Source organism: Paenibacillus sp. FSL R10-2778, assembly GCF_038593035.1.
GTDB lineage: Bacteria > Bacillota > Bacilli > Paenibacillales > Paenibacillaceae > Paenibacillus_AQ > Paenibacillus_AQ odorifer.
In genome coordinates, this window is record NZ_CP151956.1 from 57,672 (window position 1) to 115,342 (window position 57,671).

Genomic DNA, 57,671 nt, shown 5'->3' on the forward strand with positions numbered 1-57,671 from the left:
ATAAGAAGACACTGAAAGATGCTGACGTTACAGAGAAAGATATTCGTACTTATATGGAGCGTGTGCTGACAGTTTATCAGGATATGCTGCTTAAAGTGACTGATGATCAAGTTGTCAAAGAATTCGAAGCGACTAAAGGCGACTTTACGGTTGCCACACTGCGTCATGTGCTAATTGGTCTGACAGATGCAGACAACAAAGAGCGTACCAGCGAAGAAGCGCTTAAAATAGCGAAAGAAGTTAAGGCGAAGCTGGATGGCGGTGCTGATTTCGCAGCCATCGCTAAGGAATATTCTGACGATACTGGCTCTAAAGAGGCAGGCGGGGAATATAAAGATAAAGCTGTAGGCACTTATGTGGAGGAGTTTAAGAAGGCTGCACAGACCTTGCCTCTAAATACCATCAGTGATCCTGTAGAAACTTCTTACGGTTACCACATCATCAAGGTGGAGTCCCGTACAGACAAGACTTTCGACCAGTTAACGGATGAGCAAAAAGAAGGCATTAAGAGCTCAATTGTATCCAAGAACCTAGAAACGTTCATGGAAAAGGATCTGGAAGCCATTATTGAGAACATCAATCTGCCAAAAAGCTCTGCTGCCGCAGATGAAACCGGAACAAATAGTGGAACAGAAGCCACTACAGCTCCAAGCGCATCCCCAAGTGCTTCTCCAAGTGCTACAGATGCGGCTGAATAAACATCGGTAAATATGGACAAGCTTACCTTAGAAAAGCCATCTTCACTTAAAGTGAAGATGGCTTTTTATTTCGCAGAAACGGTTGTAGAACTACCTTTATCTTGATGCAGATATTAATACATGTCAGCTTATGTATAAGGATCTGGGAAGAGATGAATACTATGGTCAGATATTACGATAAATCACTGGGATTATCCTTTCCCATAATGGACAGTAGTAAGACCATACTTCTTAAGAAAGCGGGGCACATGTGAAATGAAAGCTACTGGAATTGTTCGCCGTATTGATGACCTCGGACGCGTGGTTATTCCCAAAGAAATTAGACGTACTCTTCGTATTAGAGAAGGAGACCCACTGGAAATATTCGTCGATCGGGACGGTGAAGTCATCCTCAAGAAATATTCTCCGATTGGTGAGTTGGGTGACTTTGCAAAAGAGTACGCGGAGTCATTGTTCGAAGGTACTGGACACATTACGATGATTGCTGATCGTGACACCTTCATTGCCCTTGCAGGCGGCTCCAAAAAAGATTATTTGGAGAAACAGGTAGGAGTGCTGCTGGAGAAAGTCATGGACAGCCGTAAGACTGTGTTAGAAACCAATGAAGGCAGTTATGAAATTGCTAAAGATCATCCGGATTTGGTGTCCTCATATGTAGCCTCACCGATCATTTCCGGTGGAGATCCTATTGGTTGTGTAGTGATGGTGAGCAAGGATGATTCGGCGAAGATGGCGCAAATGGAAATAAAAATGGCCGAAACGGCTGCCGCTTTCCTGGGCAAACAAATGGAGCAGTAATCTTAATTTAGACCCCGCTTTCCTTTTGGTAAGATATACAAAGGGCAAACGGGGTTTTGTCGTTTACACAAAACCGTTTCTACTTGTGGGCATACATACGTTATAATATAGAAATTCATCCCATCAAAGTTGTAGAAGCAGGTATTATATGAAATCTAATACACAAACATCACGATTGCTGCAAGGCGCATTTATCCTTAGTGCCGCGGCCATTATCTCAAAGCTTATTGGCACACTTCAAAAAATTCCGCTGCAAAATCTAGGCGGAGATGCTGTATTTGGTATATACAACACAGTGTATCCCTTGTATACAATGCTGTTAACGGTAGCTATGCTAGGTCTGCCTGCGGCGATCTCCAAATTTGTCGCCGAAGCTTCGGCTGGGAGACGCGATGAAGAAGGCCGCCGGATTCTACTATTATCCGCGCTAATTACAGGCATCAGCGGCTTGATTATCGGCGCCATCACCTATGCAGGTGCACCCATCATTGCCGAATGGGTAGGTAACTCACATGTAATGCCTGCCTTGCGGACAAGCGCCTGGGGTTTGGCAGTTGTCCCTGTCATGTCAGCCATACGCGGGTATTTTCAGGGGCTGCATAATATGGTTCCTACTGCCGTGTCACAGATTGTAGAGCAGTCTGTACGGGTTACAGTGATGATTGTTCTTCTTTTATATCTCACTTCGCAGGGAGCAGGAGCTGAGAGCATCGCTGCTGGCGCGCTGCTTGGTTCTGCCGGAGGGGGAGCTGCAGGGCTTGTAATTATGCTGCTGTACTTGAGACGTCACCACCGGAGGGTAAAACAGGAAGCTGCTGCTGTCGAAAGTCAGCGTGTAAGAGCGCTGGATGCAGGACATGGGCTAGGTTCCAAGCAAGGGTTTATGGGCATTAAAGCAGGTACACTGCTGGCTTATGGAATTCCCGTAATGCTAGGTGCACTGGCTATGCCTCTTATCGGTCTTGTAGATGTATTCACTGTGCCTCGACTGCTGTCGTCTGACGGAAGTGAAGTAGCTGCGATGGCCCAGTTTGGTGTGTACAATCGGGGTTTGCCACTTGTGCAGATTATAACGATGATTGCCACCTCACTGTCTGTTGTGTTCATTCCAGCTTTGGCGGAAGCGAAGTACAAGGGAGATATGAAGCTGATTGAGACCCGCTGCAGCTTGTCGCTGCGTTGGTTCTGGCTGTTAGGTCTAGCGGCCTCAGCGGGCCTTGCAGTGCTTGCTGAGCCGATTAATATGGCTCTTTACGGCGATACCGCTGGCAGCAGCACAATGACTTGGCTGGCTTTTACCGCTGTTGGCGGTACAGTCAGCATCATCTCTGCTGCGCTCCTGCAGGGCCTCGGCTACGTGCGCGCCCCGGCCCTGCACCTTTTGGCCGCCGCGCTGCTCAAGGCGGCCCTGAACCTGCTGCTGGTTCCGCAGCAGGGCATTACCGGCGCGGCCATCGCTGGCGTGGCTGCGCATTCGTTCGCAGCAGCGCTTAACGTGCTGCTGCTGTACCGCCAGGGCCATCTGCGGCTTCGCCTCGCAGATGCCCTGGCACGGCCCGCGCTGCTCACAGCGGGCCTGGCTCTTGCCGCCGCAGCTGCCAGCTGGGGCACTGGCGCCGCGGCTACGGCCGCTGGCATCGGCGGCGGACGCACCGCCAGCTTGGCGCAGAGCCTGCTCGGGGTGCTCGCAGGCTGCGTTGTCTTTGCCGTAGGCGCGGTGGTGCTGCGGCTGCTCAGCGAAAGCGAGCTTCGCCAGCTTCCGGGCATCGGCCCGTCTCTGGCGGACAAGTTCAAAAAGCTGCGATTATTTCCATAATTAACCCGCTTAAAAGGAGGAACAGATATGAGTGCAACATTAACAGTTGTCGGTCTCGGGTCAGGTAATCCCGATCGGCTGACACTAGGAATTATAAAAAAACTGAAGGCAGCATCCGTTGTCTACGTTCGTACCCAAGAGCATCCAGTCATGGCTGCTCTCACCGAGCTTGAAATCGCCACGCAATCCTTTGATGGACTGTATGAAACATTAGCTTCGTTTCCTGAGGTTTATGCTGCAATTACTTCAAAATTGATTGAAGAGGCTCGCTCCGCCGCAGACGGTACAGATATTGTCTATGCGGTTCCGGGGCACCCCATGGTTGCAGAGTCAGCTGTTTCACAGCTGCGTCAGCGTTGCCCGGAAGAAGGAATAGAACTGCAAATATTAGGCGGGGAGAGTTTTCTGGACGAGGCGTTTGTGCGACTGGGGTTCGACCCTATTGAAGGCTTCCAGTTATTAGATGCTTCAGGCATTCGCAGCGCTCAGCTTCAACCTGAATTGCATACTCTGATTGGCCAGGTTTATGACAGCTTTACAGCTTCGGAGACAAAGTTATGTCTGATGGAGCTGTATCCGCCCGAATATGAAGTGGTGGTGGGTCATGCCCTTGGCGTGGAGAACGAAGAAAACATTGTGACTGTTCCTCTATACGAATTGGACCGGCTTGAGGGTTATGGCAATTTGTCTCTGGTCTATGTACCTGCGAATCGTGAGGAGAAGCTAAGAAATCGTACTTTCGCTCGCTTGCATGAGATTGTCGATATTTTGCGCAGTCCGGACGGTTGTCCGTGGGATCGGGAGCAGACTCATGAATCTTTGCGTAAAAATCTAATCGAAGAAACCTACGAAGTGCTTGAGACGATTGATGAGGATGACCCAGACCATATGAAAGAGGAGCTGGGCGACCTTTTGCTGCAGATCATGCTGCACTCCCAAATGGAAGAGGAGCTGGGCACGTTTAACGTATTTGACGTCATAGAAGGACTGAATGATAAGCTTATCTTCCGCCATCCCCATGTATTTGGTGACAAGAATGCGAATGACGCTGAAGAAGCTCTGATCAATTGGGAGGGCATGAAGGCAGAGGAGAAGCGGCGTAAAGGCGTGAAGCCAGAGGAATTATCCGCCCTCAGTGGGGTTCCGCGTGATTTGCCCGCTCTTATGAAGGCGTACAAGCTTCAGAAAAAAGCATCCAAGGTGGGCTTTGATTGGGACAACGCTACGGATTGCTTAGCTAAGGTTCGTGAAGAAGTAGAAGAGCTGCAAGAAGCCATCGATACTGATGCAGCCGCCGAGGATCAAATCCTGGAGCTGGGCGATCTATTATTTGCTGTTACCAATGTTGCCCGATTTATTGGCGCAGATCCGGAAGAAGCTTTAACCCGGACCAACCGCAAATTTGTGCGTCGGTTTCAGTATATCGAGCAAAGTCTGCGAGCCAAGGGTATGAGTGTAGAAGATAGCAGCTTGGAAGAGATGGAAGAGTTGTGGCAGGAGGCAAAGACTGAGGAACGAAAAGTATAGTAATTTTCTCAGACTATGTACGGTATACGGACCTTAAGATGAGGCAATGCTGTGAAAGTAGCATTCATCTCTGATTTAGATTATGGCGAGTAGTTTAATAGTGCTATAGAATAGATTCTGCGACGATTTCTGAGAAATAACTGTTTCTTTTTTTAAAAAACGACGATTCGTGGCAGGATTTTAAGATGACATCAAGAATATCATAAAGACGAAATGACGGCTTGCCCCATAATATGGCGGTGAATCTCGTTTCATTTATTTTTTCGTATCCTAGGAGGAACTTTAAATTATGAACAAGACAGATTTGGTAAACAACATTTCCGAGAAAAACGGATTGGCAAAAAAAGATGTAGAAGCAGTATTGAACGGATTCTTGGGTGAGATCACAGAAGCTTTGGCAAAAGGCGATAAAGTTCAACTGATCGGTTTCGGTACATTCGAAACTCGTAAACGTGCAGGACGTACTGGTCGCAACCCGCAAACGGGCACAACGATTGAAATTCCAGAATCAACTGTACCGGCATTTAAAGCTGGTAACAAGCTTAAAGAAGCCGTTAACTAATGCGTCTTGACAAATTCCTGAAAGTGTCCCGATTAATCAAGCGCCGTACAGTGGCCAAGGATGTGTCCGAACAAGGCCGGGTGCTGATTAACGGGCGGGAATCTAAGCCAAGTAGTGCAGTTAAGATCGGTGACGAGATTACTGTGCAATTTGGACAAAAGCTTGTAACGGTCAAAGTCGAAAAGCTAGTCGAAACGACACGCAAGGACGAAGCCGCTGGTATGTATACTCTACTTCGGGAAGAGCCTGTTGCCAAAAGCACCGGCTTGGACTGGTAGGAGTAACATAGTTAATAGTAAATAAGAAGGAATAACTTTACATATTGTAGAGTTGTGCCTTCTTTTTTCTTTTTTTATCTCTCTTATTTTAGTGGATTGGAATGTTCTATAACTTCTTCTACTGCCATAGATTAGAGGTAAGAAGGAGGGGTACATGCTATGATCGAGCCAGGAAAGGTAAATAAACAGCATGATCTGCACATGCGCAGTCGTAAACAGCTAGAGTTGACGGGCGTGCAAAATGTGGAGAGCTTTGATAGCGAGGAATTTTTGCTTCGTACAGAACTCGGCCATCTCACCATTCGCGGGAATCATTTACATATCAAAAATTTAAGTCTGGAGAATGGACTGTTGTCCTTGGAGGGCAATGTACATTCCCTGATTTATCTAGATCCCGGATCGCAGGGCAAAAATAAAGGTCTACTCGGTAAGCTATTTAAATGAATCCTGCAGTTCAGTGGCTGACGCTGTTCTACATGATATTGGCCGGGGTGACAATGGGACTGGCCTATGACAGCTACCGGGTGCTGTCGCTCAAGTTCAATTTTCCCAAATGGCTGAATGCCATGCTTGACCTGCTGTATTGGCTTTGTGCTGCTTTGTTTGTTTTTAGAATGCTCTATGCCGGAAATCAGGGGCAATTGCGATTTTATGTCTTTTTAGGTTTATTTCTAGGAATATGGATCTATTTTTTGATCTTCAGTGTTACGGTGCGGCGTTTTGTGTTAATGTTAATTCAATCGGTTCAGTATATGTGCAGATTGCTATGGAGACTTGTGGAGATTCTAATAGGTAAACCTCTTCGCTGGCTTTGGCGCCTTATTATAGGGTTGCTATTGCTGCTAGGTCGTATTCTATTATTCATCCTTAAGCTTCTGCTGCGTCTAACGAAGCCAATTTGGGTATTACCAGTAAGGTGGATTTCTCCATGGTTATCTCGGCTTAAGCATAGCGCCTGGATCGTGAAGATTACTGGATGGATTACCAAATGGCGGAAACGCTGACCTTTGAATTAGGGGGTACGCTGCATGAACAGATTCACTGCGGAAGAGAAAAGTAATCCCAGCAAAAATTCGGCCGCAGGCGCGAAGAGAAGAAGAGTTATGTGGATTCTCTTTGTGGCAGTATTTTTTGGCTGGGCGGGTTATACTTACTTCAATCAAAGTGCGGCAATTACGGACAAGGGCGAGCAACTCGCCAAGAAACAAAAGACTAGTGAGAGTGTCACAGCATCTTTGAATCAACTGAAATATGAAGTGTCCAGACTTAATGATGATGAGTATATTGGCCAATTAGCGCGTAAATGGTACAATATCTATCCTCAAGGGGAAACTCCTATTCGAACAGAGCAATCAGAGCAATAATACTGGCTAAAAGAGGCTTTTACTCTGTTGCCTTGCTTTGCTCTTTACTGTATAATCAAATCACCGCAGACAGGATGACCTTAATATTCGTCTGTATATTTTTAAGGGAGGATCATTTTATTCTATGGCAATTGAAGTGGGCACCAAGTTAGAAGGCAAAGTGACAGGCATCACGCATTTCGGAGCATTTGTGGATCTGTCAGGAGGTGTCACAGGTCTCGTTCACATCTCGGAAATCGCCGATAATTACGTCAAGGATGTTAACGATCATCTGAAGATTAGTGATGTAGTAACCGTCAAGGTGATCAACGTCGATAAGGACGGCAAGATCGGACTTTCCATCAAGCAGGCTGTTGACAAGCCAGCATCGGAAGTACGTCCGCCTAGAGCTCCAAGACCAGAACGTCCTAGCGGCGGAGACCGTTTCGGCGGCGGTGGCGGCAGTGGTGGAGGCGGCGGTGGATTCAATCGTGAACGGGGTGGGCGTCCATTTAAGCCTGCAGCCGGTAAACCTTCATTCGAGGATAAAATGTCGCGATTCCTGAAAGACAGCGAAGAACGGATATCTTCGATTAAGAAGAACACAGAAGGAAAGCGCGGAGGCCGTGGAGCCAAACGCGTATAATCCAATACCTGTACATCATAAATAACCGCAAGGGCATTTCGCCCTTGCGGTTTTTTTGTCGTGTCATATAAACTTGCCGACAGCATCCATGTCATTCTCACATAACTCTAGGGCAATCGCTGGCGAATGACCGCCAGGCTTGCGCCTAAAACTGCACTGGAAACAAGCTTAAGGAGAAGCAACCTACTGCGCCGCAAGGGATCGATCTATTTTTTTAGGAATAATGAACAAAGGCTTTTTTGTCGGAAATTTCTTATGACTGTCCCTCCATTTCTGACAAACTTTCTCAAATGACCCGCTATATAATGAGAACCATAAATTCTTAAACGGGTGGTGTAGGGAAATGAGTAAAAGCAATGTGGTGAATTTGCCAGAGTGGACAAGAGTGGGAAGCGAAGATAAGAAGCAGAGACAAGCCTTAGGCACGCGTATTATAGCTTGGGGTCAGAAGCAGCGATATATTCAGCTTATTACAGCGAAGAAGTGGATGCTTCTGTTAAGCTTTATGGGGTTTCTGCTAGGTAGAGCTATGATTCTGGACGAGCTGTCCCCTTTTGCTGTCGCATATTTTGCCGTCATTGTGTTTATGCGTCGAGACTCTATGTTACCTGTAGCGGGTGCTATTATAGCTGGAAGTCTCTTCACTCCGTTTCCGGGCGCCTTGGTTACTACGGCTGAACTGATTATCTTTTTTCTTGTTTATAGAGGGCTTGAAAGTTTCGAACGAATAGATTTGTCCTATGCACCCCTTATGGTCTTCGTATCTTCGTTTATGGTTGGCCTGTTCAAGATTGTTCTCGGACCGTCTCTTTCCTGGTACCCTTTTATGATGACTACTTTAGATGCTTTACTCGGGTTTGTACTTACGCTTGTGTTCATTCAGGCACTTCCTCTACTAACTTACAAACAAAAGAGCAGATCGCTGAGGAACGAGGAGATTTTATGCCTTATTATTCTGTTAGCCTCCGTAATGACAGGCCTTGTGGGCTGGACACTTAATGGTTGGTCATTAGAACATATATTGTCTCGTTATTTAATTTTGCTCTTTGCTATGGCAGGAGGCGCTCCGCTCGGTGCAGCTGTTGGGGTAGTGACGGGGTTGATCCTCAGTTTGGCTGATATCAGTGCTATCTATCAGATGAGCCTGCTTGCTTTTTCCGGAATGCTAGCGGGAATGATGCAGGGTGGGCGAAAGGGTGCGGTATCTATCGGCATGCTGCTGGGATCAACGATCCTTTCCGTCTATTTTACGGGTCCGGGTGATATGATGGCCTCAACATGGGAGACCTGCGCAGCAGTAGTGCTGTTTCTATTAACGCCTAAGGCGATGATATCAGCGATTGCAAAATATGTACCGGGCACGTCAGATCATAGCCGATCTCAACATGAATATGCCCGCAGGGTCAGGGATCTGACTGCAGAACGGGTCACTCAATTCTCACAGGTATTCCAACAGCTCTCCAGTAGCTTTGGTCAGATTCCACGTGCCGGAGAAGTGGGCAAATCGGATCGTGAAATGGAAGATTTTATGAATACGGTCACAGAAGGCGCCTGCGCTGGCTGCATTCGCCGTACCCACTGCTGGGATGCAAAATTCTATCAGACATATAGATACATGACAGATATGATGACAACTGTTGAGGAATGCCCTGATATTACGGCTGCTCAGCTGCCACCGGAATGGAGCCGTATTTGTGGCAAAACCGGAGAAGTGCTTGAGGTCATGAAGGGACAATATGATCTCTACCAACATGATATGCGGTGGAAAAGACAAATATACGATAGTCGCCAATTTGTTGCCGAGCAGTTGTCAGGCGTGTCACAGGTTATGGAAGACTTGGCCAAGGAAATTAAGCGCGAGGGACAGGCCATGTATCGGCAGGAAGCGCAAATCCGCGAGGCTCTTGAGAAATTGGGACTGTCTATTCATGGCATTGAAATTTTAAGTCTGGACCCAGGACGCGTAGAAATAGAAGTAGTGCACGCTTATAATCGCGGTTTTGATGAATGCCGTAAAATGATTGCCCCACTCCTCTCCGACATTCTGGATGAGAATATTGCTGTCATGAGTGAGACGGCGGTTCATCCCCGGGAAGGACTCTCAATGGTTACCTTTGGTTCAGCCAAAGCCTTTGAGGTAAACACGGGTGTGGCAGTTGTTTCAAAAGGTGGGGATATGCTGTCTGGCGATAGCTTCAGCACCGTAGAGCTTGGAAATGGCACTTTTGCAGTATCCATTAGTGATGGTATGGGGAATGGTGAACGGGCAAGGATGGAGAGCAGTGCCGCACTCGGCATGTTAGAAAAGCTGCTGCAATCCGGAATGGATGAGAAGCTGGCTGTAAAGTCGGTCAACTCAATTCTTTTATTACGCTCCCCTGATGAATTCTATGCTACTGTCGACATGGCTTTAATCGATCAATATTCTGCGCAGACAACGTTTATGAAGATTGCTTCAGCACCAAGCTTCATCCGGAGGGGGAGTGAGGTCATTCCAATAACCTCTAGCAATCTGCCTATAGGAATCATTAAAGATATTGATGTGGATCTAATCAGTATGCAGCTTCGCCCCGGCGATATTTTAATTATGATGACCGATGGTATTTATGATGCGCCTGGATATGCCGTTAATAAGGAGATATGGATGAAACGGATGATCCAAGAGCTTGAGGGTGATGATCCTCAAGATTTAGCGGATAGCCTGTTGGAGAAAGTAATCCGTTATCAGGGCAATGAGATCCTTGATGACATGACTATTGTCGTCAGCCGTCTTGATCATTTCCATCCGGAATGGTCCAGCCTGCATATGCCGGGCATCGGTCGTATGGAGCGCCCGCGTACGGTAAGTTAGTTATTTTAGGTTTAGTAGGTTTTAATGTTGGGCACGCGCGAAGCGTCGTGTTGCTTGTATAGTTTAAGGCACGCGCAAGATATAGTGCTGCTTGGGGGCACGCGCGAAGCGTCGTGTTTCTTGTGAGTTTGTAGCACGCGTAAGGCGTCGTGCTAATGGAGGCAGTCGAGGCGAGTCCGTGATGTGTAACTCGCCGGCCTCTACTATTCTCGTTTCAATGGTCGGCTGACTTGGGACGGAATCTGTAGATCTAAACTGTTTACTAGTGAAGGTATGGAACGGAGAGAAAGTTTGGAGCTGTAGAAGCGGAGCGTTCGCCTTTGTCCTCGGATTCCAACCGCGAGAGGCGGTTCTAATCAAGGAATCTGAGGACAACAGCGATCGAAAGCCCAAACATTTCTCGCAGTTCCCCTATTCACTACCCCCTATTTGATCGAAATTCCCACACTTAATATCGACCGTTTGAAATCTCTCATTTCTGGATATGCTAGAAACAGAGGTTCAAACAAAGGGGGAGTTGAGGGTTATGAAGCAAATTATGCTCATTACTGACGGTTGTTCGAATGTAGGAGAAAGTCCGGTGTTGGCAGCGGCGCATGCCCTGCAGGAGGGAATCACCGTAAATGTGGTCGGTGTAGTTGATTATGGAACGATCGGTGAAATCGGCAGCCGGGAGATTGCTGACATTGCCAAGGCCGGGGGAGGCCTTAGCCGAATAGTCGGAACACCACAACTGGCGCAGACGATTCAGATGATGACACGCAAGACCGTGGTTCAGACGATCCAGCAGGCGGTTAATAAAGAGGTAAAAAAGATACTAGGCGACGGCTCACTGGATCAGCTGCCTCCTGTTCAACGTTCACAGGTTGTTACAGTTGTAGATGAACTGACAGAAACAACGCCTCTGCGCATTGCACTTCTTATCGATGCCAGTGCCAGTATGAAGCCTAAACTGGGTGCTGTGGAAGATGCAATCCGCGATTTGGCACTCAGTTTAGAAGCACGGGAAGGCAAGAGTGAGATCGCTGTGTTTCATTTTCCCGGAAATAACAGCAGTGAAGATGCCAAGCTTGACCTGGATTGGACGCATGACATGTCAGGTATTCGTACGCTATTCTCTAAATTACACATGAGAGGCGCAACACCGACTGGCCCAGCTATTTTCAAGGTGCTTGAACATTATCGTTATGATACACTGGATGAACATCGTGGACGCCGACTAAGCGATGACCACGACGAAAGAGAAGGGATGATTGGTGGGTATGTCGTCTAATCCGTCCTATCCTACTGGTACCTTAATTAACGGCAAATGGCGGGGTAACCGTTATGTCGTTGAGCGGATGCTGGGAAGGGGCGCGAACGGAACCGTATATCTTGTGCAAAGAGAAGGCAGACGGGAAAGGTACGCGCTAAAAATCGGATACGATACACTTGAACTTCAATCGGAGATCAATGTACTGACCTCGCTGCAATCGCGACGAAAGCGGAATGAACATCGGGCTCGTCGTGAGAATCCATTGTCTTCTTATTTTTTGGAAGCGGATGATTTTGCGAATGGGGATAATATCCCCTTCTATGTGATGAGGTATGTTGAAGGCAAACCGCTGCATCATTTTTTATCGAAAAACGGTCCCGATTGGTTAGGCCTGGTAGGTCTTGGTCTGCTTGAAAAGCTGCGCACACTGCATGAATGTGGATTTGTGTTCGGTGATTTGAAGCCCGAGAACGTCATGGTATCAAAGTACGGCGAAGTCGAGCTGATCGACTTTGGGGGCACAAGCCCTATTGGTCGTAGCGTGAAGCAGTTTACCGAATGGCATGATCGTGGTTTCTGGAATGCGGGCAGTCGAATCAGCGATGAGGGTTACGATCTTTTCGCATTTGCTGTGCTGTGTCTTCGTTTGCTCAATGAAGAAGGGCTCAAAAAGGCAGCCTTACAGCTGCCGCAGACGAGAAGTGTGGACGAATTATTTAAGCTGGCTAGAAATTTACCCAACAAGAAACTATCCTCCTGGATTTGTATGGCGTTAAAAGGGGGGTTCTCAGGCTCTGCGGATGCTACTGAGGTCTGGCGAAACCATATTTATAACTCGCGCAGAAAGCGCCCGGATAGTATGGACACCCCGCGGTGGTTAAAAAATGCATTCGCATTGTCTTTGTTTTTGCTCGCCTTTACGATTTATTGGGTATTCCGTTTTTGAACTCATACATATAGTTGGAGAGAGAGGGGGGCGCATATGGAGCAAATGAATGGACTGGTGGAGTCTGTATTGGAGTCAGCAGCCGAGCATGAGCTGTGGGCGCCCCATGACACCATTGTAGTCGCAGTTTCCGGCGGCCCGGATTCTGTGGCTCTTTTGCATGTTTTACATGAAATATCTTTAAAATTTATACCGCTTACCTTAATATGTGCTCATGTGAATCATGGATTTAGGCCGGAGTCGAAGGAAGAGGCAGAGCTCGTACGTGGTATGGCTGAAGAATTGGGATTGCCCTTTGAGTTTGCGGAATTCGATATTCCCTCCTTGGCTAAAGAGAGTGGACTTGGTCCTGAGGGTACTGCACGTGAGAAGCGGTATGAATTTCTGATTGATACGGCACACCGATATGGGGCGCGTTCTGTTGCTCTGGCTCATCATGCTGATGATCAGGCAGAAACTGTAATTATGCGTCTATTACGCGGAAGTGGCTTATCTGGACTGTCGGGTATCAAGTGGAAAAGAACAGAAAAAAAGGTGGAACTCATTCGCCCATTCCTACGTATTAACAAAACAGCACTTTTAGGGTTATGCCAAAATGAAGGTTTTACTTATGCTGAGGATGCCACCAATCTGCTGACGAAATACAAGCGGAATGCCATTCGTTTGGAAGTTCTTCCTTTTCTGGAAAAGTATAATGGCAGAGTGAGGCAATCCCTCGTACAGCTTGCGGAAATTGCGGGAGCTGAAGATGAGTATATGGAGACGTCTGCGGCAAAATGCTTTGAAGAGCTAGTTTCGGAAGGGGATGGGAAATACACCTTTAACAGAGCTTCATTTGCTGCCATACCCTCCGCTTTACAACGGCGTTTGATTAAACTAATATTAAATTATCTGTCGGCGGATTTATCTGCCCTTGATTTCCCCAAGATTGAAGCTGTACGTCGGGGAACGCTGCAGAGCTATCCCACCACCTGGAGCTTGGATTTGGGTGGAGGCCTGACTTGTATGCGGCAATATGATAGTATCTTGTTCTCGTCCAAGCCCACGACGCCACAGGCAAGCTATACATATCGTCTGTTTTTACCGGACTCTGAGCTTAAATTGGAGGAAATAGGTAAGGTGATGTCGATGGCGGTACTGGAGAGAGAAAACTTTTTTGTACAGGGGGAGGATTATGGGAAGATGTCGGCTTGGTTTGACCGTGATGAACTGGTCTTTCCACTGACGATACGATCCCGATTGCCTGGAGATACCATAAGGATCATGGGATTAAACGGAAGCAAAAAGGTAAAAGATATTTATATTGATGATAAAATACCTGCTTCCGAACGGTCATTGATTCCCCTCGTTTGTGATGGTTTGGGCAATATCGTCTGGATTCCGGGCGTAAGACGCTCGATGCATGCCGCAGTAGGGCGGCACACGACCTCCGTACTTCTATTGTCTCTGGCAGAGCTGGATGACCACGAAGTCACGTAATGGTCGAAGTAAGTCTTTCATAGTATAACTTAGGAGGTTTCGCAAGTTGCAAAACGATATTCAAGAAGTATTAATCACCGAAGAGGAACTTCAGCAGAAAATTAAGGAGCTCGGTCGAACACTGAGCGAAGAATACGCAGGTCGTACCCCTTTAGTAATTTGTGTACTAAAAGGTGCGTTTATATTTATGGCAGATTTGGTTAAAGCCATTACAGTACCTGTTGAGATGGATTTCATGGCAGTGTCCAGCTATGGAGCATCCACCAAGTCCTCTGGAGTAGTCAAAATTATTAAGGATTTGGATGTATCGGTAGAAGGCCGCGATATCTTGATCGTTGAAGATATTATTGACAGTGGTCTTACACTCAGCTATTTAATTGAGTTGCTCCGCAACCGGAATGCTGCTACTATCTCTGTGGTTACCTTGTTTGATAAACCATCAGGCCGCACTGTTAATCTTGAAGCCAGCTACACAGGCTTCGTGTTACCTGACGAATTTGTAGTAGGTTACGGATTGGATTATGCCGAGCGGTATCGGAACCTCCCATATGTTGGAGTACTGAAACCTGAGATTTATTCCAATTGAACTAAGGACTGCCTCGATCATACGGATCGGATACCCACAACTTCCTTTATTTGAGGTGTCCCAAGAGGCTATGGTACAATAACTTGAGTGTTGTGAGAGGAGGTAGGGGATGAATCGGTTCATCCGGAATTCTGGTTTTTATTTGATTTTATTTTTAGTCGTGGTGGGTATTGTCCAGTTTGTGAGCAATGGAAATGAAGCCGCCGATTTCCCTAGATACGACGAGTTACGGCAGGAGATCAAGAACAACAATGTGAAGGATTTGACGGTTCAGTTTGAGGGTAATGCCTTTCTGGTCACAGGCGAGTATAGAGAGCTGCCTGCCGATACTAAATCGAAAAGCTTCTCCACATATATTCCTCCTACAGATGCCGCTATCAATGAACTGATTCAAGCCAGTGATGTTAATGGGATTGAATTAACTCAGAAGAAAATGGAAGGTACCAGCATTTGGCTGACATTCCTTTCTTCAATTATCCCACTGGTAATTATGTTCATCTTGTTCTTCTTCCTGTTTAACCAGGCGCAAGGTGGCGGCGGTAAAGTCATGAATTTCGGCAAGAGCAAGGCTCGGTTATATAATGAAGAGAAGAAGAAAATCAGCTTTGAGGATGTAGCAGGGGCGGACGAAGAGAAGCAAGAGCTTGTCGAAGTCGTTGAGTTCCTAAAAGATCCACGCAAATTTGCAGCTGTTGGCGCACGTATTCCTAAGGGCGTATTGCTTGTAGGTCCTCCGGGAACAGGTAAAACATTGCTTGCCCGTGCGGTAGCAGGGGAAGCTGGCGTTCCTTTCTTTAGTATTTCCGGTTCTGACTTTGTGGAAATGTTCGTGGGTGTCGGTGCTTCTCGGGTACGTGATTTGTTCGAGAATGCTAAGAAGAATGCTCCATGTATTATCTTCATTGATGAAATTGATGCTGTGGGTCGTCAGCGTGGCGCCGGTCTTGGTGGCGGACATGACGAGCGTGAACAGACGCTTAACCAATTGCTGGTTGAGATGGATGGATTCGGTGGTAACGAAGGCATTATTATTGTAGCGGCGACTAACCGCGCTGATATACTTGATCCGGCATTGCTTCGTCCAGGACGTTTTGACCGTCAAATTACGGTTGACCGTCCTGATGTGAAAGGCCGTGAAGCTGTACTTAAGGTTCACGCTCGTAACAAACCGCTTACGAAAGATGTAAGACTGGATGTTGTTGCTAAACGCACAACCGGATTCACAGGTGCTGATCTGGAGAATCTGCTGAATGAGGCAGCTTTGCTAGCTGCACGTCGTAACCGTAAAGATATTTCCATGATTGAAGTGGATGAAGCTATTGACCGTGTTATCGTAGGTACTGAGAAACGCAGCCGTGTGATCAGTGACCGCGAGAAACGTATTGTAGCTTATCATGAAGCAGGCCATACTATTGCAGGTTACTTCCTTGAGCACGCCGATATGGTGCATAAAGTTACTATTATCCCACGCGGACGTGCAGGCGGATATGTTATTATGCTTCCGAAGGAAGATCGGATGATCGTTACCAAGCAGGAGCTTTTGGATAAGGTTACTGGATTACTTGGTGGACGTGTTGCTGAAGAATTGTTTATTGGTGAGATCGGTACGGGTGCATACAGTGACTTCCAACAGGCTACGCGCATCGTGCGTGCCATGATTATGGAGTACGGTATGAGCGATAAGCTTGGACCTATGCAGTTCGGATCTTCTCAAGGTCAAGTATTCTTGGGTCGTGATATTGGGCATGAACAGAATTACAGTGACTCCATTGCTTATGAGATTGATCAGGAAATGCAGAACTTTATTACTTCGAGTTACGAACGTTGTAAAGATCTGTTGATCAAACACTCCAAAGAAATGCACTTGATTGCCAATACATTACTTGAGAAAGAAACACTTGAGCTTGATCAGATCACACAACTGATTGAACAAGGATTCCTTTCCGAGGATGGTAAACCAGAGGGTGGCGAAGGTGTTGCCCATGAAGTTGGCGAGCCTGTCATCGACAATATCGGTGATGTGCGAGTTCGCATTCAAGGCAAGCCTGAGGATGAACAGTCCACACTTCCTGACCTGTCGAAGGATATCCCGAATAACCCTGATTCTGAGGGTAATGACGGTTCCGGTGATGACAACAAAGGTGGGGGCACTAGCCTTACCTAATTGGGTCCACCATTCATATGATGTAAATTTATCCGGAGAACGTAACTGTTCTCCGGATTTTTTATTTTAATTTTTAAGGGATTCTATGCCTTAAAGCCTGTCCAGTTACATTGACAGAGGCTGGAACGTTGTGTACATTAGTGATTAATATTACTTACTATTTATATCAGCATGTTCATTTTTTCACCATGATGGCGCATGCCATTTGATAACATCATGTCGGCGAAAAGCCGCGAGGATTTAAGGGGGAGAACAATCGGTGGAAGCTCTGGCGCTTGAGCGCAAGCAGGAACAGAATCGAGAACTTCGTATACGTCTTGAACAGCTTAAAAAGGAACGAAACGCAATCATTTTAGCTCATTATTATCAACGTGATGAAATTCAGGAGGTTGCCGATTTCCGGGGCGACTCTTTTTTACTCGCTCAGAAGGCTGCAGAGACAGATGCAGAAGTTATTGTATTCTGCGGTGTTCATTTCATGGGGGAAAGTGCAAAAATTCTAGCCCCGAACAAAACCGTCCTTATTCCTGATGAACGTGCAGGCTGTCCAATGGCAGATATGGTCAATGTAGACGGTTTGCGTAAGCTAAAAGCTCAACATCCAAATGCTAAAGTAGTCACTTATATCAACTCGTCCGCCGAGATTAAAGCAGAAACCGATATTTGTTGTACCTCTGCTAATGCTGTGAAAGTAATCGAATCCCTTGACGCCGAAGAGATTATTTGGGTCCCAGATAAGAATCTTGGTCAATATGTACAAGATCAGACGGGCAAGAAGCTGATTATTTGGGAAGGCTATTGCAACACTCACGACATGTTGACCGTCAAAGATGTAGTAGAAATGAGAGCAAAATATCCAGATGCGGAATTTGTAGTTCATCCAGAGTGTCGTCCTGAAGTAGTCGCCATGGGTGACTATGTAGGCAGCACTACATCAATTCTGGAGTATTGCCGGAAATCGGATCGTAAGCAATTTATCGTTGGAACGGAAGATGGTACCGGATATCAGCTTCGTAAGGATAGTCCAGATAAAGAATTCCATTTTGCTACCAAATTTCTTGTTTGTCCTAATATGAAAGTTAATAATCTAAAAAAACTGGTGAAATGCCTGGAGACGATGAAGCCACAAATCTATGTACCGCCTGCTGTCGCCGACAAAGCCAGAACATCCCTAGAGCGCATGCTACAAGTCCGGTAGCATGCGCTACTCTTTCGTTGAAACAGGTGAAAAGCGGTCATGATTCCACAATATTTGGTTGATTTTGATCTTCGGGATATTCCTACGGTAAAGACAGATTGTATTGTTATTGGTTCAGGGATTGCCGGGTTATTCACAGCTATTAAAGCCAGTGAAGATCGGCGTGTCATAATGATCACAAAGAAATCAGTAATGGAAAGTAATACTCGCTATGCACAGGGGGGGATCGCAGCTGTTATAGCTGAGGATGATTCCCCTGCTTACCACCGGCAGGATACCTTAATGGCCGGAGCAGGTCTTTGCTCCTCAACAGCTGTCGATGCACTTGTTAATGAAGGGCCGGAAGGCGTTCATGAGTTAATTCGCTTAGGAACTCTGTTTGATAAGGAAGATGGGGTACTGGCTTTGACTCAGGAAGGTGCACACAGCCACCGCCGTATTTTGCATGCTAATGGGGATGCTACAGGTTATGAGATTGTTCGTGCATTGGCGGAACAGGTAGCCGAACATGAGAATATTGAGGTCTGGGATGATCATTATGTTATCGATCTCATCACTGAAGGTGGAGAATGTGTAGGCGCATTATTGCAACGGCCCGGTGGTGGAAGGTTGTTCCTGCAAGGGGATGCGACCATTTTGTGCTCTGGTGGAGCAGGACAATTATATCGATACACTACCAACCCAGAAGTAGCTACAGGAGATGGTGTAGCGATCGCCTATCGCGCTGGGGCTCATATACGAGATATGGAATTTATTCAATTTCATCCTACAGCACTTAGTTACCCGGGAGCTCCTAGATTTTTAATCTCCGAAGCTGTGCGTGGGGAAGGAGCAGTCTTGCGCAATATTAATGGAGAACGGTTCATGGAACGTTATCATGACCTGCTTGAGCTAGCTCCGCGGGATATTGTAGCACGAGCTATTGTAAGTGAAATGGAACATACTAAATCAACGTTCGTTTATTTGGATATTACACATGAATCTCCAGAGATGGTGAAGCATCGGTTTCCCACAATATATGAGACATGTATGGGCTATGGACTGGATATTACAAGTGATTGGATTCCAGTGGCTCCCGCTGCGCATTATATGATGGGGGGGATTAAGACCGATCTGAATGGAGAGAGCACCATCCCACGTCTGTTTGCTTGCGGAGAGGTTTCCTCCACAGGCCTGCATGGCGCTAACCGTTTAGCTAGTAATTCATTATCTGAGGCCATTGTATTCGGACAGCGTATTATTGATCGGATTCATGAGCTTTCCCCGCTGGACCGTGATGTTTTATCGGTTAAGAGTAACGAGGGACGTGTAGATTCGCCAACTCAAGCTATTGTGGAACGTCGTTTGAAGCTACAGAAGGTAATGGTTCGATATGCCGGACTACGTCGTAACGAAGAGATGTTACTTAAAGGACTAGATGAATTAAAACGACAGCTGCCAATCTTTGGATCAGCATTGTCCAAACGTGAGGAATATGAATTTGCTAATATGCTGACCTGCTGTTTGCTTGTGACAGAGTCTGCTCTGGCACGGGAAGAGAGCCGTGGGGCGCATTACCGTGAGGATTATCCGCAGCGGGATGATGATCAGTGGCGTAAGCACCTGCTTCAAATTCGCGAACTGGGAATAGTGGAGGAATTAAGCGATGATGTTTAATGGTTACAATGAAGAGCTAGTACAATCCATCAAGGCCTGGTTGCGGGAAGATGTTGGTTCCGGAGATGTAACCACGCAGATGACGATTCCAGTGGGCCATGAGTCCAAAGGGATTATTCATGCCAAGGAAGACGGTATAATTTGTGGCATTCCAATTGCAGAGCTGGTCTTTGAAATTGTGGATCCGGCACTTAGTTTTACAGCCCTTGTCGAAGAAGGCCAAGCTGTAACTAAAGGGACAGTAATTATTGAGGTTGAGGGCAGCACACATGCGATTCTAACAGGTGAGCGGCTTGCGCTTAACTTGATGCAGCGTCTTTCGGGTGTGGCATCACGTACAGCTTCTTTCGTGCAGGTGTTGGAGGGATTACCAACTCGTCTAGTGGACACACGTAAGACAACACCAGGTCACCGGATGCTGGAGAAATATGCTGTTCGTATTGGTGGAGGCTTTAATCACCGTTTTGGGTTATATGATGCAGTTATGATCAAGGATAATCATATCAAAGGCGCAGGTGGTATTCGGCAGGCTGTAGGTCGTGCCCGGAAGAACATCCCGCATACGATGAGCATCGAAGTGGAGACCGAGAATTTAGAGCAAGTCGAAGAGGCGCTGGCAGCAGGTGCTGATATTATAATGCTCGATAACATGTCTAACAATATGATGAAGCAAGCCGTGGCTAGGATTAAATCGAAAGCTCCGCATGTTAAGACAGAGGCTTCTGGCAATGTATCGTTAGAAACCTTACGCGGGATTGCTGAAACGGGTGTGGATGTGATTTCTGTCGGGCGCCTTACGTACTCCTTCTCCAGTCTGGATATCAGTCTAGACCTTAATGCCAAGAAGGAAGGGCCTTTGTCATGATGCTTGCTGTCGATATCGGTAATACCAATATTGTTCTCGGTGTATATAGAAAACGCGAATTGCTGCATCATTTTCGGCTAAGTACTGCGCGTCAATCGACCGTGGATGAATATGGAGTAATGATACACAATCTTTTTCACATGTCAGGTATATCTGTCAAAGACGTTGAAGGTGTAATTATATCTTCGGTTGTTCCGCCACTAGTTAAGACTATTGAGGATATGTGTATTAAATATATAGGGAAAGACCCATTGATTGTTGGACCAGGGATTAAGACGGGGCTTAACTTACGTTATGAGAATCCGCGTGAAATTGGCGCAGACCGGATTGTTAATGCAGTTGCTGCGATTGAACAATACAAATGTCCACTTGTCGTTGTTGATTTTGGTACGGCTACGACTTTTGATTGCATTGATGCAGGTGCTAATTATCTTGGTGGCGCGATTGTCCCCGGTCTAGGCATTTCAACGGAGGCATTATACCAGCGGGCATCTAAGCTGCCGCGAATTGAATTGGAGAAGCCTAAAAAGGTCATCGGGCGTAATACGGTGCACGCGATGCAGGCCGGGATTATTTTTGGCTATGCGGGTCAGGTTGAGGGCATTGTTAAACGAATTAAAGTCGAGATGAACGCTCCCGAACTGAAGGTTATTTCGACCGGAGGCCTTGCCTCGCTAATTGCGGGTGAAACGGACTGTATCGATGAAGTAAATCCTATGTTAACGCTAGAAGGATTAAGAATTATTTACGATCGTAACCAATAAAGATAAAGAAGCCTAAAAGGCGAAGAGATAGGAGGGCTATGCACCCAATGGAAAAAAAGAAGGATCGACTAATCCGCGGCACGGCTCTTAATGGTAAAGTGAGAGCGTTTGCTGTCCGCACAACTGAATTGGTTGAAGAACTAAGACGCAGACACGATACGTATCCAACGGCTACAGCCGCAATGGGACGTACAGTTACCGCTGCAGCCATGATGGGCGCTATGCTCAAGGGTAGTGAGAAGCTGAGTATTATGGTTAAAGGGAATGGACCGATCGGACAAATCGTTGCAGAATCCAATGCATTGGGAGAAGTGCGTGGTTATGTGCATAATCCTCACATTCATTTACCGAGCAATAGCATGGGGAAGCTGGATGTAGCTGGAGCGGTGGGAACTGAAGGGTTCATTGATGTTATAAAAGATTTAGGTATGAAAGAGCCGTACAGAGGTAGTATTCCTATTATCTCCGGGGAGCTTGGCGATGATTTCACCTATTATTTTGCGGTTTCTGAGCAAACTCCAGCTGCGGTCGGCCTAGGTGTACTGGTAGATACCGATGAGTCAGTAATTGTGGCTGGAGGATTTATTGTTCAGCTTCTTCCTGGTCTGACTGATGCGGAGATCACAGAGATTGAAAAAGCTGTAGGGGCGATGCCTTCTGTAACAGCGCTTCTCGATCAGGGGCTGGAGCCAGAAGAAATGCTGCGCTACCTGTTGCCGGATGCAGTGGTTATGGATGAACTGGATATTAACTTTGCTTGTCAGTGTTCGCGTGAGCGGGTAGAGCAGACATTGGTTAGCTTAGGACGGGATGAACTGGAGAGATTAATTGCAGAAGATGAACAGGCTGAAGTCGTATGCCATTTTTGCAATGAGGCTTATGTTTTCAATAAGGACGATTTACAGGTCATTTTAGAACAAGCGAATTCGTAGGGTATTGGGATGATGACGAGACAGGAACGTGCACTTCGCAATACGGTTATTATTCTAGCTGTTGCAACTTTAATGCTCGGGGGTCTATTATTCTGGAGTTTGCGCGCCATGGCCCTTCTTAAAGGAGATACAACAGACAATGAATCACCGGATGTAGCGACTGCAGGCGGACAACCGATAACGGATCAGCAGTGGATGGATGAGCTCAAAAAAAAGCATGGAGAAGAAGTGTTAATCAGTATGCTTAACCATATTGTCGTGAACATGGAAGCTAAGGCATTAGGAATTACCGTGACAGACGATGAGGTTAAGCAGGAACTGGCACGCACTATAGTTGGGTACGAATCAGAAGCGCAATATTATGCTCAAATGCAATCTCAGCTCGGATTATCTCGTCAGGAAGTGTTCGCAGAGACAGCTTATCGTCTGTCCTTACAAGCGATAGCCACGGTGGGCATTACAATCAGTGATGCCGATATAGATGCTTATTTAGAGCAAAATGCCGAGCGCTTCATTCCAAAAAAGGAAATGCAGCTTTCTATGATCAAGGTCTCATCCTATGAGGAAGGCCAGCAGGTAATGGATCGCTTGGAACAGGGTGAGGATTTCGCTGATTTGGCTAGGGAAGTGTCTATTGATGATGAGAGTCGGCAGCACGGAGGCAGCTTAGGTAAAGTAGAGGAAGACGACCCTTTTTGGCCAGAGGGAATGTTAAAGACTGCCGCTGGATTGGATGTGGGTGATATAGCCGGTCCGATCGAGACAGGGGAAGACTTCGCCATTATCCGCTTGGAGAGTATTCACTCTCCAGAAATGCCGGATCAGAAAGAAATTCGGGCGCTTGTACGTCAAGAGCTGGCTTTGGAGCAAGCCCCTCCCTTGCAGCAGGTGGAAAGCGATTTACGCAATAAATATGAGGTATCAATAAATATTGACAACAGCCTGCAAGATTGATAATATGATATTAACGTAAACCCTACCGTTTTAGTCGGAAATAACTGACGGTGGTCAACAATTTAAACTCCATACACAGAAGCATAAAGTCATAATTTACGTTCTTATATCGCATTTATCATTCTAAGGAGGTTTTTGCTCATGGCTAAAGTCGTTAACAACGTAACAGAATTGATCGGAGGTACTCCGCTCGTTCGTTTGAATCGTCTGGCACAGGAAGGCTCCGCAGATATTTATTTGAAATTGGAATATCAGAACCCGGGATCAAGCGTAAAAGACCGGATTGCAATCAGCATCGTGGAAGAAGCTGAGCGTGAAGGTCTACTGAAACCGGGAGGTACGATTGTAGAAGCTACTAGTGGTAACACTGGTATCGGCCTGGCACTTGTAGCTGCTGCTAAAGGTTATAAAGCAGTTATCGTAATGCCGGAAACAATGAGCTTGGAGCGCCGTAATCTCCTTCGCGCATATGGAGCGGAATTGGTGCTGACCCCAGGATCGGAAGGTATGAATGGTGCGGTTAAGAAAGCAGACGAAATTCTGAAAGAAAACCCAAGCTATTTCCCATCCGAGCAATTCAAGAATAAAGCGAACGTGAAGATTCACCGTGAGACTACTGGACCTGAAATTATTGACGCTATTGAATCCATCGGCGGTCCTTTGGATGCTTTTATTGCAGGTATCGGAACAGGCGGAACGATCACTGGTGCGGGTGAAGTGCTGAAAAGCCAATATCCTGATATTAAGATCTATGCTGTAGAACCTGCTGCTTCCCCAATCTTGGCTGGAGGCAAACCAGGCCCTCACAAAATCCAGGGTATCGGAGCTAACTTCATCCCTGAGATTTTGAACCAAGATATCTATGATGAAATCATCCACGTTGAGAATGATGAAGCTTTCGAAACTGCACGTCGTGTAGCTAAAGAAGAAGGCGTCTTGTCTGGTATTTCTTCAGGTGCTGCTGTATTTGCCGCTCTTAAAGTAGCTAAAGATTTAGGCCCTGGCAAAAAAGTAGTAGTCATTATCCCAAGTAACGGCGAACGTTACCTGAGCACACCACTTTACAATTTCGAAGCGTAATTGTTTGCAATAACGTAAATCTATAAGAGTCTTCATACCACTTTTTTGGTGGTGATGGAGACTCTTTTCGTTGATTTAAAAGGCATTTGGTACTTTGCATATATGGCAGGCTAGACGTGGTAATTTTATTATTGTTGAAAAAAGCTCTGGTTTTTGCAGAAAACGAAAAAATCATAATAATTTCCTATCGCTGAGGGCTTTTCAATAATGCCTTAAGTACAGTATACTGACAGGCAATATACTACTGACGATTGGACAAAACTAAGCAAATGCTTACGAAGCGAGTTTTGTCTCGATGATTAAACTGTAAGATGATGCTAGACAAAACTTTTAGGAGGATGGCTTTGGAAATCATAACAACCTGGAACGAGTGGGAACAATGGGCTGCTGAAGACTGGAGCATGTTTCCCTTGATTATAAAATCCCCCCGGTGCACCAACGAATTACCCGCGTCCTGGGAGAAAGCCTGGGAGTTAGCTTCCCAGTATTCTGTAGTTTTAGAAAGTGGTAAGGGTGGCCGTTATACGTACTTGGGCTTAAATCCTGTTTCGATATTGAAAGGCAAGGAGGATAACGCGGAAGTATTTAGCTTCCCTACTGAATCTTTGGAATCAGCATCAGTGAACGAGGAGAGGACACCTGAGGCAACAACACTGCATGGACAACCGCTGGAGCTACTGCAGCAATGGATGTCGGATTTTACGTCGCCTAAGTTAAAGGATGAAGATGTTCCTCCTTTCTCTGGTGGATGTATTGGATTCCTTGGTTATGATGTGGTTCGTTCTTTGGAACGGTTGCCTTCTTTTGCCCAAGATGATCCTGGTTTTCCTGATTATCTTTTTATGAGGTTTGACGAGATATGGATTTATGATCACGAAGAGCATGTGCTGTATTGTGCTGTCCACGTTCCAGTTCCAGCAGACTGTGGGCTGGAGGATCTGCAAAATCTCTATCTTGGCAGTATAGAACAGGCTGGACAAATGGTAGAGCAGTGGCAGCTGATATCTTCAGCTGCAGGATTGGATGATGAGGCTGTGGGCAGCATTGAGGCCCTTACAGTTTCATCAGGAGAGTGGCCGGGCATGGCCTCGGCTTTTTCGCCTGAGAAGTTTCAGCAGGCAGTGGTGGACGTTCAGGAATACATCCGCCAAGGCGATGTCTTCCAAGTGAACCTCTCGCTGCGCCAGGAGGCGCAGCTGAAGTCCTCGCCGGAGGATGTTTACGAGTGGCTGCGCAAGCTCAACCCGTCCCCGTACATGGGGCTCTTGCGGTCGCCCGGCTTCGCGCTGTCCAGCGCTTCACCGGAGCTGCTCGTCAAGCTGCACGGGGACAAAGTGAGCGCCCGGCCCATCGCCGGCACCCGGCGCCGGGGACTCACTCCCGCGGAGGATGCCGCCATGGAGGCGGAGCTTCGCGGGAGCGAAAAAGAGATCGCCGAGCATATTATGCTTGTCGATCTGGAACGCAACGACATCGGACGTGTCGCTGCATACGGTTCCGTCAGCGTGCCGGAGCTGATGACGGTGGAGCGCTACTCTCATGTGATGCATCTCGTTTCGCAGGTAGAGGGCCAGATTGCGCCGGATAAAGACGCTTATGCGGTTATCGCAGCTTTATTCCCGGGGGGAACCATCACGGGGGCTCCCAAGGTAAGGACAATGGAGATTATCGAAGAACTGGAGCCGGTTCGACGTGGACCCTATACAGGTTCGATGGGTTTTATTGACTATAACGGCAATATGGAATTAAATATTATTATAAGAACGCTGGCTGTAAAAGACGGGGTCGGATATATTCAGACAGGTGCCGGCATAGTGATCGATTCCGATCCCTACCGTGAATACCGTGAATGCCATAATAAAGCCAAAGCGGTAGTGAAGGCAGTACTCTGTAGTGAACTGCAGCAGGAACTGCCAGCTACCAGCGGAGCCGAAGGGGGAGTAGCACTGTGATCTTGGTCATCGATAATTATGATTCCTTTACGTATAACCTCGTACAGTATTTAGGTGAGCTTGGAGAAGAGGTTAAAGTGCACCGCAACGATGAAATTACTATCGAAGAGATTGAAAAGCTGGCCCCTGACCATATTCTAATTTCACCAGGCCCATGTACGCCAAATGAAGCGGGAATTAGTCTGGAATTGTTGCATCATTTCAAGGGGATCATTCCGATCTTCGGCGTATGCCTTGGACATCAAGCGATTGGACAAGCATTTGGTGGCAATGTCATCCGTGCTGAGCGTTTGATGCATGGGAAGACATCGCCTATTTACCATAACGGGACCTCAGTTTTTGAAGGTCTGGAGTCTCCATTTACAGCTACCCGATATCATTCACTGATTGTAGAGCGGGAGAGTCTCCCAGATTGCTTGGAGATTACGGCTGAGACTGAAGAGGGGGAGATTATGGCATTGCGCCATAAAGAATATCCTATTGAAGGTGTGCAGTTCCACCCGGAATCTATTATTACGGATCATGGTCATACGATGCTGCGTAATTTCTTGAAACGGAGAGCCGGAGAAACGGCATGAAATATATAGGATTTAACAATGGTGTCATTGACGCCCGAGAAGCCGTGGTTTCTGCCTTGGATCACGGCTTTTTGTACGGCATTGGCTTGTTCGAAACCTTTCGGACCTATGGGGGAGTTCCCTTTTTGCTGGAGCGTCATTTGAAGCGTATGGCAGAGGGGTGCAAGGAACTGGGCATTCCATTTGAGGCAGAAGCGGCACATCTACTTGACTGGATTAAGCGCGTGATGGACAAAAATGAATTAAAAGAAGCTTATATACGCTATACCGTAACAGCCGGTGAGGATATTCTCGGATTACCTGCTGGTGATTATCAAAAGCCCAATCATTTGTTGTACATCAAAGCGCTGCCGAAAGTACCAGATAAGCTTTACAGTGAAGGCAAAGAGCTGCAGCTGTTGTCCTTGCGCCGTAATACTCCTGAGGGAACAGTGCGACTCAAGTCGCTGCATTATATGAATAACATTCTGGCTAAGCGTGAGCTTAGAGGGTATGCTTCTGCGGCAAATGGTGCTGAAGGACTAATGCTGTCGGCAGAAGAATTTATTGCGGAGGGCATTGTCAGCAACATCTTTTTTATTAAAAACAACAGGCTCTATACCCCAGATCTCACCACAGGCATTCTTCCGGGAATTACCCGGGAAATGGTGCTGGAGCTGGCTCTTAGTGCAGGCCTTAGTGTTGAAGAAGGAACATATCACTGGGAGCAGTTGAAAGCTGCTGATGAAGTGTTTCTTACCAATTCCGTACAAGAAATTGTTCCTGTTACCGGGGTGTGGCACGGAGATGCAAGATTTACTATAGGTACTGGCCAGTGTGGAACAATTACTGCTGGCTTGATTTCATTATATAGAGATAGGACGGCGATTGCGAAATGAGACCAGTCCTCTTTAAGCGGACATACCGTTGTGGAAATACAGACTTGGAGTTAGGAAATCGAACATTGATTATGGGCATCCTTAATGTTACCCCTGATTCTTTTTCAGATGGAGGACTTTGGGATCATCCGGACAAAGCCGTTGAGCATGCGCTGCGTATGGCTGCAGAGGGTGCTGATATTATTGATATCGGCGGTGAATCTACTCGTCCTGGTCATCAACCGGTGGGACTTGAAGAGGAGTTAGCCCGTGTATTGCCTGTGATTGAGAGTATTCATAAGGCGGCACCTCATCTTCCGTTATCCATCGATACCTATAAAGCTGAGGTAGCCCGCCAAGCTTTAGCTGCGGGTGCTCATATCATTAATGACATATGGGGTTGTAAGGCCGATCCGGAAATGGCGGCAGTGGCCGCTGCTGCTGACTGTCCTATTATTTTGATGCATAACCGGCAGGACCGTAATTATACGAATCTGAGTGCGGATATGTCGGCTGATCTTAAGGAAAGTATTGATCTTGCGTTAGCCGCAGGTGTTAAGCCGGCCAATATTATATTGGATCCAGGTATCGGCTTTGCTAAGGATTATAATGAAAACCTGCAGGCAATGATGCTTTTAGACGGGTTGACTGAGTTAGGCTATCCGTTGTTACTGGCGACATCCCGCAAAAAATTCATCCGCACGGTACTTGATTTGCCGTCTGATGATGTTGTGGAAGGCACCGCAGCTACAGTAGCTTTTGGCATTGCTCAGGGTTGCCAGATCGTCCGTGTACATGATGTATCTCTAATTAATCGAACGGTTAAGATGTGTGATGCGATGTTGTATGCTGCACCTCCAGTGGTGTGTGAATAGCTATATTTTACGAAAAAGGGCGGATTAATCATGGATAAAATGACAATGCATCGCATGGAATATTACGGATACCACGGTGTATTTGAGGAAGAGCGTAAGCTGGGACAACGTTTTTACATTGATTTAGAGCTAGAGCTTGATTTGCAGGGTGCGGGCTTGAATGATGATTTGAGTCAAACTGTGAATTATGCTGAAGTTCATGAATTAGTCAAAAACATTGTCGAAATAAAGTCTTTTAAGTTGATCGAAGCTTTGGCAGAATATATTGCATCCTCCGTACTGGACACTTATACTGTTATCAATGCAGTAACGGTTAAGGTAACTAAACCTCATCCGCCTTTCGACATTCATTTTCAGGGAGTGACTGTAGAGCTGCGCAGAACTAGAAAGTGAGAACAAGGTCCATGAATATACATTCCACCTCTGAAGAATCAGAGGCTTATATTGCTTTAGGGGCTAATTTGGGTGACCGCGAGGGCACACTGTCAGAGGCTTTGAACAGACTGGACGCTCATGATGAAATATCGGTGGTCCGCTGCTCCAAAGTTTACGAGACAGAGCCAGTAGGTTATTTAGATCAGCCGCAGTTTCTCAATATGGCAGCAGCTTTGCGAACGACACTTGCGCCCGAGTCCTTGCTGGAAGTGATGTTGGGGATTGAAACGCAGCTGGGTCGTATCCGGGATATCCGCTATGGACCGAGAACGGTAGATTTGGATTTGTTGTGGGTTGAGGGTCAGGTACTCGATACACCACATTTAACGTTACCGCATCCACGCATGTTAGAGCGTGCTTTTGTATTGTTTCCGCTCAGTGACATCGTTCCACAGAATGAACAATCTTCCGGACTTCGCAAGCTGATTACAGCAGCGCTTCAAGACATAGACGGGAAGGAAGGAATTCGGTTGTGGACAACAAGCGTTTGGGACGGAGGGTCAGGGCATTCCGTAAGCTAAAAGGGTATACTCAACAGGATCTTGCGGATCTTGCCGGAATTTCCTTGGCTGTGCTTGGTGCAGTCGAGAGGGGTAACAGACGATTAGAAGATCAAATTTTAGATAAAATTGCGAATGTTCTAGGGGTTACAACAGAAGAGCTTGTGGATCCCAACTCATAATTTCCAAGAATTAAAAGGCAGGAAGTGATACGAATGCTGAAGATTGGCGATATTGAGATGAAAAATCAGGTTGTTCTGGCACCTATGGCTGGCGTGTGCAATCCGGCTTTTCGTCTGATCGCTAAGGAATTTGGTACAGGTCTGGTCTGTGCGGAAATGGTAAGCGATAAGGCCATTATTCACGGAAATACACGTACTCGCGAAATGTTGTTTGTAGATGAACGGGAGAAACCGCTTAGTTTGCAGATTTTTGGCGGGGATAGAGCGTCACTGGTGCAAGCAGCTAAAGTCGTTGATAAAGAAACCAATGCTGATATTATCGATATCAATATGGGATGCCCAGTGCCAAAAGTGACTAAATGTGATGCGGGAGCCCGCTGGCTTTTGAATCCCGACAAAATCTATGAAATGGTCTCTGCGGTTGTCGATGTTGTCGATAAACCGGTAACCGTGAAAATGCGGATTGGCTGGGACAGTGAGCATATTTTTGTCGAAGATAATGCGCGTGCGGTTGAACGTGCCGGGGGTAAGGCTGTCAGCGTACACGGTCGTACCCGGGAGCAGCTTTACACAGGCCATGCGGACTGGAACTACATCAAGATGGCAAAAGAAGCAGTTTCCATTCCCGTTATCGGCAACGGAGATGTTAATACACCTGAAGATGCTCGGGCTATGTTGGATCAGACTGGCTGCGATGGTGTAATGATCGGGCGTGGAGCACTCGGTAATCCTTGGATGTTGTATCGTACCATTCAATATTTGAGCACCGGCGAGCTTATGCCTGAACCTGGCTTGGATGAGAAGATTAAGGTTGCTATTCTTCATATGGATCGTCTGGTAGCTCTTAAGGGAGAAGCTGTAGCTGTCCGTGAGATGCGTAAGCATATGGCTTGGTACTTAAAAGGCTTGAAGGCTGCCGCTAGAGTGAAGGATGTTCTTATGACAGAAACAAAACGCGATGGAATGGTGAGGATATTGAATGATTTTGTCGTTCAATTAAAGCATGAAGAAGAGAGCAAGGGCATTGAAATGTCTTCTTCTGCTGTATAATCGCCTTTTTTCTGCTGATATTTGAACACATCTGACTTTATATGTGGTGTCATTGACATTTTGTAGCGGTTCCAATATAATTTCACAGTATAAAATCGCCGTTACAGTAAGAGCAATGCAGCAGGGAGGGTTCTTATCCTTCTAGATTAGCATATAGTATGGTGTTTTCAATAATTGTATACGACAGGAGAATCGGTTGAGATGAGCGATAAAGAAGTCATCCTTACGCCGGACGGGCTAAAACGTCTGGAAGATGAGCTGGAGACCCTCAAATCCGTAAAACGCCGTGAGGTTGCTGAACGGATTAAGGTAGCGATTGGCTACGGAGATATCAGTGAGAACTCGGAGTATGAAGACGCGAAGAATGAGCAAGCTTTTATCGAAGGACGCGTTCTCACTTTGGAGAAGATGCTTCGCAACGCGCGTATCATCAATAGCGACGAGATCGTTACTGACGTAGTAAGTATTGGTGTTACTGTAAGTGTCGAGGATTTGGAATATGGGGACACTATGGAGTATACGATCGTAGGTACAGCAGAATCTGATCCACTGAATAACAAGATTTCCAACGAAAGTCCGGTAGGCAAAGCTATTATCGGAAAAAAAATAGGTACGGTAGTTGATGTTTCTACACCTGCAGGAGTTATTCAATATAAAATTCTCGATATCAGAATGAAGTAATATACAGACCTTAATGTCTGTAAATAGATGTGCTGCCATATGTATTAGTCATTTCACTGTACATAGGTAGATAAGGGAACATGTTTGGGAAAGCTTCCTTAGGGAAGCTTTTTTCAAATCATCCAGAAACGATAGGTAAACAAACTGCTTATATTTTGAGCTGGAACGGGACTGTCCTCTAACTATGGAGACGGAGCCGTTTCTTCTTGTGTATATGATATTACTGAGTTATAAGGGGATGAATCGCATGACCGAGGAAATGAACAATGTGGACAATGCAGAGAACGAACTTAGTGAGCTTTTGCAGATCCGCCGTGCCAAACTGGACGAGCTAAGAGGGCTTGGTATTGATCCTTTTGGCAAAAAATACGAGCGCACAGCTAACGCTGGCGATATCGTAGCTAAGTATGATGGACTTTCCAAAGAGGAATTGGACGAGCTTTCTGTTGAAGTGAGCATTGCTGGGCGTATTATGGCAAAACGCGTTATGGGTAAAGCCAGCTTTGCACATATCCAGGACCTTAGCGGAAGAATTCAGCTTTATGTTCGTCAAGACAGCATTCCTGAAACTCAATACACGGCGTTTAATGTTCTCGATCTGGGAGATATTATCGGCGTTCGTGGAACAGTATTCAAAACCAAAACAGGCGAGACCTCCATCAAAGTGCATAATCTTGAAGTCTTGTCCAAATCCCTGCTGCCACTTCCTGAAAAATATCATGGTCTTAAAGATGTAGAACTGCGTTATCGCCAGCGCTATGTTGATTTGATTATTAATCCGGAAGTTCAACAGACCTTTATTGCCCGTTCAAGAATTATTCAATCGATGCGTCGCTATTTGGATTCACTTGGTTATCTTGAAGTTGAAACACCTACACTTCATACGATCGCCGGCGGAGCAGCTGCGCGTCCGTTTATTACTTACCACAACACACTTGAAATGCAGCTGTATATGAGGATTGCTATCGAGCTTCACTTGAAACGCCTTATCGTTGGCGGTTTGGAAAAAGTGTACGAAATCGGTCGTGTCTATCGTAACGAGGGAATGTCGACTCGTCATAATCCAGAGTTCACTATGATTGAGTTGTACGAAGCATATGCCGACTACAAGGACATCATGAATCTCACGGAGAATATGATTGCACATATTGCCCAAGAGGTATTAGGTACACAACTGCTGGATTACCAAGGCAAAGAGGTAAATCTGTCTCCAGGATGGCGTCGTGTAACTATGGTTGATGCTGTTAAAGAAGTAACCGGTGTTGATTTCAGCGTTCACATGACAGATGACGAAGCACAAGCTTTGGCAAAAGAACATCGTGTGCCTGTTGAGAAACATATGACGTTCGGTCATATCCTTAACGCTTTCTTCGAGCAATTTGTAGAGGAAACTCTAATTCAGCCAACCTTTGTAATGGGACACCCTGTTGAGATTTCACCACTTGCGAAGAAAAACGATGAGGATCCACGCTTTACCGATCGTTTTGAGCTGTTTATTGTGGGTCGTGAGCACGCTAATGCATTTAGTGAATTGAATGATCCGATTGACCAACGTCAACGCTTTGAGGCACAGATCCAGGAGAAAGAGCAAGGTAATGACGAAGCTCATGAGATGGATGATGATTTCATCCGCGCCCTGGAATATGGTATGCCACCTACTGGCGGACTGGGAATCGGCGTAGACCGTTTGATCATGCTGCTTACCAATTCTGCATCGATTCGCGATGTATTGCTGTTTCCACATATGCGTAACCGTACTGAATAGTATCTATAGAACACGGGGCTTAAGGGAGCTGTCTAAGGGCAGTTCTCTCAGCTACTGTTGATTAGAAGCAGTGCTTTCACTTCATCGCTCCTATAGAATGTAGAGATTTAATATTAGTTTCAAAAAACTCTTGCAATGCATCTTCATACATGATATATTCTAAGTCCGGCCAAGAAGTACACATGCCGAGCTCGAAAAAGAAGTTAAAAAAAGAGCTTGACATTAAATAGCCGAACATGATATAGTATAAGAGTTGCTGCTGAGACATTAAACGGCGCCAACGAGAACTTGATCTTTGAAAACTGAACAACGAGTGAGTAGGAAATCACGTAAGTGAAATCCAAAATTAGAGAATTAATTTTCTCGTCAGATGTTTCAAAATGAGCATATCGCTCTTTTCAATACTAATTGGAGAGTTTGATCCTGGCTCAGGACGAACGCTGGCGGCGTGCCTAATACATGCAAGTCGAGCGGAGTCATTTTGAAAGCTTGCTTTCAAAATGACTTAGCGGCGGACGGGTGAGTAACACGTAGGCAACCTGCCCTTCAGACTGGGATAACTACCGGAAACGGTAGCTAATACCGGATAATTTCTTTTTTCTCCTGAGAGAAGAATGAAAGACGGAGCAATCTGTCACTGAGGGATGGGCCTGCGGCGCATTAGCTAGTTGGTGGGGTAACGGCCCACCAAGGCGACGATGCGTAGCCGACCTGAGAGGGTGAACGGCCACACTGGGACTGAGACACGGCCCAGACTCCTACGGGAGGCAGCAGTAGGGAATCTTCCGCAATGGGCGAAAGCCTGACGGAGCAACGCCGCGTGAGTGATGAAGGTTTTCGGATCGTAAAGCTCTGTTGCCAGGGAAGAACGTCCGGTAGAGTAACTGCTACCGGAGTGACGGTACCTGAGAAGAAAGCCCCGGCTAACTACGTGCCAGCAGCCGCGGTAATACGTAGGGGGCAAGCGTTGTCCGGAATTATTGGGCGTAAAGCGCGCGCAGGCGGCTATTTAAGTCTGGTGTTTAAACCTTGGGCTCAACCTGAGGTCGCACTGGAAACTGGGTGGCTTGAGTACAGAAGAGGAAAGTGGAATTCCACGTGTAGCGGTGAAATGCGTAGATATGTGGAGGAACACCAGTGGCGAAGGCGACTTTCTGGGCTGTAACTGACGCTGAGGCGCGAAAGCGTGGGGAGCAAACAGGATTAGATACCCTGGTAGTCCACGCCGTAAACGATGAGTGCTAGGTGTTAGGGGTTTCGATACCCTTGGTGCCGAAGTTAACACAGTAAGCACTCCGCCTGGGGAGTACGGTCGCAAGACTGAAACTCAAAGGAATTGACGGGGACCCGCACAAGCAGTGGAGTATGTGGTTTAATTCGAAGCAACGCGAAGAACCTTACCAGGTCTTGACATCCCTCTGAATCTGCTAGAGATAGCAGCGGCCTTCGGGACAGAGGAGACAGGTGGTGCATGGTTGTCGTCAGCTCGTGTCGTGAGATGTTGGGTTAAGTCCCGCAACGAGCGCAACCCTTAACTTTAGTTGCCAGCAGGTAATGCTGGGCACTCTAGAGTGACTGCCGGTGACAAACCGGAGGAAGGTGGGGATGACGTCAAATCATCATGCCCCTTATGACCTGGGCTACACACGTACTACAATGGCCGGTACAACGGGAAGCGAAGCCGCGAGGTGGAGCCAATCCCATCAAAGCCGGTCTCAGTTCGGATTGCAGGCTGCAACTCGCCTGCATGAAGTCGGAATTGCTAGTAATCGCGGATCAGCATGCCGCGGTGAATACGTTCCCGGGTCTTGTACACACCGCCCGTCACACCACGAGAGTTTACAACACCCGAAGTCGGTGGGGTAACCCGCAAGGGAGCCAGCCGCCGAAGGTGGGGTAGATGATTGGGGTGAAGTCGTAACAAGGTAGCCGTATCGGAAGGTGCGGCTGGATCACCTCCTTTCTATGGAGAATCGTTCTCTGCAATGAGGACATTCAAATCGGAAGCTAAGCTTCCAAAACTCAGGTTTAGGCCTGTTACTCACTCGTTGCTCAGTTTTGAGAGTTTAAGCTCTCAAGTAAGACTTGATCCTTGAAAACTGGATACCGAAACGAATTTGCGTTTTAGAACATCTTTTAGCAACTTGTGCAAACAAGTAAATGTTATTAGTGAGATTTTTCTTCGGAAGAATCAAGGTTAAGCTAATAAGAGCACACGGAGGATGCCTAGGCGCCAGGAGCCGACGAAGGACGTGGCGAACAACGAAACTGCCTCGGGGAGCTGTAAGCAAGCTTTGATCCGGGGGTGTCCGAATGGGGAAACCCAGCTGTGGTAATTCGCAGTTACTCATACCTGAATACATAGGGTGTGTAGAGGCAGACCAGGGGAACTGAAACATCTAAGTACCCTGAGGAAGAGAAAACAATAGTGATTCCGTCAGTAGCGGCGAGCGAACGCGGAACAGCCTAAACCTAAGAGCTTGCTCTTAGGGGTTGTGGGACGTCTCACATGGAGTTACAAAGGAATATGGTAGGTGAAGAGGTCTGGAAAGGCCCGCGATAGAGGTAAAAGCCCTGTAACCTAAACTGTATTCTCTCCGAGACGGATCCCGAGTAGTGCGGGGCACGTGAAACCCCGTATGAATCCAGCAGGACCATCTGCTAAGGCTAAATACTACCTGGCGACCGATAGTGAAACAGTACCGTGAGGGAAAGGTGAAAAGCACCCCGGAAGGGGAGTGAAATAGAACCTGAAACCGTGTGCTTACAAAAAGTCAGAGCCCTATTAATGGGTGATGGCGTGCCTTTTGTAGAATGAACCGGCGAGTTACGTTTAACATGCAAGGTTAAGCCGAGAAGGTGGAGCCGCAGCGAAAGCGAGTCTGAATAGGGCGATTGAGTATGTGGACGTAGACCCGAAACCGTGTGATCTACCCCTGTCCAGGGTGAAGGTGCGGTAACACGCACTGGAGGCCCGAACCCACGTACGTTGAAAAGTGCGGGGATGAGGTGGGGGTAGCGGAGAAATTCCAATCGAACTCGGAGATAGCTGGTTCTCCCCGAAATAGCTTTAGGGCTAGCCTCGGTATAAGAGTAGTGGAGGTAGAGCACTGATTGGGTGCGGGGTCCGCAAGGATTACCAAGCTCAGTCAAACTCCGAATGCCATATACTTATTGCCGGGAGTCAGACAGTGAGTGCTAAGATCCATTGTCAAAAGGGAAACAGCCCAGACCATCAGCTAAGGTCCCCAAGTGTGTGTTAAGTGGGAAAGGATGTGGAGTTGCACAGACAACCAGGATGTTGGCTTAGAAGCAGCCACCATTGAAAGAGTGCGTAATAGCTCACTGGTCGAGTGACTCTGCGCCGAAAATGTAACGGGGCTAAACACACCACCGAAGCTATGGCTAGATGCTTTGCATCTGGGGTAGGGGAGCGTTGTGTAGGGGTTGAAGGTGTACTGAAAAGAGCGCTGGACACTACACAAGTGAGAATGCCGGTATGAGTAACGAAAAGATCAGTGAGAATCTGATCCGCCGAAAGCCCAAGGTTTCCTGAGGAAGGCTCGTCCGCTCAGGGTAAGTCGGGACCTAAGGCGAGGCCGAAAGGCGTAGTCGAAGGACAACAGTTTGAAATTACTGTACCACCGTAATCCGCTATGAGCGATGGGGTGACGCAGGAGGGTAGTGACGCGGACTGATGGATGTCCGTCTAAGCAGTGAGGCTGATGTGTAGGCAAATCCGCACATCATTAAGGCTGGGCTGTGATGGGGAGCGAAAATTGTAGTAGCGAAGGTCATGATCTCACACTGCCAAGAAAAGCCTCTAGCCAGGAGAAGGTGCCCGTACCGCAAACCGACACAGGTAGGCGAGAAGAGAATTCTAAGGCGCGCGGAAGAACTCTCGTTAAGGAACTCGGCAAAATGACCCCGTAACTTCGGGAGAAGGGGTGCCCCGGTAGTGTGAATAGCACGAGGGGGCCGCAGTGAAAAGGCCCAAGCGACTGTTTAGCAAAAACACAGGTCTGTGCGAAGCCGCAAGGCGAAGTATACGGGCTGACGCCTGCCCGGTGCTGGAAGGTTAAGGGGAGTGGTTAGGGGTAACCCGAAGCTATGAACCGAAGCCCCAGTAAACGGCGGCCGTAACTATAACGGTCCTAAGGTAGCGAAATTCCTTGTCAGGTAAATTCTGACCCGCACGAATGGCGTAACGACTTGGGCGCTGTCTCAACGAGAGATCCGGTGAAATTTTAATACCTGTGAAGATGCAGGTTACCCGCGACAAGACGGAAAGACCCCATGGAGCTTTACTGCAGCTTGATATTGAATTTGGGTACGATCTGTACAGGATAGGTGGGAGCCGTAGAAATCGGAGCGCAAGCTTCGGTGGAGGCGCCGTTGGGATACCACCCTGATCGTATCTAGGTTCTAACCTAGTACCCTTACCGGGTACGGGGACCGTGTCAGGCGGGCAGTTTGACTGGGGCGGTCGCCTCCTAAAGAGTAACGGAGGCGTTCCAAGGTTCCCTCAGAATGGTTGGAAATCATTCGCAGAGTGCAAAGGCATAAGGGAGCTTGACTGCGAGACCTACAAGTCGAGCAGGGACGAAAGTCGGACTTAGTGATCCGGTGGTACCGCATGGAAGGGCCATCGCTCAACGGATAAAAGCTACCCTGGGGATAACAGGCTTATCTCCCCCAAGAGTCCACATCGACGGGGAGGTTTGGCACCTCGATGTCGGCTCATCGCATCCTGGGGCTGAAGTAGGTCCCAAGGGTTGGGCTGTTCGCCCATTAAAGCGGTACGCGAGCTGGGTTCAGAACGTCGTGAGACAGTTCGGTCCCTATCTGTCGTGGGCGCAGGAAATTTGAGAGGAGCTGTCCTTAGTACGAGAGGACCGGGATGGACGTACCGCTGGTGCACCAGTTGTTCCGCCAGGAGCATGGCTGGGTAGCTACGTACGGACGGGATAAGCGCTGAAAGCATCTAAGCGTGAAGCCCCCCTCAAGATGAGATTTCCCAATTAGTAAGACCCCTTGAAGACGACGAGGTAGATAGGTTGGAGGTGGAAGTGCAGCAATGCATGGAGCTGACCAATACTAATCGGTCGAGGGCTTATCCTATATGTAGAATGCAGATTTGTTTCGGATTCAGTTTTCAGGCGATTAAGCCTGAGCATTTACGCTGTAAATGCCCGTTTGGTGGCGATAGCGGAGGGGTTCCACGCGTACCCATCCCGAACACGACCGTTAAGCCCTCCAGCGCCGATGGTACTTGGACCGAAGGGTCCTGGGAGAGTAGGACGTTGCCAAGCACGCAAGACCACTGTTGAGTAATCGACAGTGGTCTTTTTGTTAAGTAAATAAAGAATTCATTGGGCTATATTTTGAGATACTAAGATGGAGATAAGCGTGGTTTAAAAGGTGAACAGAGGCAAACTGTAAATTTTTAACACACTAAATTGTCCTCTCAGCACGGACTAACGTCCAATAATTCGCTTACTCGGCGGCCGTTTTTTGAATACCTACTCTGATGATGTAATGTTCTTGACAGTCCAAATGCCCTTTGCTAAGATGGCAATAATATATTTTTGGATAAGCATCTCAAACCTTAATTGAAGATCTACACTTGTTCAGCCCCCAGATGTACAGAATTGTCTGTCGTGAATGGACTGGAGTCAAAGGTTCTTCTTTCATAAAGTTTGTAGGCGGGTATAATTTAAAACAACCGAGGAGGAATGACCCAGGTGTGGAAAGATAAGTTTGGAAAAGAAGGTCTAACTTTTGATGATGTGCTGCTGGTTCCGCGTAAATCTGAGGTACTGCCTAAAGAAGTGGATTTGACCACAGTTCTAAGTAAGAATGTGAAGTTGAATATTCCACTTATGAGTGCAGGTATGGACACAGTCACAGAAGCAGCCATGGCCATTGCAATTGCTCGTGAGGGTGGCATCGGGATTATACACAAGAATATGCCTGTGGAGCAGCAAGCGGAAGAAGTAGATCGTGTGAAGCGTTCCGAGAGCGGAGTTATTACGAATCCATTCTCACTTACGGCAGAACACATGGTATCTGATGCAGAGCTTTTAATGGGTAAATATCGCATTTCCGGAGTACCGATTGTAGACAGTGACAATAAACTTGTCGGTATTCTAACTAATAGAGACTTACGCTTTATTCATGATTTCAATATTCAGATTAAAGAAGTTATGACACATGAGAATCTTGTAACAGCTGCTGTGGGTACAACCCTTCAGGAAGCAGAAGGTATCCTGCAACGTCATAAGATCGAGAAGCTTCCCCTTGTGGACGAGAATAATATTCTTAAGGGCCTCATCACCATTAAGGATATTGAAAAAGCTATTCAATTCCCTAACGGAGCCAAAGATGCACATGGCCGTCTACTTGTTGGAGCAGCTGTTGGTATCTCTAAAGACACCTTCGAACGTACTGCAGCATTAGTAAAAGCTGGTGTGGACTTGATCGTCGTCGATTCTGCACATGGTCACCACATTAATATTATTGAAGCGGTTCGCCAAATTCGTGAGCTGTATCCTGATCTTACGATTGTTGCTGGTAACGTAGCTACAGGCGAAGCAACCCGTGAACTTATTGAAGCTGGTGCATCTGTAGTTAAAGTAGGTATTGGACCAGGATCGATCTGTACAACACGCGTTATCGCTGGTATCGGCGTACCTCAGGTTACAGCCATTTATGATTGTGCGACAGTTGCTCGCGAGTACGGAATTCCTATTATCGCTGATGGCGGTATTAAGTATTCTGGGGAGATCACTAAGGCTATCGCAGCTGGTGCTCATGCTGTAATGATGGGAAGTATGTTTGCAGGTACAGAAGAAAGCCCGGGGGAATCCGAGCTTTATCAAGGCCGTAAATTTAAAGTATATCGTGGTATGGGCAGTATGAGTGCCATGAAACAAGGCAGTAAAGACCGTTATTTCCAAGATGATGATAAAAAGCTCGTTCCTGAAGGAATTGAGGGACGTATTGCTTTTAAAGGGCCTCTTTCTGACACTGTTCATCAATTGATCGGCGGATTGCGCTCAGGTATGGGCTATTGCGGTACAAAGTCATTGGAAGAACTGCGTAACGATACTTCTTTCATTCGTATCACAAGTGCTGGACTTCGTGAGAGCCACCCGCATGATGTGCAAATTACAAAAGAAGCGCCAAACTATTCCGTATAATGAACTAACCGTATTATTTTTTGGACAGACAGGACTATTTCGTCCTGTCTGTCTTTTTTTGCGGGTACCCCTGTGTTAGAATAGAACAAGCTATTGATATGAGATTTAAAGGAGAGTCGTAATCATTGAAGCACAAACGAAAATTTAATGGTAAGCAAATTGTAATTAAGACAGCGACTGTAGGTCTGCTTTTAAATATGTTAATGAACCCAGTAATTCCAGCATTGGCTGAAGCGGGCAAAACTCCGGTTACAACTGAAGGTGCCGCAACTACTACTGAAACTGCACCCAAGACCAACGCAGTTAAGATCCCTTCTGTGGAATCTCTTAACTTGGAATTGAGTTCTGCTATTCTAATAGAACCAACTACAGGCCAAGTACTTATGGCTCTAAATCCAGATACACCACTCCCACCTGCGAGTATGACCAAGATGATGACTGAATATCTTGTATCTGATGCCGTGAAAAAAGGAGACATCTCTTGGGATCAGAAAGTTATCATTCAAGAGAATGCTTCCAAACAGGTCGGATCACGAATTTTTCTGGCAGCTGGAGATGAACATACGGTTAAAGAGCTATACATAGCGATGGCCGTAGGATCGGCGAATGATGCCACAGTTGCTTTGGCAGAATTGGTATCGGGTTCAGAAGAACAATTCGTAGAACTAATGAATCAGACTGCACAGAAGATGGGCATGAAAAATACCTATTTTATTAACTCAACTGGACTTGATCGGGCAGACATGCCGAAGAAATTCCGTCCTGATCTTGATAAAGAGACTGTGATGTCAGCTAGAGATGCAGCTACTCTTGCTAAATTTATAGTTACAGACCACCCGGACTTCACTGAATTTACAACGATTCAGTCTTATAAATTCCGTGATCGGGATACAGCGCCGATCATTAACTACAACTGGATGCTGGAAGCTAACAAAAGTATCCCCAACTTTAAGGCATATGCTTATCCAGGTCTAGATGGACTGAAGACTGGCCATACCACAAATGCAGGTAACTGCTTTACCGGTACTGCTGTGCGTGATGGAATGCGTCTAATCAGTGTTGTTATGGGTGCTAACTCGGAGGCACATCGATTCACAGAAACTAAAAAAGTGCTAGACTACGGATTTAACAACTTTGAAATCAAACAGGTTGTAGCTCCGAAGGCTGTTATTGCTGGCACGGAAACAGTTCCGGTACTGAAAGGCAAGAATAAAGATGTTTCTATAGTTACTGATGAAGGAGTTTCTTTCATTGTTCCTAAGGGAACGGTTTCTCCTGAAGTTACTACAACTGTTGTAACAAATGACCCTGCAACTTTGGTTGCTCCTATAGCTCAATCCTCTAAAGTAGGTAAAGTTACCTATTCCTACAAGGCTGAAGGCATGCAAGCAGCACAGGAGAAAACAGTTAATCTGATCACTGTAGAGGAAGCTGAGAAAGCTGGCTGGTTCAAGTTGTTCCTTAGAGCGATTGGTGATTTCTTCGGTGATTTATTTTCAGGGATCAAGAACTTGTTCTAATGCAGTTTGGTGTCGAAATCAGCAGTAAATCCGAGTAAATGGGTTGTAGATTTCCCTTCATTGGGGTAAAATTACAAGTTAGATTAAGATAGATCATTCGGGGGGTTAGGACATGGAAACAGGTACATCGCGAGTTAAAAGAGGCATGGCAGAAATGCAAAAAGGCGGCGTCATTATGGACGTCATGAATGCAGAACAAGCAAAAATTGCTGAGGCTGCTGGTGCAGTTGCTGTTATGGCTCTGGAACGCGTACCTTCTGACATTCGTGCAGCTGGCGGTGTAGCACGGATGGCCGATCCTACAATTGTAGAAGAGGTTCTCAAGGTGGTAAGTATCCCTGTTATGGCTAAGGCTCGTATTGGCCATTATGTAGAAGCGAAAGTTCTAGAATCTTTGGGTGTTGATTACTTGGATGAGAGTGAAGTTCTTACTCCTGCTGATGAAGTATTCCATATTGATAAACGTGAGTTCACCGTTCCTTTTGTATGTGGAGCGAAGGATCTGGGAGAAGCACTGAGACGTATTAACGAAGGTGCATCCATGATCCGTACAAAAGGTGAACCAGGAACAGGCAACATTGTTGAGGCCGTGCGTCACATGCGCTTTATCAACAGTCAAATCCGTAAAGTAACGAATTTGTCCAAGGACGAGCTATATAATGAAGCAAAGAACCTGGGAGTTTCCTACGAGCTGTTGCTCGAAGTACATGAGCTTGGAAAACTGCCGGTTGTTAACTTTGCCGCTGGGGGTGTAGCTACTCCTGCCGATGCTGCTCTTATGATGCATTTGGGTGCTGATGGTGTATTCGTAGGCTCGGGTATTTTTAAATCGGACAATCCTGAGAAATTTGCGCGTGCGATTGTTGAAGCCACTACACACTATACTGATTACAAACTGATTGCTGAAGTATCCAAGAACCTTGGTGCACCAATGAAGGGGATTGATATTGCAACTCTCACCCCGGCTGAACGTATGTCGGAGCGTGGCCGTTAATAGAGAGAAGGTTGTAGGATGAAGATAGGAGTATTGGCGCTGCAAGGCGCTGTTACGGAGCATATTGTTAGTATAGAGAAGACCGGTGCAGAAGGCGTGCCTATCAAGCGTGTGGAGCAGCTAGAAGAAGTTGAAGGCCTGATTATCCCCGGCGGAGAAAGTACAACGATTGGAAAGCTAATGAGGAAATATGGCTTCATAGAAGCCATCCGTGATTTTTCTGATCAGGGTAAGCCTATTTTTGGCACATGTGCGGGTATGATCGTGCTGGCCAAAAAAATTGCCGGTGGTGAACCGGGGCATTTGGAGCTGATGGATATTATCGTAGCCCGGAATGCATTCGGCCGCCAACGGGAAAGCTTTGAATGTGATCTGGAGGTTAAAGGCATTGATGAGCCGGTTCGTGCTGTGTTTATACGTGCACCGCTTATCAACGAGGTAGGACCGGGAGTTGATGTGCTTACAGTCTATAATGATGAGATTGTAACCGCGCGCGAAGGCAACTTGCTGGTGTGTTCTTTTCATCCAGAACTGACCGATGATTTCAGACTGCACCAATATTTTGCCGATATGGTAGAGGCGAATAGGGAAGTCCAACAACAAAATCGCATATAAAGAACATCCTGACTCTTTCAAAGCTGTAATCAGCATTTTGAAAGAGTTTAGGCTGTTTTCAGGAGGGAAACTTTGTGTTAGATGTAAAAATACTACGTAGTGATTACGCAAGAGTGGAAGAGGCTTTAGAAAAACGGGGCAAATCACTGGACTTAATTGCTGATTTTCCACAACTTGATTTGCGTCGACGTGAATTACTGCAAGAAACCGAAGGTCTTAAGAACCGTCGTAATACAGTTTCAGGTGAAGTAGCAAAAAAGAAAAAGAACGGCGAGCCAGCAGATGATCTAATTACAGAAATGCGTACAGTATCTGACCGAATTAAAGAGCTTGATGATGAAGTACGTGAACTGGAAGCACAGATTGCTGATCTTACTATGAATATCCCTAATATTCCTCATGATTCAGTTCCAGTAGGGAAATCCGAGGATGATAACGTTGAATTACGCCGTTGGTCGGAGCCTAAAGAGTTCGGATTCACTCCGAAATCACATTGGGAGCTTGCGCAGCAGCTTGATATTATTGATTTTGAAGCTGCAGCAAAGGTTACAGGATCCCGGTTTGTTTTCTATAAAGGACTCGGAGCACGTCTAGAACGGGCGCTGATTAACTTTATGATGGATCTTCACAGTGGTGAGCATAACTATGAGGAAATGCTGCCGCCTTACATTGTAAACAAAGACAGCTTGTATGGTACAGGACAACTGCCTAAATTCGAAGAGGATCTGTTCAAGCTACGGGATACCGAATACTATTTGATTCCTACAGCTGAAGTACCGGTAACGAACTACTATCGTGAAGAGATTTTGACGGCAGCTGACCTGCCTAAATACCATGTAGCTTACAGCTCTTGTTTCCGTTCTGAGGCGGGCTCGGCGGGCCGTGATACTCGCGGTTTGATTCGCCAGCATCAATTCAACAAGGTAGAGTTGGTGAAGCTCACCACCCCTGAATCCTCTTATGAGGAATTAGAAAAAATGACAGCAGATGCTGAAAGTGTGCTGCAGCTGTTAGGACTGCCTTATCGTGTACTTGGGTTATGTACGGCTGATATGGGCTTTACATCGGCTAAGACGTACGATTTGGAAGTGTGGTTGCCTGAGAGTGGGATGTACCGTGAGATCTCCTCTTGCTCAAATACAGAAGATTTCCAAGCACGCCGGGCAAATATTCGTTTCCGTAAGGATCCAAAATCGAAGCCTGAATTTGTTCATACGCTGAACGGCTCTGCTTTGGCTGTTGGACGTACGGTTGCAGCAATTCTTGAGAATTATCAGCAAGAGGATGGCAGTGTTCTGATTCCAGAATGCCTACAACCTTATATGCGCAATGTAAAATCGATACAACCAAAAACTATTTAAAGATATAGTTGCTTTTTCTTTGCATTGTATGGTACAATCCTAATGCATGTGAAATTTAAATGCATTTGGAGAGGTACCGAAGCGGTCATAACGGGGCGGTCTTGAAAACCGTTAGGGTGCAAGCCCACATGGGTTCGAATCCCATCCTCTCCGCCATTCCTTTATGAACTTAAAGAATAATTAGATAGAAACCGTTCCCTCTGGGGGACGGTTTTTTGTTTTGTTTGGTAGACCTAGTTCTATTGAGAATAAAAAGCTTCATTTCTCCGCAATGTATTAGAGAAGGAGGATGATCATAATCATGGATAGATCATTAGAAGTTGATCAGCATAAGCTTGTCTCAGCCTGGCAGGAGCGTTTGCCGGCGTTGATGGATGATGGGGATAGTTTCAGTGTGCTGGCGGATAATGGGGATCCCAATAGCTTGCTGATTCATTTTAATGCGGCAGGTCATCAAGGCTATTCACTGGATTTTCGCTGCAAGTATGTAGATAGCAGAGAAGTGGCAGTGGATCTGTTGGATGTGGAACAGAGCGGTCTCCATATTGATGAGCGTAGTGATGCCGTACAGCAGCTAGCACAGCAATACTCACGGCAAATTCATGAATGTGCTCAGGCTCTTCAGAACTTGACCAATCCTTAGGAGGAATGAAAATGTCGAAACCAAAAAGTATCCCTGTTCCTGGGGCAGAGCCAACAAGTGGTGAGCGGAGAAAAGACCATACTCCTTCAGGTCCAGAACCACTTTCAGGTTCTAAAAAGGTGAAACAAGCGAACCATGTTGACCACCATAATCCACAAGGTTAACAAATAAAAACGTTAAGAATTTTAAAGAAGTGTTTCTTGATTTTTACAAATGGTTTATCATAGGAGGGGGAGAGATTTCTTTTACAATGGGAGAGGAGAACAATAATGAACAAAAAGTGGGGTTTGTCGGCCGCTGCATTGCTGCTTACAGCAGCAGTAATTCTGCCGGGATGTGCAAGTAAACAGGAGGCGCCAAAAGAGGCCTTAAAATCAGCCGCTACTAAAGCGACTACAATGTCATCTTATGAGATGAAGAGTAAATTCACGATCAACGATCTTACGATCGAGACTTCTGACGCTGAATCTGCTGCAATGACTACACAGGTACTTAGTATGCTTAAGAATGCTGATATTACCATTGATGGGGTATATCAAGCAGAGCCAATGCAGACAGAACTAACTATGGTTCTGAATCTGAAAGGCGATATGAGCATGAGCTTTAATGTTCCTATGGTAATGACTGCTGAGAAGTTGTATGTTAAGATTCCATCTATTCCTTTCGTACCGATTCCTGAGACAATCCTCAATAAGTTTGTAGAGGTTGATCTGAAGGCGTTGGCAGAGCAGGAGGGTGCAGAATTTAACCCAAGTACGATGGATACTCAAAAAATGCAGAAGCTGTCTAATGAAGTGGTGGACACTGTCCTAGCTGAATATGACGAAGAAAAATATTTTAACGAGATTGATCCCAAAGATGCTAATTTACCAGAAGGTGTGGAAGCTAAACAAGTCGTTCAGTTCCAAGTGACTAACGATAATGTTAAAGAAGCAATCACTATCTTGGTGAATAATGCCCTGCCAAAAATCATTGATATCGTAAGCAAGGAAGAATACAAGGATATGCTGCAGATTAAAGATGCAGATCTAGCTAAGGCTAAAGAAGAACTGACATCAGGTGAAGCTAGAACTGAATTGGATAAGGGCTTAGCTGATCTTGATAAGTACCTTACCATCAACCAGTTCCACTATAATACTGCGATCAATAAGGACGGATACGCTGTGTATCAGGATTTATTGATGGATGTTAAAGTAAATGATCCGGAAGATGGCACAAAAGTGGCCTTCTCAGTAAATGGAACGGGCCAATACAGCAAGATCAACGAAAAGCCGGTATTCAAGATTGGTATCCCTCAAGGTGATGATGTAATTACAATGGATCAACTTGGAGAAGAATTCGGTGGTTTGGGAACTTATTAATCCCAGTTCGCAAGATAAAGACCCGCATGAGGCGTATATTATACGCCCATGCGGGTCTTTTTTCAGGAAAAAAAGTAGACTGATTCCTGCGACAATGCAGAATCCTATTTCTGTTCCTCTGTCAGCACATCTTCAGTTAAGATTGCGTAGGTTTGGTGATCCTGCCACTGTCCATTTATTTTAAGATACTGACGGGCAACCCCTTCAGGTTTAAACCCACTCTTCTCCAGGACTCTTCGGGAAGCTTCATTATGCAATAAAATAGCTGCCTGAACTCTATGTAGACCTAAGGCTCGGAAAGCATAGCCAAGGACTAATCCGACCGCTGCTGTCATATAACCTTGTCCTTGCATCCGATGATCCATTAAATATCCTAAATCAGCATATTGTGCTACACCTCGTGAGACGTTGGACAATGTGATCTGACCGATTAGCTGTCCATCCAGCAGATAAATGCCGAACATATAAGCTCTGTCCTGTAGGGCGTCCTCAATACGCTGATTGATGATCTGTTGCTGACTCTCCAGGGTAAAGAAGTGCTCATCACGTTTTGGCTCAAACGGTTCGTGGGTTACCCGGTTATTTAAACGAAGCTCCAGCAGGCGCTGTGCATCCTTAAGCTCAAGTGGAGAAATATAGATCCCTTGAGAGGTATGATATAGAGTAAGGGTCATTTAGGAGTCCTCCTTTTGTTTAATTGGCTTTTTACGTAAACGGCGAAAGAAGGAGGTGAGTAGATCTGCACATTCTTCTTGTAAAACATCCTGTATTACCTCAGTTCTATGATTAAATCGCGGCTCTTCAAGCAAGTTCATGAGGGTCCCGGCACATCCAGCTTTAGGGTCAGGCGTTCCATATACCGTGAGAGGCACTCTGGACTGCACTATTGCTCCTGCACACATCGGACAAGGTTCTAGGGTGACGTACAGCTGGCAATCCAGCAGACGCCAAGAATTCAGGACATTGCTGGCCTCGCGAATGGCTACCATCTCTGCATGGGCTGTCGAATCCATTGTCGTTTCTCGTAAATTGTATCCACGTCCTATAATTTCACCATGTCGAACAATGACAGCGCCAATAGGAACCTCACCTAATGCCTCAGCTTTACGTGCTTCTGCGATCGCCTGCCTCATCCAATATTCATGAACCGCTTGTATATCTTCTGGCGATTCATCGGCTTTAATATTCAAGATCATCTTCCCTTCTTCTGTAACCATTGTACAACGAACAAATATTCGTTCTTAACAAAATGTGCATAACTCTGTGGATAACAGCCTACTTATACACATTTTTGTACACATCGGACTTTAATAATTTGTTTATATGTGCATAAGATGTGGATGGTTTCTTATATATTGTAGAGAAACACCTTTTGAATTTCAATATTTCGTGAATTAATAGGCTTGTTTTAAATGTCCTTTTCAAATGAGGGGGCAAAAGGTATGATGTTTATTATAGGCTCCGCAAGGATTTACCAGTGGATAAGAGGTGAATAACAGTTTGTCCATAAAGACAAAACTATCTGCTATTATTTTTGGAGCGGTACTGCTAATTTTAGCATTAAACCTGACATTTAACCTTTATGCCGCTCAGAATAATCTAAGAAATGAAAACGCAAATAATATGCAGATCACCGCTATGCAAATGGCTGTTTCTGTAGAACAAAGTAACTATAGCTCTAACTATGTAGAATATCAAATTGCGCATAACTTAAGAATGGCTGCCATCTTTGCCTCTAAGGAATTGGGTCCGGATTATAAGAATATAACCAATGCTCAACTTAAGGCCCTAACTTCCAAGTTGGGCGTGTCTAATATTTCAATTCTGGTAAAGACTGATAATGATATCGTGGTGACAAAGGCATCAAATCCTATTGATATTGGAATGTCCACTCAAGGTTGGGGGTACTGGTACCTTGCCCTTTTGGAGTTATTTGATAATCAGGAAGTCACTGTGGGACAAGGTCAGGCATTGGATCATTTTTGGTCAGGCCCATTTGAATATTCAACCTACAATCCCGATTTCATTGAGAAGTGGGGTTATTATCATGATGAAGAGAGCAACTACATCATAAATCCTGTTATTCTCAATACTGCGGCTAGTGAATATGTCAAAATCACCAATCCCGATCAAATTGTAGAACGAACCAAAGAAGTTAATCCTGGGATTTTAGAGCTTACAGGATTTAATCCAACAACATTTGGTTTAGCGAGTATGGCGGGTGACGGAAGCGATGCATTTAAAAAGAAACTTGGCAACCGCCCAATTAAGTTCGGTACCTATACTTATGGTAATGTGGAGCAAGATAAAGCGGCCATTCTATTAGCTCAGCAGAAGCAGAAGCCAGTTACACTGGAGACGAGAGTACATGGAAAAAGAGTACTCAAAAGCTTCATTCCTATCCAGACTGCTAAAATGGAACCTTATGTAATCGGTGTAGTTTTGGATTACTCTGTGATTTCATCCGTAGTTCATGAACAATTAACTAATTATTTGACTACGTCTCTGTTGTTGCTGGCATTATTTTTGCTATGTAGTTACATACTTTCAGGTTTTGTTACCCGTCCAATTCAGGCTATACTTGCTAAAGTCAATGATGTAGCGCGAGGTAAGTTCGAACCTCCATTAAGCGTAACCTCTCGTGATGAGCTAGGTCAATTAGCCTTGCGGATTAACGCTATGACTTCTCATCTTATGCAACGCACCAATCGTCTTAAGCAGACGCTGGAAGAGAACCGGGCGGTTAAGGAGCATTTGGAATCCGTAATTAACGGTACGTCGGATGCGATTCATACGTTGGATATGGAGGGACGAATCACTAGCACTAACAGAGCCTTTGAGGAGCTGTACGGATGGAGTGCAACAGAAGTGATAGGCAATATGCCATATCTTGTACCCGCAACAGCGCTTAAGCAAGAGGAAGAGCGGCTTGACGCGTTAAGAAATGGTGCAGTTCTGCCGCCGATCGAGACAGTGAGACTTAAACGGGACGGATCATTAGTTGAAGTTAGCGTTAGTACCTCGATAATTCGAGATGAAGAGGGTTATCCCCATTCCTTTATTCACGTTTCTCGTGATATGACGGAACGCAATCGAATGGAGGAGCTGCTTAGACGCTCTGAGAAACTAACTACAGTCGGCCAATTAGCCGCAGGAGTAGCTCATGAGATTCGTAACCCTCTTACCACGTTAAAAGGATTTCTACAGCTTCAACAGGAGAAGGAGCTCTTGGTTCCGCTTCATGTAGAGCTGATGTTATCCGAGCTGGAGCGGATTAATCTTATCGTCAGTGAATTTTTAATCTTGGCTAAGCCGCAAGCCGTTCATTTTCAGGAGAAAGATCTTCGCTACATATTAGGTGATGTAGTTTCTCTATTGGACAGTCAGGCTCATCTACATGATATTCAATTTAGTACGAAATTCTCTGAACAACCTGCTACTGTACATTGTGAAGAGAACCAGCTGAAGCAGGTATTTATTAATATTGTTAAAAATGCAATTGAGGCTATGCCTGAGGGTGGCGTCATTTCAATGGAACTGTGGAACTCTGTGGATTGCGTCTTTATTGTAATCAAAGATCAGGGTGAAGGGATTCCAGAGGACGTGCTGCCTAAGCTGGGTGAACCGTTCTTCACGAATAAGGAATCGGGGACTGGTCTTGGGTTAATGATTAGCCAGCGTATTATTCAGGCTCATAAGGGTCATTTGGAAATACAAAGTGAAGTTGGCCGGGGGACAACCGTTATGATTAAGCTGCCTGCAGCTGGAGGGGTTACACCTTGGCTTAACATTAAGGATGAACGGAGTGAAGAACAACGTGAGAATTAATAAATTCATCAGTGAGACAGGATACTGTTCACGCCGAGAAGCAGACAAGCTTGTGGATGCCGGCAGAGTTACGATCAACGGAGAGCCTGCTGTGCTGGGCAGTCAGGCTGTTCCGGGCGATGATGTGCGAATAGATGGTATAGCGCTTGAAACCTCAAGCCAGACGGTCTACATTGCTCTAAACAAGCCGGTTGGGATTACATCAACCACAGAACAGCATATCAAGGGGAATATTGTCGATTTTGTAGGTCATCATGAGCGTATATTCCCGATTGGTCGTCTCGATAAGGATTCGGAAGGATTAATCTTGCTTACTAATGATGGTGATATCGTTAATAAAATTTTGCGGGCGGAAGGCCGGCATGAAAAAGAATATGTGGTTACCGTGGACAGACCCATTACGCCTTCATTTATTACCGGCATGTCGAGCGGTGTGAAAATATTAGGTGAGAAGACGCTGCCCTGTGAGGTCACGCGTATTACGGAGCGTGTCTTCCGTATTATTTTGACAGAGGGCAAAAATCGCCAGATTCGTCGTATGTGCAGCGCTTTTGGCTATGAGGTGCGAAAGCTGCAACGCATTCGGATTATGAATATTCGCCTGGGGGCATTGCAAACGGGAGAATGGCGGGAGCTGTCTGCTGATGAGAAGAAAGAGCTTGGAGCTACGCTGAACTACGAGTTACTGTAGGAATGTTATTACAATGTTACAGGTCCATATAGAATGTAGTACTCGCAACAAAAAAAGAGCTGTCCGGGGTCTAAGACCTTTGGACAGCTCTTTTTATTACCTTACGAAATCACTTATTCAGCAGAGGGAACAATCCCTGTGAACTCTTTGGATTCTTGATATTTGCGAATGATGGAAACCTCTACCCGGCGATTCTTGCTTCGGCCGGTAGCTGTGTCATTATCCGAAATAGGATGATATTCGCCGTATCCAATCGCACTAAATTTGCGCGGATTTAGATTTGTGTTCTGCAGCAAAATCTTCATGAACTGAAGTGCCCGATCCGCACTCAGATCCCAGTTGGATGAATAGTTGCTATTGGAAATCGGAATATCGTCGGTGTGCCCTTGCACTACTACATCATAATCCGGGAATTGCTGCAGCATCGTTGAGATGGATTTAGCTAATTGCCGCGAATCATCCTTAACAATGGCTTGGCCAGAGGCGAACAATGCGTTATCACTGATCGTAATCATTAGCTGAGATTGATTAAGCTTCGTACTGAGCAGATCAGTTAGGCCGTTGCTCTTAATATATTGATCGAATTGTTTCTTAAGCTTCTCTAAATCCTCTTGTTCCTTTTGTCGTAGCTTTGCCATTTCTGCTTCTTCAGCTTTCTTGGAGGTAGAGCTACCCATCTTATCATTTTTGCCCAGATCTTCTTGAGTCTTACTAGGCATTGCTGCCCGCTCTTCAAGAATACCTGTACCGCCATTAAGTGCGGAACTGAAGGCTTGACTCATCTCTTCAAATTTCTTGGCATCCGTTGCGCTCATAGAATACATAACGATGAACAGAGCCACCAGAAGAGTCATGAGGTCGGAATAAGGTAACAGCCACGATTCATCGGCATGTTCTTCATGCTCTTCGTGTCTAGTCTTTTTGCTCACCTGATCCACCGTCCTTCTCATTTAACTTAACGCGTTGCGAAGGTGTTAGGAATACAGCAAGCTTCTGATTGATGGCAATAGTAGATACACCGGACTGTATGGACAAAAGACCTTCGACCATCATCATTCGAACTTCGATTTCTTGTTTGGAGAGACGTTTCAGCTTATTAGCAATAGGATGCCATAATACGTAACCTGTAAAGATACCAAGCAAAGTGGCGATGAAGGCAGCCCCGATTGCCGCAGCCAATTTGTTCATATCACTCATATCAGCCAGAGCGGCGATGAGGCCGATAACCGCCCCGAGCACCCCAAGGGTAGGAGCATACATACCTGCCTGTGAGAAAATGAGCGCTCCTGCTTTATGTCTATCCTCTGTGGCGTGGATATCCTCCATGAGGACATCACGGACAAAATCCTGATCATTTCCATCAATGATCATCCGCATGCCATTCCTGAGGAAGTTATCTTCTATTTCATCGACCTTTGATTCTAGAGCCAACAGACCTTCACGCCGTGTGATAGAAGCCCATTCCATGAACATAGTGATTAATTCGGGTTTACTGATTAATTTCTTTTTGATAAAAATCATTTTGAACAGACTTGGAATCTTTTTGACCTCGTTGAAAGGAAAGGCCATGAAAATAGACGCTGCCGTACCCACCAAGATAATAACGTAAGCAGCAGGTGTGGCCAAAGCATGAAGTGGAGCGTGCTTGAGGATCATGCCCCAGATTACAGCAACCAAACCAAAAATTAAACCAATTATTGTTGAAATTTCCATTTTGCACCTCGTCCGTGAGATTTAAGATGTGTTCCGACAATGCCGCGTATATCATCCTTGAAACAGCGGCAGGGCACTCTGTGCGAAACCGAATTAACGTATATTCTTATTTATCGACATCATTCGGTTTTTTGTGAAGTCATTTTTTCGGCTATAATGGATAAGGTAAGTAATTATTCATCTGTGAAGAAAACGGAGTGATATACGTGGGTGTAAAGCATGGTAGAGATTACGGTGAAATTCTAACAGATTTGACCGAAGCCGTCGGACGAATTTCCGATGGATATTTATTTTTTGAGATGGATCCGGACGAGTGGCAGGAACTACCCCAAGAATCAAAGCTGGAGGTATGGGAAGCATTGGCTGAGGATCTTTTCTTCGCGCTGGGTAATGAACCTATGATTGAAGTGGGGAGCGGCGTAATTATTTACGATAAGGACACGCACCGCATTAATATTTTAGTTGGCGAAGAGGATTTGGCTTCAGTAGTTTTGATTTAGGCAGAGGAGACGTCTGGACGTAATTTGCCCGTAGTTAGTAGCCCGTGTTAAAATTGATAAAGCCGAGTTATAATCGCTGGGATTTGTGAATACATTAAATCGAAAATATCGCCTTTATCCTGGCACATCCCTTGGACCTCAGAAGCTAAGGGATGTTTTGTTTAACGCCTAAGTCAAGTAAAGGGAACTGCGCACTTTACTGCAATTTTTTGTAAGGGAGGAAACGAATTGTTATTTACGGAAGAGGAACTGCGTGAGGAGATCACCAAGCTGGAGGGCTGGAAGCTGGATAATAATGTTATGGTGCGAAAATATATGTTCAGCCAATATATGAAGGGCATTGCGTTCGTTGATGAAGTAGCCACGATTTCAGAAGCCTTCGATCATCATCCACATATTACGATTGATTATAAAACAGTTACCCTGCGACTTGAATCTAATGAAGAAGATGGGATTACGGCTCTAGATCTTCGAGCGGCGCATGAATTTAATGAAGCCTTTGAAAAAAATCATTAGTTTAGCCAAAATCATAAAATAAACGCCCGTGCATAGATAGTCACCTATCTCATACACGGGCGTTTTTAGTTGCTTGATGGGTTACTTTTTCTCTGAGAGCCAGAGTGCGACGTTGGCGATCTCTTCAGGGGCTAGCTTCTCCTTAAAGGAAGGCATTTGACCACGTCCTTTGGTGACGATGCTGTAGATTTCCTCAGCGTCATGCTGGCCGCCTTCATTCTGAAGACTTGGTCCAACTCCACCTTGAAGCTGATCGCCGTGACAGGTGATACAGCTGGCTTTCACGGTTGCTTCTGCCTTTGCTGCGTCCAGTTGAACTACCGGCATCGTGGGCTTATTTTCTTCCGCTACCTCTTCTTTACCCGGAAGTGTAAACATGAGTACTACCGCAAAGGCACAGGCGGCAAAAAACAAACCGCTCATGATCCATTTCTGCATCCCAATTCGTCCCTTCTATGTAAGCTGCTCCCTACATTATAGCTTATGGTGAAGCGTTATCATAGGGTTTGTGACAAAAAAATGAACGAGAATACAATCATTCTTATGAAATTTCTGGTATTTAATATCATTTGTCATAGACCATGCAATAAAAAGGTTTGTCTCCTGTAGGTGTGCGGCGTTCATACGTATCTGTAATCGTAAATCCACATTTTTGATAAGTTCGAATGGCGCGTTGGTTCCAGGTCAGGACTTCGAGATCTATCTCACGATCAGGATAACGATTCAAGGCTGTCTGGACGATGGCATCCACGAATAGTTTGCCTAAACCATGGCCGCATAGATCGGGGCGCATCCCAACCCCTAAACGGACGACTCCTTCCATAGGGAACAACTGTGCGAATCCGCATAAAACCTCATGTTCATTTAATATGGAGATATATTGTTCCTCCCGGAGCTGCGGATCGCCAAACTCGATGCCAAGGGCCTGCATCTGCTCCCACGGCATCCAGCCATAAATATTATATGGAGGCGTATAGCTCCACTTACAAATAGCTTCTCCGTGAATTGCCTCCATAGGAACTACATGAAAAGTTACCGAGGGATTTATCATAAGGTCAACGATCTCCTTTCACGAGGACATTGCTATATTACTAATTATATACAAAATGGGGGAGGTTCGACTCAGAAAATTTATATGAGGGGAATGTTTTACAAATTATGAGAGGGGTAAATAAGTAATAAGACAAAAAAACAAGCTCTCCTCCAAGAATTACCTTGGAAAAGAGCCTATGTACGTTATTTATTGCACATCATCATTGTCTTCCGATTCAGCAGCAACCGATTTGTAAGCATCTGTGCTCATAATGCGCTTGGCACCAACGTAGCGTTTCACGTAGTAGCTATCACTCAGAGAGCTAATGGTAACACCGCGTGAGGTAGAAGCGTGTGCGAACTTACCTTCACCGACATAAATGCCGACATGGGAGACACCTTTGCCACTTGTATTGAAGAATACAAGATCTCCGGCTCTTATATCATCACGGGAGATTGCTGTGCCCATTTGATATTGGGAACCTGATTGGTGTGGAAGGTTAATGCCAATCTTATCAAACACATACATTGTAAATCCGGAGCAATCAAATCCGTTAGTGGATATACCGCCGGATACGTATTTAGTACCGATGGCCTTGTCAATCACTTTATCCATTTTGGAATCTGCGAAAGCGCTTCCTGCTCCGATGGTGAGGATGATGGAAAAGCTTAGTACTGCTGCTGCTAACTTCTTCTTCAAAAGTGTATACCCCTTCCAAATGCCTACGAGGTTAGCTTAAGGGTTCGGTTGAAGGTCCCCTATGACCCCTCTATATAATGGAGGTCAATTCACCCAAAGTTGGTTCCCCCGTTTTCCTAATAGTTAGGAAACTCGGCTCATACTGTTGATTAGGATTAGCTTGTAATCAATACATGACAAAACCTTTGTAAATAACAACTTAATGATTACAAAAATGTTACTAAAATCTCACTGCGCTAATTGTAACAAACAGAAAGCCGCTTGGCAATCGTTTTTAACATATTAATGCAGAAAAATTGGCATTTTTACGGTAGAAAGGCATATGTAAGCGTTAATAATGACCTAATTTTTAATATAATTGCAATTTTTATCAAATAAACGTGTTTCAATTGGGCTCTAATAGTGTAAAAATATATTATGGAAAAAAGAAAAACCCGAATTTGATTACGGGCATAATCAGATTCAGGTTCATATAGTTGTAATTATGAGGTTATAGTTGTGAGGAAGGTTTCAATCGAAGGCTACAGCTTGATAAGCTGAAGTACTCATTACTCTTTTAGCGCCAACATAACGATTGGCCCAGTAGGCCTGACTGAGTGAAGTGATGGTTACTCCACGCGAAGAGGACGATTGTGCGAATTTTCCGTTTCCAACATAAATGCCGACATGGGATACTCCATTGCCAAGTGTGTTAAAGAACACTAGATCACCAGAACGCAGATTGCTTTTGGATACAGCAGTTCCAACGCTATATTGAGCTTTTGATGTACGAGGTAAAGTAAGACCTACATTCTTGAATACATATTTTGTAAATCCAGAGCAATCAAATCCGGCAGTGCTTGTACCTCCGGTTTTATAGGCAACTCCAATAGTCTTTGAGATTACAGTGTCCATCTTAGAGTCGGCAAAGGCGCTTCCTCCACCAATAGATAATGCCATTACAAGTCCTAGCGCCGCAGCGACGCATTTTTTTCTTAAATTATGTCTTTTCAAAAGATGTACTCCTTCCAAGGCCTGCGAGGTTAGCTTAAGGGTTCGGTAGAAGATTCCCTATGATCCCTGTAAAGCGAGATCAATTCACCCAAAATATGGTTCCCCCACTTCCCGGTGCAAAGGAATTAGGCGTGTTAAGCACCAAGAGAATGACGTTTCGACAGTTACACTTACGATAAATACATTTAGTTATGTAGGAATCGTTTCAATTGATTACAAAATTGTTACTAATAGCACAGGACTTATTGTAACAGAGCTTTTATGATTTTGCAAATACTCTTCAGTTATCCGTAATGAGAAAAAGTCCCAGCTCCTGAATACAGGAATTGGGACCTTTTTATTATGTCAAATAAGGTTAATTTATTGTGGAAATGCTTTGCTACACCATAGATGATATTGTGCAGAGATTCCCCACATTTTTAAGAGCGTAGAAGGTAGTGGTGAGATTTGCCGTATTATAAGTGCCGGCAGGCCGGGACAGAACAGACCCGTCAGTCCGCACACTAGCAGTAAGAGCAAGCCTCCCGCACCAAGTACAATGGAAACACCTATAGCAGGAATCAGTGACCGCAAGCAGATGAACAGTGAGGAGAACATTCCTGTACCGCCGGTGTAACCAAACTGCATATATAGAAGAAACAGGCGCACGATAAAAATATATATAAGCCATGCCAATACGTATGGTACTAAATGAAGTAACAAAGTGTAGTTAAACAAAGAGGATAAGAA

54 protein-coding genes, 1 tRNA gene, 3 rRNA genes and 2 riboswitches (2 of these 60 cut by a window edge) are annotated in these 57,671 nt (G+C 45.8%); of the genes, 49 read left to right on the forward strand and 9 right to left on the reverse strand.

The annotated features are described in order from the left end of the window. The 45 genes from NST40_RS00265 to NST40_RS00485 form a co-directional block, all read left to right on the forward strand. On the forward strand, positions 1-698 hold the 3' portion of the coding sequence (locus tag NST40_RS00265) for a peptidylprolyl isomerase (RefSeq protein WP_076186806.1). The gene continues 355 nt to the left of window position 1, outside the view; 698 of the gene's 1,053 nt are visible here — the last part of the coding sequence; its start codon lies off the left edge, out of view; its stop codon occupies positions 696-698. A gap of 255 nt (positions 699-953) precedes the next feature. Next, a complete protein-coding gene (spoVT, locus tag NST40_RS00270) occupies positions 954-1,496 on the forward strand; it encodes a stage V sporulation protein T (protein ID WP_036678783.1) in 543 nt (180 codons plus the stop codon). Positions 1,497-1,644: 148 nt separating this feature from the next. Further along, on the forward strand, positions 1,645-3,312 hold the full coding sequence (locus tag NST40_RS00275; protein WP_076218448.1) for a polysaccharide biosynthesis protein: 1,668 nt from the start codon (positions 1,645-1,647) through the stop codon (positions 3,310-3,312). Between the two features lie 27 nt (positions 3,313-3,339). Beyond that, entirely contained in the window at positions 3,340-4,839 is a 1,500-nt protein-coding gene (mazG, locus tag NST40_RS00280; protein ID WP_076277928.1) for a nucleoside triphosphate pyrophosphohydrolase, read from the forward strand. 289 nt (positions 4,840-5,128) lie between these two features. After that, positions 5,129-5,401, forward strand: coding sequence for an HU family DNA-binding protein (locus tag NST40_RS00285; protein ID WP_036678778.1), 273 nt, complete (start codon positions 5,129-5,131; stop codon positions 5,399-5,401). After that, positions 5,401-5,679 (forward strand): RNA-binding S4 domain-containing protein, encoded by a 279-nt coding sequence (locus NST40_RS00290; protein ID WP_076130073.1) that lies wholly within the window; start codon positions 5,401-5,403, stop codon positions 5,677-5,679. The genes NST40_RS00285 and NST40_RS00290 overlap by 1 nt, the downstream gene beginning before the upstream one ends. 159 nt (positions 5,680-5,838) lie before the next feature. Then, on the forward strand, positions 5,839-6,123 hold the full coding sequence (gene yabP / locus NST40_RS00295; RefSeq protein ID WP_036678773.1) for a sporulation protein YabP: 285 nt from the start codon (positions 5,839-5,841) through the stop codon (positions 6,121-6,123). Next, the gene (yabQ, locus tag NST40_RS00300) at positions 6,120-6,683 is read left to right on the forward strand and encodes a spore cortex biosynthesis protein YabQ (RefSeq protein ID WP_076277927.1); all 564 of its coding nucleotides are present in this window, start codon (positions 6,120-6,122) and stop codon (positions 6,681-6,683) included. Before yabP ends, yabQ begins: the two co-directional genes overlap by 4 nt. Positions 6,684-6,707: 24 nt before the next feature. After that, positions 6,708-7,043, forward strand: coding sequence for a septum formation initiator family protein (locus NST40_RS00305; protein WP_076130075.1), 336 nt, complete (start codon positions 6,708-6,710; stop codon positions 7,041-7,043). Positions 7,044-7,167: 124 nt separating this feature from the next. Continuing rightward, a complete protein-coding gene (locus NST40_RS00310) occupies positions 7,168-7,668 on the forward strand; it encodes a S1 domain-containing RNA-binding protein (protein WP_036678766.1) in 501 nt (166 codons plus the stop codon). Between the two features lie 343 nt (positions 7,669-8,011). Beyond that, positions 8,012-10,519, forward strand: a complete 2,508-nt coding sequence (gene spoIIE / locus NST40_RS00315) for a stage II sporulation protein E (protein ID WP_076277926.1) — start codon at positions 8,012-8,014, stop codon at positions 10,517-10,519. A 526-nt stretch (positions 10,520-11,045) separates the two neighbouring features. Further along, a complete protein-coding gene (locus NST40_RS00320) occupies positions 11,046-11,792 on the forward strand; it encodes a VWA domain-containing protein (RefSeq protein ID WP_038568031.1) in 747 nt (248 codons plus the stop codon). After that, positions 11,776-12,720 (forward strand): serine/threonine protein kinase, encoded by a 945-nt coding sequence (locus NST40_RS00325; protein ID WP_094902328.1) that lies wholly within the window; start codon positions 11,776-11,778, stop codon positions 12,718-12,720. The genes NST40_RS00320 and NST40_RS00325 overlap by 17 nt, the downstream gene beginning before the upstream one ends. A gap of 36 nt (positions 12,721-12,756) precedes the next feature. Next, positions 12,757-14,199 (forward strand): tRNA lysidine(34) synthetase TilS, encoded by a 1,443-nt coding sequence (tilS, locus tag NST40_RS00330; protein WP_076219481.1) that lies wholly within the window; start codon positions 12,757-12,759, stop codon positions 14,197-14,199. Between the two features lie 46 nt (positions 14,200-14,245). After that, positions 14,246-14,785 carry a hypoxanthine phosphoribosyltransferase gene (gene hpt, locus NST40_RS00335; protein WP_036678757.1) on the forward strand — a complete coding sequence of 180 codons (540 nt, stop codon included), beginning with the start codon at positions 14,246-14,248 and terminating at the stop codon, positions 14,783-14,785. 109 nt (positions 14,786-14,894) lie between these two features. Beyond that, complete coding sequence (gene ftsH / locus NST40_RS00340; RefSeq protein ID WP_036678755.1) at positions 14,895-16,949, forward strand: ATP-dependent zinc metalloprotease FtsH; 2,055 nt, start codon at positions 14,895-14,897, stop codon at positions 16,947-16,949. Positions 16,950-17,208: 259 nt separating this feature from the next. Continuing rightward, entirely contained in the window at positions 17,209-18,147 is a 939-nt protein-coding gene (gene nadA, locus NST40_RS00345) for a quinolinate synthase NadA (protein ID WP_036678753.1), read from the forward strand. 39 nt (positions 18,148-18,186) lie between these two features. Then, positions 18,187-19,803 carry an L-aspartate oxidase gene (gene nadB, locus NST40_RS00350; protein WP_076277923.1) on the forward strand — a complete coding sequence of 539 codons (1,617 nt, stop codon included), beginning with the start codon at positions 18,187-18,189 and terminating at the stop codon, positions 19,801-19,803. After that, the gene (gene nadC / locus NST40_RS00355; RefSeq protein ID WP_076186819.1) at positions 19,793-20,668 is read left to right on the forward strand and encodes a carboxylating nicotinate-nucleotide diphosphorylase; all 876 of its coding nucleotides are present in this window, start codon (positions 19,793-19,795) and stop codon (positions 20,666-20,668) included. The genes nadB and nadC overlap by 11 nt, the downstream gene beginning before the upstream one ends. Further along, positions 20,665-21,432, forward strand: coding sequence for a type III pantothenate kinase (locus NST40_RS00360; protein ID WP_036678745.1), 768 nt, complete (start codon positions 20,665-20,667; stop codon positions 21,430-21,432). Before nadC ends, NST40_RS00360 begins: the two co-directional genes overlap by 4 nt. Positions 21,433-21,479: 47 nt before the next feature. Continuing rightward, the gene (hslO, locus tag NST40_RS00365; protein ID WP_036678742.1) at positions 21,480-22,364 is read left to right on the forward strand and encodes an Hsp33 family molecular chaperone HslO; all 885 of its coding nucleotides are present in this window, start codon (positions 21,480-21,482) and stop codon (positions 22,362-22,364) included. A 9-nt stretch (positions 22,365-22,373) separates the two neighbouring features. Then, positions 22,374-23,318, forward strand: a complete 945-nt coding sequence (locus NST40_RS00370; protein ID WP_081390648.1) for a peptidylprolyl isomerase — start codon at positions 22,374-22,376, stop codon at positions 23,316-23,318. A 141-nt stretch (positions 23,319-23,459) separates the two neighbouring features. Beyond that, on the forward strand, positions 23,460-24,398 hold the full coding sequence (gene cysK, locus NST40_RS00375) for a cysteine synthase A (protein WP_036678737.1): 939 nt from the start codon (positions 23,460-23,462) through the stop codon (positions 24,396-24,398). Between the two features lie 338 nt (positions 24,399-24,736). Next, a complete protein-coding gene (locus NST40_RS00380; RefSeq protein ID WP_076130081.1) occupies positions 24,737-26,350 on the forward strand; it encodes an anthranilate synthase component I family protein in 1,614 nt (537 codons plus the stop codon). Next, complete coding sequence (gene pabA / locus NST40_RS00385) at positions 26,347-26,928, forward strand: aminodeoxychorismate/anthranilate synthase component II (RefSeq protein WP_036678733.1); 582 nt, start codon at positions 26,347-26,349, stop codon at positions 26,926-26,928. Before NST40_RS00380 ends, pabA begins: the two co-directional genes overlap by 4 nt. Then, positions 26,925-27,806, forward strand: a complete 882-nt coding sequence (locus NST40_RS00390; protein ID WP_342410309.1) for an aminotransferase class IV — start codon at positions 26,925-26,927, stop codon at positions 27,804-27,806. The genes pabA and NST40_RS00390 overlap by 4 nt, the downstream gene beginning before the upstream one ends. Then, on the forward strand, positions 27,803-28,660 hold the full coding sequence (gene folP, locus NST40_RS00395) for a dihydropteroate synthase (protein WP_342410310.1): 858 nt from the start codon (positions 27,803-27,805) through the stop codon (positions 28,658-28,660). Before NST40_RS00390 ends, folP begins: the two co-directional genes overlap by 4 nt. Positions 28,661-28,690: 30 nt before the next feature. Further along, on the forward strand, positions 28,691-29,053 hold the full coding sequence (folB, locus tag NST40_RS00400) for a dihydroneopterin aldolase (RefSeq protein WP_036678726.1): 363 nt from the start codon (positions 28,691-28,693) through the stop codon (positions 29,051-29,053). Positions 29,054-29,064: 11 nt separating this feature from the next. Then, a complete protein-coding gene (folK, locus tag NST40_RS00405; RefSeq protein WP_036678725.1) occupies positions 29,065-29,616 on the forward strand; it encodes a 2-amino-4-hydroxy-6-hydroxymethyldihydropteridine diphosphokinase in 552 nt (183 codons plus the stop codon). Further along, entirely contained in the window at positions 29,568-29,777 is a 210-nt protein-coding gene (locus tag NST40_RS00410) for a helix-turn-helix transcriptional regulator (RefSeq protein ID WP_076099929.1), read from the forward strand. Before folK ends, NST40_RS00410 begins: the two co-directional genes overlap by 49 nt. Before the next feature lie 33 nt (positions 29,778-29,810). Continuing rightward, positions 29,811-30,827 (forward strand): tRNA dihydrouridine synthase DusB, encoded by a 1,017-nt coding sequence (gene dusB / locus NST40_RS00415; RefSeq protein ID WP_076130084.1) that lies wholly within the window; start codon positions 29,811-29,813, stop codon positions 30,825-30,827. Between the two features lie 201 nt (positions 30,828-31,028). Further along, entirely contained in the window at positions 31,029-31,508 is a 480-nt protein-coding gene (gene greA / locus NST40_RS00420) for a transcription elongation factor GreA (RefSeq protein ID WP_036678719.1), read from the forward strand. Positions 31,509-31,755: 247 nt separating this feature from the next. Beyond that, positions 31,756-33,273 carry a lysine--tRNA ligase gene (gene lysS / locus NST40_RS00425; protein WP_076277918.1) on the forward strand — a complete coding sequence of 506 codons (1,518 nt, stop codon included), beginning with the start codon at positions 31,756-31,758 and terminating at the stop codon, positions 33,271-33,273. A 405-nt stretch (positions 33,274-33,678) separates the two neighbouring features. Next, positions 33,679-35,236 (forward strand): 16S ribosomal RNA (locus tag NST40_RS00430). Positions 35,237-35,468: 232 nt separating this feature from the next. Beyond that, a 23S ribosomal RNA gene (locus NST40_RS00435) occupies positions 35,469-38,394 on the forward strand. Positions 38,395-38,468: 74 nt separating this feature from the next. Beyond that, positions 38,469-38,585, forward strand: a 5S ribosomal RNA gene (gene rrf / locus NST40_RS00440). The 16S, 23S and 5S rRNA genes sit together here, the layout of an rRNA operon. A gap of 432 nt (positions 38,586-39,017) precedes the next feature. Next, on the forward strand, positions 39,018-40,475 hold the full coding sequence (guaB, locus tag NST40_RS00445) for an IMP dehydrogenase (RefSeq protein WP_036679982.1): 1,458 nt from the start codon (positions 39,018-39,020) through the stop codon (positions 40,473-40,475). Positions 40,476-40,600: 125 nt separating this feature from the next. Continuing rightward, complete coding sequence (locus tag NST40_RS00450) at positions 40,601-41,995, forward strand: D-alanyl-D-alanine carboxypeptidase family protein (protein WP_036679981.1); 1,395 nt, start codon at positions 40,601-40,603, stop codon at positions 41,993-41,995. A 112-nt stretch (positions 41,996-42,107) separates the two neighbouring features. Continuing rightward, on the forward strand, positions 42,108-42,989 hold the full coding sequence (gene pdxS / locus NST40_RS00455; protein WP_076148021.1) for a pyridoxal 5'-phosphate synthase lyase subunit PdxS: 882 nt from the start codon (positions 42,108-42,110) through the stop codon (positions 42,987-42,989). Between the two features lie 18 nt (positions 42,990-43,007). Then, a complete protein-coding gene (pdxT, locus tag NST40_RS00460; RefSeq protein ID WP_076220098.1) occupies positions 43,008-43,604 on the forward strand; it encodes a pyridoxal 5'-phosphate synthase glutaminase subunit PdxT in 597 nt (198 codons plus the stop codon). Positions 43,605-43,678: 74 nt separating this feature from the next. Beyond that, positions 43,679-44,965 carry a serine--tRNA ligase gene (gene serS, locus NST40_RS00465; RefSeq protein ID WP_038568043.1) on the forward strand — a complete coding sequence of 429 codons (1,287 nt, stop codon included), beginning with the start codon at positions 43,679-43,681 and terminating at the stop codon, positions 44,963-44,965. 67 nt (positions 44,966-45,032) lie between these two features. Beyond that, positions 45,033-45,121: transfer RNA gene (locus NST40_RS00470), tRNA-Ser, on the forward strand. Positions 45,122-45,266: 145 nt separating this feature from the next. Continuing rightward, on the forward strand, positions 45,267-45,608 hold the full coding sequence (locus tag NST40_RS00475; RefSeq protein ID WP_036679977.1) for a hypothetical protein: 342 nt from the start codon (positions 45,267-45,269) through the stop codon (positions 45,606-45,608). Between the two features lie 11 nt (positions 45,609-45,619). Further along, positions 45,620-45,772: a small acid-soluble spore protein P gene (locus tag NST40_RS00480; RefSeq protein WP_076138623.1), complete on the forward strand. Its 153-nt coding sequence runs from the start codon at positions 45,620-45,622 to the stop codon at positions 45,770-45,772. A 105-nt stretch (positions 45,773-45,877) separates the two neighbouring features. After that, complete coding sequence (locus NST40_RS00485; protein ID WP_076130388.1) at positions 45,878-46,969, forward strand: hypothetical protein; 1,092 nt, start codon at positions 45,878-45,880, stop codon at positions 46,967-46,969. 104 nt (positions 46,970-47,073) lie between these two features. On the opposite strand, the gene NST40_RS00490 is transcribed toward NST40_RS00485, so the two are convergent. Next, a complete protein-coding gene (locus NST40_RS00490) occupies positions 47,074-47,643 on the reverse strand; it encodes a GNAT family protein (protein WP_076277997.1) in 570 nt (189 codons plus the stop codon). Then, a complete protein-coding gene (gene tadA / locus NST40_RS00495) occupies positions 47,644-48,159 on the reverse strand; it encodes a tRNA adenosine(34) deaminase TadA (RefSeq protein ID WP_342410312.1) in 516 nt (171 codons plus the stop codon). A 310-nt stretch (positions 48,160-48,469) separates the two neighbouring features. Between tadA and NST40_RS00500 the strand changes: the two genes are divergently transcribed. After that, positions 48,470-50,797 (forward strand): sensor histidine kinase, encoded by a 2,328-nt coding sequence (locus NST40_RS00500; RefSeq protein WP_076277999.1) that lies wholly within the window; start codon positions 48,470-48,472, stop codon positions 50,795-50,797. Next, positions 50,787-51,488 carry a 23S rRNA pseudouridine(2604) synthase RluF gene (gene rluF, locus NST40_RS00505; protein WP_036679985.1) on the forward strand — a complete coding sequence of 234 codons (702 nt, stop codon included), beginning with the start codon at positions 50,787-50,789 and terminating at the stop codon, positions 51,486-51,488. The genes NST40_RS00500 and rluF overlap by 11 nt, the downstream gene beginning before the upstream one ends. 113 nt (positions 51,489-51,601) lie before the next feature. Here the strand turns inward: rluF and motB are convergent, their stop codons facing one another. Together motB and motA are read right to left on the reverse strand one after the other, a co-directional pair. After that, positions 51,602-52,417, reverse strand: coding sequence for a flagellar motor protein MotB (gene motB / locus NST40_RS00510; protein ID WP_076130384.1), 816 nt, complete (start codon positions 52,415-52,417; stop codon positions 51,602-51,604). Further along, on the reverse strand, positions 52,401-53,201 hold the full coding sequence (gene motA, locus NST40_RS00515; RefSeq protein ID WP_036679967.1) for a flagellar motor stator protein MotA: 801 nt from the start codon (positions 53,199-53,201) through the stop codon (positions 52,401-52,403). Before motA ends, motB begins: the two co-directional genes overlap by 17 nt. Positions 53,202-53,407: 206 nt before the next feature. Here motA and NST40_RS00520 point away from each other — a divergent pair, with 206 nt between their 5' ends. After that, the gene (locus tag NST40_RS00520) at positions 53,408-53,701 is read left to right on the forward strand and encodes a hypothetical protein (RefSeq protein WP_036679966.1); all 294 of its coding nucleotides are present in this window, start codon (positions 53,408-53,410) and stop codon (positions 53,699-53,701) included. 228 nt (positions 53,702-53,929) lie between these two features. Continuing rightward, positions 53,930-54,217, forward strand: coding sequence for a 4a-hydroxytetrahydrobiopterin dehydratase (locus NST40_RS00525; RefSeq protein ID WP_076130383.1), 288 nt, complete (start codon positions 53,930-53,932; stop codon positions 54,215-54,217). 81 nt (positions 54,218-54,298) lie between these two features. On the opposite strand, the gene NST40_RS00530 is transcribed toward NST40_RS00525, so the two are convergent. The 5 genes from NST40_RS00530 to NST40_RS00550 form a co-directional block, all read right to left on the reverse strand. After that, complete coding sequence (locus tag NST40_RS00530) at positions 54,299-54,655, reverse strand: cytochrome c (protein WP_036679962.1); 357 nt, start codon at positions 54,653-54,655, stop codon at positions 54,299-54,301. Positions 54,656-54,782: 127 nt separating this feature from the next. Further along, positions 54,783-55,268 carry a GNAT family N-acetyltransferase gene (locus NST40_RS00535; protein ID WP_076220343.1) on the reverse strand — a complete coding sequence of 162 codons (486 nt, stop codon included), beginning with the start codon at positions 55,266-55,268 and terminating at the stop codon, positions 54,783-54,785. Between the two features lie 189 nt (positions 55,269-55,457). After that, positions 55,458-55,949, reverse strand: a complete 492-nt coding sequence (locus NST40_RS00540; protein ID WP_341000893.1) for a C40 family peptidase — start codon at positions 55,947-55,949, stop codon at positions 55,458-55,460. A 5-nt stretch (positions 55,950-55,954) separates the two neighbouring features. After that, positions 55,955-56,097: riboswitch (cyclic di-AMP (ydaO/yuaA leader) on the reverse strand. A 362-nt stretch (positions 56,098-56,459) separates the two neighbouring features. Continuing rightward, positions 56,460-56,888 (reverse strand): C40 family peptidase, encoded by a 429-nt coding sequence (locus NST40_RS00545; protein ID WP_076130394.1) that lies wholly within the window; start codon positions 56,886-56,888, stop codon positions 56,460-56,462. Positions 56,889-56,945: 57 nt separating this feature from the next. Further along, a riboswitch (cyclic di-AMP (ydaO/yuaA leader) is annotated at positions 56,946-57,084 on the reverse strand. Positions 57,085-57,302: 218 nt separating this feature from the next. Further along, positions 57,303-57,671 carry the end of a hypothetical protein gene (locus NST40_RS00550; RefSeq protein ID WP_076187222.1) on the reverse strand. It continues 462 nt past the right edge of the window, so 369 of the gene's 831 nt are visible here — the last part of the coding sequence; its start codon lies beyond the right edge, outside the window — the gene reads right to left on this strand; it ends in the stop codon at positions 57,303-57,305.

Excerpts from the sequence above, each read along its gene's own strand:
- spoVT (WP_036678783.1), top strand. The coding sequence starts at position 954 with ATGAAAGCTACTGGAATTGTTCGCCGTATTGATGACCTCGGACGCGTG.
- NST40_RS00275 (WP_076218448.1), top strand. The coding sequence starts at position 1,645 with ATGAAATCTAATACACAAACATCACGATTGCTGCAAGGCGCATTTATC.
- mazG (WP_076277928.1), top strand. The coding sequence starts at position 3,340 with ATGAGTGCAACATTAACAGTTGTCGGTCTCGGGTCAGGTAATCCCGAT.
- NST40_RS00285 (WP_036678778.1), top strand. The coding sequence starts at position 5,129 with ATGAACAAGACAGATTTGGTAAACAACATTTCCGAGAAAAACGGATTG.
- NST40_RS00290 (WP_076130073.1), top strand. The coding sequence starts at position 5,401 with ATGCGTCTTGACAAATTCCTGAAAGTGTCCCGATTAATCAAGCGCCGT.
- yabP (WP_036678773.1), top strand. The coding sequence starts at position 5,839 with ATGATCGAGCCAGGAAAGGTAAATAAACAGCATGATCTGCACATGCGC.
- yabQ (WP_076277927.1), top strand. The coding sequence starts at position 6,120 with ATGAATCCTGCAGTTCAGTGGCTGACGCTGTTCTACATGATATTGGCC.
- NST40_RS00305 (WP_076130075.1), top strand. The coding sequence starts at position 6,708 with ATGAACAGATTCACTGCGGAAGAGAAAAGTAATCCCAGCAAAAATTCG.
- NST40_RS00310 (WP_036678766.1), top strand. The coding sequence starts at position 7,168 with ATGGCAATTGAAGTGGGCACCAAGTTAGAAGGCAAAGTGACAGGCATC.
- spoIIE (WP_076277926.1), top strand. The coding sequence starts at position 8,012 with ATGAGTAAAAGCAATGTGGTGAATTTGCCAGAGTGGACAAGAGTGGGA.
- NST40_RS00320 (WP_038568031.1), top strand. The coding sequence starts at position 11,046 with ATGAAGCAAATTATGCTCATTACTGACGGTTGTTCGAATGTAGGAGAA.
- tilS (WP_076219481.1), top strand. The coding sequence starts at position 12,757 with ATGGAGCAAATGAATGGACTGGTGGAGTCTGTATTGGAGTCAGCAGCC.
- ftsH (WP_036678755.1), top strand. The coding sequence starts at position 14,895 with ATGAATCGGTTCATCCGGAATTCTGGTTTTTATTTGATTTTATTTTTA.
- nadB (WP_076277923.1), top strand. The coding sequence starts at position 18,187 with ATGATTCCACAATATTTGGTTGATTTTGATCTTCGGGATATTCCTACG.
- nadC (WP_076186819.1), top strand. The coding sequence starts at position 19,793 with ATGATGTTTAATGGTTACAATGAAGAGCTAGTACAATCCATCAAGGCC.
- NST40_RS00360 (WP_036678745.1), top strand. The coding sequence starts at position 20,665 with ATGATGCTTGCTGTCGATATCGGTAATACCAATATTGTTCTCGGTGTA.
- hslO (WP_036678742.1), top strand. The coding sequence starts at position 21,480 with ATGGAAAAAAAGAAGGATCGACTAATCCGCGGCACGGCTCTTAATGGT.
- NST40_RS00370 (WP_081390648.1), top strand. The coding sequence starts at position 22,374 with ATGATGACGAGACAGGAACGTGCACTTCGCAATACGGTTATTATTCTA.
- cysK (WP_036678737.1), top strand. The coding sequence starts at position 23,460 with ATGGCTAAAGTCGTTAACAACGTAACAGAATTGATCGGAGGTACTCCG.
- NST40_RS00380 (WP_076130081.1), top strand. The coding sequence starts at position 24,737 with ATGGCTTTGGAAATCATAACAACCTGGAACGAGTGGGAACAATGGGCT.
- NST40_RS00390 (WP_342410309.1), top strand. The coding sequence starts at position 26,925 with ATGAAATATATAGGATTTAACAATGGTGTCATTGACGCCCGAGAAGCC.
- folP (WP_342410310.1), top strand. The coding sequence starts at position 27,803 with ATGAGACCAGTCCTCTTTAAGCGGACATACCGTTGTGGAAATACAGAC.
- folB (WP_036678726.1), top strand. The coding sequence starts at position 28,691 with ATGGATAAAATGACAATGCATCGCATGGAATATTACGGATACCACGGT.
- folK (WP_036678725.1), top strand. The coding sequence starts at position 29,065 with ATGAATATACATTCCACCTCTGAAGAATCAGAGGCTTATATTGCTTTA.
- dusB (WP_076130084.1), top strand. The coding sequence starts at position 29,811 with ATGCTGAAGATTGGCGATATTGAGATGAAAAATCAGGTTGTTCTGGCA.
- greA (WP_036678719.1), top strand. The coding sequence starts at position 31,029 with ATGAGCGATAAAGAAGTCATCCTTACGCCGGACGGGCTAAAACGTCTG.
- lysS (WP_076277918.1), top strand. The coding sequence starts at position 31,756 with ATGACCGAGGAAATGAACAATGTGGACAATGCAGAGAACGAACTTAGT.
- pdxS (WP_076148021.1), top strand. The coding sequence starts at position 42,108 with ATGGAAACAGGTACATCGCGAGTTAAAAGAGGCATGGCAGAAATGCAA.
- pdxT (WP_076220098.1), top strand. The coding sequence starts at position 43,008 with ATGAAGATAGGAGTATTGGCGCTGCAAGGCGCTGTTACGGAGCATATT.
- NST40_RS00475 (WP_036679977.1), top strand. The coding sequence starts at position 45,267 with ATGGATAGATCATTAGAAGTTGATCAGCATAAGCTTGTCTCAGCCTGG.
- NST40_RS00480 (WP_076138623.1), top strand. The coding sequence starts at position 45,620 with ATGTCGAAACCAAAAAGTATCCCTGTTCCTGGGGCAGAGCCAACAAGT.
- NST40_RS00485 (WP_076130388.1), top strand. The coding sequence starts at position 45,878 with ATGAACAAAAAGTGGGGTTTGTCGGCCGCTGCATTGCTGCTTACAGCA.
- NST40_RS00490 (WP_076277997.1), bottom strand. The coding sequence starts at position 47,643 with ATGACCCTTACTCTATATCATACCTCTCAAGGGATCTATATTTCTCCA.
- motA (WP_036679967.1), bottom strand. The coding sequence starts at position 53,201 with ATGGAAATTTCAACAATAATTGGTTTAATTTTTGGTTTGGTTGCTGTA.
- NST40_RS00530 (WP_036679962.1), bottom strand. The coding sequence starts at position 54,655 with ATGCAGAAATGGATCATGAGCGGTTTGTTTTTTGCCGCCTGTGCCTTT.
- NST40_RS00535 (WP_076220343.1), bottom strand. The coding sequence starts at position 55,268 with ATGATAAATCCCTCGGTAACTTTTCATGTAGTTCCTATGGAGGCAATT.
- NST40_RS00545 (WP_076130394.1), bottom strand. The coding sequence starts at position 56,888 with ATGGCATTATCTATTGGTGGAGGAAGCGCCTTTGCCGACTCTAAGATG.